55 protein-coding genes, 1 tRNA gene and 1 pseudogene (1 of these 57 running past the window's edge) are annotated in these 57671 nt (G+C 38.3%); 35 read left to right on the forward strand and 22 right to left on the reverse strand.

The window, feature by feature from the left end; all coding sequences use genetic code 11:
• Positions 1 to 7: 7 nt before the first annotated feature.
• Complete coding sequence (hopJ, locus tag DV63_RS16540) at positions 8 to 1117, reverse strand: Hop family outer membrane protein HopJ/HopK (RefSeq protein ID WP_001160287.1); 1110 nt, start codon at positions 1115 to 1117, stop codon at positions 8 to 10.
• Positions 1118 to 1234: 117 nt separating this feature from the next.
• Between hopJ and gltX the strand changes: the two genes are divergently transcribed.
• Positions 1235 to 2626 carry a glutamate--tRNA ligase gene (gene gltX, locus DV63_RS16545; RefSeq protein ID WP_000053236.1) on the forward strand — a complete coding sequence of 464 codons (1392 nt, stop codon included), beginning with the start codon at positions 1235 to 1237 and terminating at the stop codon, positions 2624 to 2626.
• Positions 2627 to 2757: 131 nt separating this feature from the next.
• Here the strand turns inward: gltX and DV63_RS0209550 are convergent, their stop codons facing one another.
• Genes DV63_RS0209550 through modA form a run of 3 tightly spaced genes read right to left on the reverse strand, consistent with a single transcriptional unit; the run spans position 2758 to position 4973 of the window.
• Positions 2758 to 3540 (reverse strand): ATP-binding cassette domain-containing protein, encoded by a 783-nt coding sequence (locus DV63_RS0209550; RefSeq protein ID WP_000598750.1) that lies wholly within the window; start codon positions 3538 to 3540, stop codon positions 2758 to 2760.
• Positions 3537 to 4211: a molybdate ABC transporter permease subunit gene (gene modB, locus DV63_RS16550; RefSeq protein ID WP_000349403.1), complete on the reverse strand. Its 675-nt coding sequence runs from the start codon at positions 4209 to 4211 to the stop codon at positions 3537 to 3539. Before modB ends, DV63_RS0209550 begins: the two co-directional genes overlap by 4 nt.
• A gap of 21 nt (positions 4212 to 4232) precedes the next feature.
• Positions 4233 to 4973, reverse strand: a complete 741-nt coding sequence (modA, locus tag DV63_RS16555) for a molybdate ABC transporter substrate-binding protein (RefSeq protein ID WP_000798939.1) — start codon at positions 4971 to 4973, stop codon at positions 4233 to 4235.
• An 18-nt stretch (positions 4974 to 4991) separates the two neighbouring features.
• On the opposite strand from modA, the pseudogene DV63_RS18685 reads away from it, so the two are divergent.
• The 27 genes and pseudogenes from DV63_RS18685 to DV63_RS16680 all read left to right on the forward strand — a co-directional run bounded on the left by DV63_RS18685 (position 4992) and on the right by DV63_RS16680 (position 34291).
• A pseudogene (locus DV63_RS18685) lies at positions 4992 to 5152 on the forward strand (orotate phosphoribosyltransferase).
• A gap of 43 nt (positions 5153 to 5195) precedes the next feature.
• Entirely contained in the window at positions 5196 to 5756 is a 561-nt protein-coding gene (locus DV63_RS16560; protein ID WP_000595778.1) for an outer membrane beta-barrel protein, read from the forward strand.
• Positions 5740 to 5922, forward strand: coding sequence for a hypothetical protein (locus DV63_RS18575; protein ID WP_000055350.1), 183 nt, complete (start codon positions 5740 to 5742; stop codon positions 5920 to 5922). Before DV63_RS16560 ends, DV63_RS18575 begins: the two co-directional genes overlap by 17 nt.
• 152 nt (positions 5923 to 6074) lie before the next feature.
• Positions 6075 to 7325, forward strand: coding sequence for a cation:proton antiporter domain-containing protein (locus DV63_RS16570; RefSeq protein ID WP_000431975.1), 1251 nt, complete (start codon positions 6075 to 6077; stop codon positions 7323 to 7325).
• 97 nt (positions 7326 to 7422) lie between these two features.
• The gene (locus tag DV63_RS16575; protein WP_020982489.1) at positions 7423 to 9159 is read left to right on the forward strand and encodes a M3 family oligoendopeptidase; all 1737 of its coding nucleotides are present in this window, start codon (positions 7423 to 7425) and stop codon (positions 9157 to 9159) included.
• The gene (locus DV63_RS16580; protein WP_001188580.1) at positions 9144 to 9632 is read left to right on the forward strand and encodes a hypothetical protein; all 489 of its coding nucleotides are present in this window, start codon (positions 9144 to 9146) and stop codon (positions 9630 to 9632) included. Before DV63_RS16575 ends, DV63_RS16580 begins: the two co-directional genes overlap by 16 nt.
• 11 nt (positions 9633 to 9643) lie before the next feature.
• Positions 9644 to 11131: a DUF5644 domain-containing protein gene (locus DV63_RS16585; RefSeq protein ID WP_000114703.1), complete on the forward strand. Its 1488-nt coding sequence runs from the start codon at positions 9644 to 9646 to the stop codon at positions 11129 to 11131.
• 1 nt (position 11132) lies between these two features.
• Entirely contained in the window at positions 11133 to 11447 is a 315-nt protein-coding gene (locus DV63_RS16590) for a hypothetical protein (RefSeq protein ID WP_014536695.1), read from the forward strand.
• A 9-nt stretch (positions 11448 to 11456) separates the two neighbouring features.
• Positions 11457 to 12224: a TerB family tellurite resistance protein gene (locus DV63_RS16595; protein ID WP_000402780.1), complete on the forward strand. Its 768-nt coding sequence runs from the start codon at positions 11457 to 11459 to the stop codon at positions 12222 to 12224.
• Between the two features lie 25 nt (positions 12225 to 12249).
• On the forward strand, positions 12250 to 14145 hold the full coding sequence (locus DV63_RS16600; protein ID WP_001116304.1) for a motility associated factor glycosyltransferase family protein: 1896 nt from the start codon (positions 12250 to 12252) through the stop codon (positions 14143 to 14145).
• 47 nt (positions 14146 to 14192) lie between these two features.
• Positions 14193 to 14828: a type I restriction endonuclease gene (locus DV63_RS18580; RefSeq protein ID WP_020982490.1), complete on the forward strand. Its 636-nt coding sequence runs from the start codon at positions 14193 to 14195 to the stop codon at positions 14826 to 14828.
• On the forward strand, positions 14710 to 17337 hold the full coding sequence (locus DV63_RS16605) for a DEAD/DEAH box helicase family protein (protein ID WP_238554916.1): 2628 nt from the start codon (positions 14710 to 14712) through the stop codon (positions 17335 to 17337). The genes DV63_RS18580 and DV63_RS16605 overlap by 119 nt, the downstream gene beginning before the upstream one ends.
• Positions 17330 to 18961: an N-6 DNA methylase gene (locus DV63_RS16610; RefSeq protein ID WP_001133411.1), complete on the forward strand. Its 1632-nt coding sequence runs from the start codon at positions 17330 to 17332 to the stop codon at positions 18959 to 18961. The genes DV63_RS16605 and DV63_RS16610 overlap by 8 nt, the downstream gene beginning before the upstream one ends.
• Entirely contained in the window at positions 18954 to 20183 is a 1230-nt protein-coding gene (locus DV63_RS16615; RefSeq protein WP_000005955.1) for a restriction endonuclease subunit S, read from the forward strand. The genes DV63_RS16610 and DV63_RS16615 overlap by 8 nt, the downstream gene beginning before the upstream one ends.
• 265 nt (positions 20184 to 20448) lie before the next feature.
• Positions 20449 to 20526, forward strand: a tRNA-Pro gene (locus DV63_RS16620).
• A 93-nt stretch (positions 20527 to 20619) separates the two neighbouring features.
• Entirely contained in the window at positions 20620 to 22647 is a 2028-nt protein-coding gene (locus DV63_RS16625) for an RNA degradosome polyphosphate kinase (protein WP_001078703.1), read from the forward strand.
• A 36-nt stretch (positions 22648 to 22683) separates the two neighbouring features.
• Positions 22684 to 23739, forward strand: coding sequence for a quinone-dependent dihydroorotate dehydrogenase (locus DV63_RS16630; RefSeq protein ID WP_000967061.1), 1056 nt, complete (start codon positions 22684 to 22686; stop codon positions 23737 to 23739).
• Positions 23736 to 25070 carry a zinc protease PqqE gene (pqqE, locus tag DV63_RS16635; RefSeq protein ID WP_000680241.1) on the forward strand — a complete coding sequence of 445 codons (1335 nt, stop codon included), beginning with the start codon at positions 23736 to 23738 and terminating at the stop codon, positions 25068 to 25070. Before DV63_RS16630 ends, pqqE begins: the two co-directional genes overlap by 4 nt.
• 14 nt (positions 25071 to 25084) lie before the next feature.
• Positions 25085 to 25987 carry a 4-hydroxy-tetrahydrodipicolinate synthase gene (gene dapA, locus DV63_RS16640; protein ID WP_001159602.1) on the forward strand — a complete coding sequence of 301 codons (903 nt, stop codon included), beginning with the start codon at positions 25085 to 25087 and terminating at the stop codon, positions 25985 to 25987.
• Complete coding sequence (locus DV63_RS16645; protein WP_001014521.1) at positions 25984 to 26772, forward strand: enoyl-ACP reductase; 789 nt, start codon at positions 25984 to 25986, stop codon at positions 26770 to 26772. Before dapA ends, DV63_RS16645 begins: the two co-directional genes overlap by 4 nt.
• A gap of 9 nt (positions 26773 to 26781) precedes the next feature.
• Positions 26782 to 27390, forward strand: a complete 609-nt coding sequence (locus DV63_RS16650) for a hypothetical protein (RefSeq protein ID WP_001179551.1) — start codon at positions 26782 to 26784, stop codon at positions 27388 to 27390.
• Positions 27387 to 27926 (forward strand): CDP-diacylglycerol--glycerol-3-phosphate 3-phosphatidyltransferase, encoded by a 540-nt coding sequence (gene pgsA, locus DV63_RS16655; protein ID WP_017179838.1) that lies wholly within the window; start codon positions 27387 to 27389, stop codon positions 27924 to 27926. Before DV63_RS16650 ends, pgsA begins: the two co-directional genes overlap by 4 nt.
• Positions 27927 to 28121: 195 nt before the next feature.
• Complete coding sequence (locus tag DV63_RS16660) at positions 28122 to 29564, forward strand: amino acid permease (protein ID WP_000370064.1); 1443 nt, start codon at positions 28122 to 28124, stop codon at positions 29562 to 29564.
• Between the two features lie 44 nt (positions 29565 to 29608).
• Positions 29609 to 31039 carry a Do family serine endopeptidase gene (locus tag DV63_RS16665; protein WP_000976628.1) on the forward strand — a complete coding sequence of 477 codons (1431 nt, stop codon included), beginning with the start codon at positions 29609 to 29611 and terminating at the stop codon, positions 31037 to 31039.
• A gap of 21 nt (positions 31040 to 31060) precedes the next feature.
• Positions 31061 to 32281, forward strand: a complete 1221-nt coding sequence (locus tag DV63_RS16670) for a bifunctional 2-C-methyl-D-erythritol 4-phosphate cytidylyltransferase/2-C-methyl-D-erythritol 2,4-cyclodiphosphate synthase (protein WP_000053019.1) — start codon at positions 31061 to 31063, stop codon at positions 32279 to 32281.
• Between the two features lie 21 nt (positions 32282 to 32302).
• Positions 32303 to 33199 carry an OriC activity response regulator gene (locus tag DV63_RS16675; RefSeq protein ID WP_000697613.1) on the forward strand — a complete coding sequence of 299 codons (897 nt, stop codon included), beginning with the start codon at positions 32303 to 32305 and terminating at the stop codon, positions 33197 to 33199.
• A gap of 225 nt (positions 33200 to 33424) precedes the next feature.
• Positions 33425 to 34291, forward strand: coding sequence for a 5'-3' exonuclease (locus tag DV63_RS16680; protein ID WP_080220077.1), 867 nt, complete (start codon positions 33425 to 33427; stop codon positions 34289 to 34291).
• 106 nt (positions 34292 to 34397) lie between these two features.
• On the opposite strand, the gene DV63_RS16685 is transcribed toward DV63_RS16680, so the two are convergent.
• Positions 34398 to 35648 carry a hypothetical protein gene (locus DV63_RS16685; RefSeq protein WP_001199608.1) on the reverse strand — a complete coding sequence of 417 codons (1251 nt, stop codon included), beginning with the start codon at positions 35646 to 35648 and terminating at the stop codon, positions 34398 to 34400.
• Between the two features lie 167 nt (positions 35649 to 35815).
• Here DV63_RS16685 and DV63_RS16690 point away from each other — a divergent pair, with 167 nt between their 5' ends.
• The 4 genes from DV63_RS16690 to fur all read left to right on the forward strand — a co-directional run bounded on the left by DV63_RS16690 (position 35816) and on the right by fur (position 38847).
• Positions 35816 to 36682: a DnaJ C-terminal domain-containing protein gene (locus DV63_RS16690; RefSeq protein ID WP_000045809.1), complete on the forward strand. Its 867-nt coding sequence runs from the start codon at positions 35816 to 35818 to the stop codon at positions 36680 to 36682.
• A 9-nt stretch (positions 36683 to 36691) separates the two neighbouring features.
• Positions 36692 to 37063 carry a heat shock protein transcriptional repressor HspR gene (locus DV63_RS16695; RefSeq protein ID WP_000332999.1) on the forward strand — a complete coding sequence of 124 codons (372 nt, stop codon included), beginning with the start codon at positions 36692 to 36694 and terminating at the stop codon, positions 37061 to 37063.
• A complete protein-coding gene (locus tag DV63_RS16700) occupies positions 37060 to 38235 on the forward strand; it encodes a replication-associated recombination protein A (RefSeq protein WP_000060256.1) in 1176 nt (391 codons plus the stop codon). The genes DV63_RS16695 and DV63_RS16700 overlap by 4 nt, the downstream gene beginning before the upstream one ends.
• A 159-nt stretch (positions 38236 to 38394) precedes the next feature.
• Positions 38395 to 38847 (forward strand): ferric iron uptake transcriptional regulator, encoded by a 453-nt coding sequence (fur, locus tag DV63_RS16705; protein WP_000824996.1) that lies wholly within the window; start codon positions 38395 to 38397, stop codon positions 38845 to 38847.
• Between the two features lie 19 nt (positions 38848 to 38866).
• On the opposite strand, the gene DV63_RS16710 is transcribed toward fur, so the two are convergent.
• The 13 genes from DV63_RS16710 to rpsO form a co-directional block, all read right to left on the reverse strand.
• Positions 38867 to 39364: a DUF2147 domain-containing protein gene (locus tag DV63_RS16710; RefSeq protein WP_000780275.1), complete on the reverse strand. Its 498-nt coding sequence runs from the start codon at positions 39362 to 39364 to the stop codon at positions 38867 to 38869.
• A complete protein-coding gene (locus DV63_RS16715; RefSeq protein WP_000964012.1) occupies positions 39361 to 39897 on the reverse strand; it encodes a NanQ anomerase/TabA/YiaL family protein in 537 nt (178 codons plus the stop codon). Before DV63_RS16715 ends, DV63_RS16710 begins: the two co-directional genes overlap by 4 nt.
• Positions 39898 to 39924: 27 nt before the next feature.
• Positions 39925 to 40797 carry a flagellar motor switch protein FliY gene (gene fliY, locus DV63_RS16720; RefSeq protein WP_001150705.1) on the reverse strand — a complete coding sequence of 291 codons (873 nt, stop codon included), beginning with the start codon at positions 40795 to 40797 and terminating at the stop codon, positions 39925 to 39927.
• 3 nt (positions 40798 to 40800) lie between these two features.
• Positions 40801 to 41865, reverse strand: coding sequence for a flagellar motor switch protein FliM (fliM, locus tag DV63_RS16725; RefSeq protein WP_000763583.1), 1065 nt, complete (start codon positions 41863 to 41865; stop codon positions 40801 to 40803).
• Positions 41858 to 42625, reverse strand: coding sequence for an RNA polymerase sigma factor FliA (locus tag DV63_RS16730; protein WP_000602387.1), 768 nt, complete (start codon positions 42623 to 42625; stop codon positions 41858 to 41860). The genes fliM and DV63_RS16730 overlap by 8 nt, the downstream gene beginning before the upstream one ends.
• The gene (locus DV63_RS16735; protein WP_000868000.1) at positions 42603 to 42917 is read right to left on the reverse strand and encodes a hypothetical protein; all 315 of its coding nucleotides are present in this window, start codon (positions 42915 to 42917) and stop codon (positions 42603 to 42605) included. The genes DV63_RS16730 and DV63_RS16735 overlap by 23 nt, the downstream gene beginning before the upstream one ends.
• A 4-nt stretch (positions 42918 to 42921) precedes the next feature.
• A complete protein-coding gene (ylxH, locus tag DV63_RS16740; RefSeq protein WP_001064466.1) occupies positions 42922 to 43806 on the reverse strand; it encodes a flagellum site-determining protein YlxH in 885 nt (294 codons plus the stop codon).
• On the reverse strand, positions 43803 to 45179 hold the full coding sequence (flhF, locus tag DV63_RS16745; RefSeq protein WP_017179840.1) for a flagellar biosynthesis GTPase FlhF: 1377 nt from the start codon (positions 45177 to 45179) through the stop codon (positions 43803 to 43805). The genes ylxH and flhF overlap by 4 nt, the downstream gene beginning before the upstream one ends.
• Positions 45176 to 45664 carry a 2-amino-4-hydroxy-6-hydroxymethyldihydropteridine diphosphokinase gene (gene folK / locus DV63_RS16750; RefSeq protein WP_031202948.1) on the reverse strand — a complete coding sequence of 163 codons (489 nt, stop codon included), beginning with the start codon at positions 45662 to 45664 and terminating at the stop codon, positions 45176 to 45178. Before folK ends, flhF begins: the two co-directional genes overlap by 4 nt.
• Positions 45664 to 46737: an aminopeptidase gene (locus DV63_RS16755; protein ID WP_000015629.1), complete on the reverse strand. Its 1074-nt coding sequence runs from the start codon at positions 46735 to 46737 to the stop codon at positions 45664 to 45666. Before DV63_RS16755 ends, folK begins: the two co-directional genes overlap by 1 nt.
• Before the next feature lie 13 nt (positions 46738 to 46750).
• Positions 46751 to 47254: a type II 3-dehydroquinate dehydratase gene (gene aroQ / locus DV63_RS16760; RefSeq protein WP_000699289.1), complete on the reverse strand. Its 504-nt coding sequence runs from the start codon at positions 47252 to 47254 to the stop codon at positions 46751 to 46753.
• Positions 47255 to 47382: 128 nt separating this feature from the next.
• Positions 47383 to 48672 (reverse strand): O-antigen ligase family protein, encoded by a 1290-nt coding sequence (locus tag DV63_RS16765; protein ID WP_000910822.1) that lies wholly within the window; start codon positions 48670 to 48672, stop codon positions 47383 to 47385.
• Between the two features lie 30 nt (positions 48673 to 48702).
• Positions 48703 to 48975, reverse strand: coding sequence for a 30S ribosomal protein S15 (rpsO, locus tag DV63_RS16770; protein ID WP_001207115.1), 273 nt, complete (start codon positions 48973 to 48975; stop codon positions 48703 to 48705).
• Between the two features lie 138 nt (positions 48976 to 49113).
• Between rpsO and flhA the strand changes: the two genes are divergently transcribed.
• Both flhA and DV63_RS16780 read left to right on the forward strand, forming a co-directional pair.
• Positions 49114 to 51315 (forward strand): flagellar biosynthesis protein FlhA, encoded by a 2202-nt coding sequence (flhA, locus tag DV63_RS16775; protein ID WP_001262864.1) that lies wholly within the window; start codon positions 49114 to 49116, stop codon positions 51313 to 51315.
• Positions 51316 to 51345: 30 nt separating this feature from the next.
• Positions 51346 to 52389 carry a 3',5'-cyclic-nucleotide phosphodiesterase gene (locus DV63_RS16780; RefSeq protein ID WP_017179841.1) on the forward strand — a complete coding sequence of 348 codons (1044 nt, stop codon included), beginning with the start codon at positions 51346 to 51348 and terminating at the stop codon, positions 52387 to 52389.
• Positions 52390 to 52807: 418 nt separating this feature from the next.
• Here the strand turns inward: DV63_RS16780 and DV63_RS18615 are convergent, their stop codons facing one another.
• From DV63_RS18615 to DV63_RS16790, 3 genes are all read right to left on the reverse strand, one after another.
• Positions 52808 to 52933 carry a hypothetical protein gene (locus tag DV63_RS18615; RefSeq protein ID WP_017179842.1) on the reverse strand — a complete coding sequence of 42 codons (126 nt, stop codon included), beginning with the start codon at positions 52931 to 52933 and terminating at the stop codon, positions 52808 to 52810.
• A gap of 159 nt (positions 52934 to 53092) precedes the next feature.
• A complete protein-coding gene (gene hsrA / locus DV63_RS16785; RefSeq protein WP_001264978.1) occupies positions 53093 to 53764 on the reverse strand; it encodes a response regulator-like transcription factor HsrA in 672 nt (223 codons plus the stop codon).
• Positions 53765 to 54123: 359 nt separating this feature from the next.
• On the reverse strand, positions 54124 to 55236 hold the full coding sequence (locus tag DV63_RS16790) for a metallophosphoesterase (protein ID WP_000908649.1): 1113 nt from the start codon (positions 55234 to 55236) through the stop codon (positions 54124 to 54126).
• Between the two features lie 200 nt (positions 55237 to 55436).
• Here DV63_RS16790 and acs point away from each other — a divergent pair, with 200 nt between their 5' ends.
• Positions 55437 to 57425 (forward strand): acetate--CoA ligase, encoded by a 1989-nt coding sequence (gene acs / locus DV63_RS16795; protein ID WP_001175393.1) that lies wholly within the window; start codon positions 55437 to 55439, stop codon positions 57423 to 57425.
• Positions 57426 to 57534: 109 nt separating this feature from the next.
• Here acs and rimP read toward each other — a convergent pair whose 3' ends face one another.
• A protein-coding gene (gene rimP, locus DV63_RS16800; protein WP_000166638.1) for a ribosome maturation factor RimP crosses the window boundary here: on the reverse strand, positions 57535 to 57671 show its end. 304 nt of this gene lie beyond the right edge of the window; the window shows 137 of its 441 coding nt (coding positions 305-441); its start codon lies off the right edge, out of view; the stop codon is at positions 57535 to 57537.

The following is a 57671-nucleotide window of genomic DNA, read 5'->3' on the forward strand; positions in this document are numbered from 1 at the left end:
TAACCCCCTAAAAACTATAAACATAACTCACATTAAACATGACAAGGCGTTTAAAAAACAAAGAAGTGTTCAACCCTTTGCCATGCGTTTCATAAAAAGAATTGACCGCTAAAGGGATTTTCAAGCCCATTTCAAATCCGTTATGCCTATTGACATTCACACGAACCCCAAAATTCAAAGGGATCTGGAAAAAACTCGTGTGCATTTTGGCCTGATAATTCGTCAAATAATTGTTGATAAAATCCGTTTGGCTCACCCACATGCTCAAACCACTCCCTACCCACGAACTCCCCGCTAAAGCAAAGCCCGCATAAAAACCCACGCTAGAATGTTTTTGTGAATTATCAATGAAATTATAAAGATAATCTATTCCAAGCCCATAGAGGTGGTTGTTCATTTTGCCTAAACCATCAAAGCCGTTACCCACAAAACCAAAATTAGTGTAACCATAGTCATAGAACAAGTAATAGCGCAACCCTTGATTTTTTTTCTTGGTGAAGAAATGCTTATAACCTACGCTCAAAGCTACCCCATACATGCTTGAAATGTTTTTAGAATAAGAGTTGGGATCCAGCGCGTTTAGGGAATTTGAAATTGCAGCGGTTTGAGAAGATAAAGAAGAAAGCATGTTGTTTTGGGATTGGGTGAATTGCAATTCTAAATTTTTTAAGTTTTTTTCAAATTCTAAAGGGTTAGTGGTGGGTTCTTGTATTTTTTCTAACGCTTGGACTAATTGGGGGTTAGATGAAACGCCACCGCTAATCATCACTATTTTTCCAATATTTTCAAAGGTGGATTGGAGGTAGTATTTCTCGGCTTGGATTTCAGTGGGGGTTAATTTGGAGTTGTTTTTTAAAGCGTTGTTGATGTAGTTAAAGGTGTTTTGCATGCTGGTGATTTCATTTTTGACTTGATTGAGCTTATTAATTTTATTTTGAGCGTTAGAAATGGTTTTAATGCGTTCTTGATTCAAAAAGGGGTTGTTGTGTTGGATGGCATGACTGATAGAATATTCAAAACCCACGCTCGCATACGCCCCATTTTCTTCAGCAATACAAAAAGATAAAAATAAAGGTAGAAAGAATGATGAATGTAATAAGGCTTTTGGAAATTGCATGGTTGATCCTAATCAAAAATAATCTCAATCATACACTAATTTTAACAGAAAAAAGTGAAACCATTTTTAAGCCATTTTTGAATACAATAAGCGTATTTTATTTTTAAGGTTAGAACAATGAGTTTGATCGTTACGCGCTTCGCTCCATCGCCCACTGGCTATCTCCACATAGGAGGCTTAAGAACAGCCATTTTCAATTATCTTTTTGCACGAGCCAATCAAGGAAAATTTTTTTTACGCATTGAAGACACGGATTTGAGCCGTAACTCTATAGAAGCGGCTAACGCCATTATAGAGGCTTTCAAATGGGTAGGGCTAGAATACGATGGAGAAATCCTTTATCAATCCAAACGCTTTGAAATTTATAAAGAATACATCCAAAAACTCTTAGATGAAGACAAAGCCTATTACTGCTACATGAGTAAAGATGAGTTGGACGCTTTGAGAGAAGAACAAAAGGCCAGGAAAGAAACCCCACGCTATGACAATCGTTATCGTGATTTTAAAGGCACGCCCCCTAAAGGCATAGAGCCTGTGGTAAGGATTAAAGTCCCACAAAATGAGGTGATTGGTTTTAATGACGGGGTTAAAGGCGAAGTGAAAGTGAATACTAACGAATTAGACGATTTTATTATCGCACGAAGCGATGGAACGCCCACTTATAACTTTGTGGTTACCATTGATGACGCTTTAATGGGGATTACTGATGTGATTAGAGGCGATGATCACCTTTCTAACACCCCTAAACAAATCGTTCTCTATAAGGCTTTAAATTTTAAAATCCCTAATTTTTTCCATGTGCCGATGATTTTGAATGAAGAAGGGCAAAAATTAAGCAAACGCCATGGGGCCACTAATGTGATGGACTATCAAGAAAGGGGCTATCTTAAGGAAGCTTTAGTGAATTTTTTAGTGCGTTTGGGGTGGAGCTATCAAGATAAAGAGATTTTTAGCATGCAAGAATTGCTAGAATTATTTGATCCTAAAGATTTGAATTCTTCGCCCAGTTGCTTCAGCTGGCACAAGCTTAATTGGCTCAACGCTCACTATTTAAAAAACCAAAGCGCGCAAGAATTGTTAAAACTTTTAAAGCCTTTTAGTTTTAGCGATCTCTCGCATTTAAACCCCACCCAATTAGATCGCTTGTTGGACGCCCTCAAAGAAAGATCTCAAACTTTAAAAGAATTAGCCCTTAAAATAGATGAGGTTTTAATCGCTCCTGTGGAGTATGAAGAAAAGGTTTTGAAAAAGCTCAATCAAGCGCTCGTTATGCCCTTGTTAGAAAAGTTTAAGCTGGAATTAAAAGAAGCCAATTTCAACGATGAAAGCGCGCTAGAAAACGCCATGCACCAAATCATTGAAGAAGAAAAGATTAAAGCGGGTAATTTTATGCAGCCTTTAAGATTGGCCCTTTTGGGTAAGGGGGGCGGGATAGGCCTTAAAGAAGCGCTTTTTATTTTAGGCAAAACAGAGAGCGTCAAAAGAATAGAAAAGTTTTTGAAAAACTAAAAGATTGGCTCTGTTTTCATTGAACGCTAATCATAAAAGAGTTTGATTTTAGCGGTTTTTAAACAACTCCTTTTGAAAAATAAGAGGGCTTTAATGGGAAAATGAAAAAAATATTTCTAAAATTTTTTGCCCTAATTGAAATCAAGCTTAAAAGTTGGGTTCAGACAATCTTTTGGCAAACTGATCGTTTGAGGAATGACCTCATAATGGCAGTAATTTTCATCTTCAAAGAGAGGTTTTATCAACAAGCGGTTTGAAAAAAGCCGATTTTCTTGATTAGGTTCAATAACGCCATTGTTTAAAAAGAGGAAAGTTTGCGCGAGTTTGGTTATTTCATTGGGGTTATGGCTTACCAATAACACGCTTAAATTTTCACGCTTGATAAAATCAAGCAAACCTTGTTGCACTTCGTTTTTTAAGGCGTTATCTAGGGCGTTTAAAGGCTCATCTAAAAGCAATAGATTTTTGGCTGCGATTAAAGCTCTTGCTAAAGCGACTCGTTGGGCTTGCCCGCCAGAGAGTTGAAGAATTTTTTGCTGGCTTAGATTTTCTAAACGCATTAAGCGTAACACTTCGTGGATTTTATTTGTATCTTTAGGGTGGGCAAAGGCGATGTTTTGATACACGTTTAAATGAGGGAATAGGGCGTAATCTTGAAACACAAAGCCGATTTTTCGTTGTTGTGGTTTTAAAAAAATCTTTTTTTGAGTGTCTAGCCACACTGAATGATTGACTTCAATATAGCCGCTACTCACCGCTTCAAGCCCCGCTAAAATGCGTAAAATCGTGCTTTTACCCGCTCCCGATTCTCCTAATAAAGCGACAACTTCCGCTTCTTTAATTTCTAAGTCTATATTCAAATCAAACGCGCCCCTAGATCCTAAAAGGTGTTTTTTAAACCGCACTTTTATCATAAAAACGAGCTTTGTTTTTTATTCAAAAATAGGGTAACAAACAAGAGACTAAAACTGATAAGCGTGAGCGTTAAGGCGTATTGATGGGCTTTAGGGTAATTGAGAGCTTCAGTTTCGTTAAAAATCGCAATACTAGCCACTCTTGTTTCCCCTAATATATCACCCCCAAGCATCACCACCACGCCAAATTCACCGATAGTGTGCGTGAAAGTGGTAATGATAGCCATCAACACACTGGGTTTAATGTTAGGGAGTAGGACAAAAAAAAGGGTGTAATATTCCCCCTTACCCAAGCTATAACTGGCTTCTTTTAAAGAAGCGGGCAAGGAAATTAACGCGCTTTTAATAGGGCTTACCATAAAGGGTAAGGAAAAAATCACACTCCCTAAAATAAGCCCTTGGAAACTAAAAACAAGTTTCACATTTAATACATCTTGTAAAAACGCTCCCAAAAAAGAAGAAGGCGAAAAAATTAAAAGAAGATAAAACCCTAGCACGCTTGGGGGTAAAACTAAAGGCATATACACAAGCGTTTCTGTTAAGCTCATTAAAAGATTGCGTTTAAGGCTTAAAAAATAGCCTAAAAAAATCCCTATAGGGAGTAAAATAAGGGTGGTAATCAAAGCTAAAGAAAAGCTCAAACGCATGGTAATCAAAAACTCATGATCCATTGTTCGCCTTTTTTATGCGTTTCAATCCACAATATAGCCGTATTCTTTAAAGACAGCTCTAGCTTTAGGGCTGAATAAAAAATCTTTAAAAACTTTGGCTAAAGGGTTATTAGCCCCATTTTTAGTGGTGATCAAAGCTTGTTCAATAGGGTTATAAAGGGCTTTATCAATGATGAAATAAGAGAGGTTTTTATCTTTTTTATCCATCAAGGATAACGCTCCAAAGCCTATTTGAGCGTTTTTAGTAGCGACAAATTGATGGGCTTGAGAAATAGAAGCGCCATAAATGATTTTAGATTTAAGACTAGAAGTGAGTTTTAAATGATCTAAGACTTCCATACTGGCTTTTCCATAGGGGGCTAGTTTAGGATTAGCCATAGCGATATATTTAATTTTAGGGTCTTTAAGAATTTCTAAAGAATCCATTTTTAGATTTTCGCTCCACAAAACCAACACGCCTTTAGCATAGACTTCTTCTTTAAAAGGGGTTATTTTTTCATCATGAAGCTTTTTAGGTCTAGCAATATCTGCTGAAATGAATAAATCAAAAGGGGCGTTTTGAGCGATTTGAGCGTAGAGTTTTCCTGAAGAATTAAAACTAATACTAATAGCGTCTTTTGGGTGTTCTTTTTGAAATTCTTTAACAAGGGCTTTTAAAGCGCGTGTAAGGTTAGTAGCAGCAGCGATTTTTAAATCCTGTGCCAACAGAGCACTTGAAAAAAATACGATTAAAAAGGCAAACGCTTTGAAAGTATTTTTCATAGAACTCCCTTTGATTAAATGATTGAAGTTGGTGATTATACCTATTTGTATCTTAAAAATTTGTATTTTAAAAGTTTGAGGTGGTTTTGTGGGTGTATCCCGCTTATGCCTATTCAATTAATATTTTAAGATCTAAAAATCTCATCTTTGATAAAAAATTAAATCTTTTAGAAAAATAACCGATTTTAGGGTGTAACTTTAATTCAACAAGAAGGATTTATTATGATTAAAAGAATTGCTTGTATTTTAAGCTTGAGCGCGAGTTTAGCGCTCGCTGGCGAAGTGAATGGGTTCTTTATGGGTGCGGGTTATCAGCAAGGTCGTTATGGTCCTTATAACAGCAATTACTCTGATTGGCGCCATGGCAATGATCTTTATGGTTTGAATTTCAAATTAGGTTTTGTAGGCTTTACCAATAAGTGGTTTGGGGCTAGGGTGTATGGCTTTTTAGACTGGTTTAACACTTCAGGGACTGAACACACCAAAACCAATTTGCTCACCTATGGTGGCGGTGGCGATTTGATTGTCAATCTCATTCCTTTGGATAAATTCGCTCTGGGTCTCATCGGTGGCGTTCAATTAGCCGGAAACACTTGGATGTTCCCTTATGATGTCAATCAAACGAGATTCCAGTTCTTATGGAATTTAGGCGGAAGAATGCGCGTTGGGGATCGCAGTGCGTTTGAAGCGGGCGTGAAATTCCCTATGGTTAATCAGGGCAGTAAAAATGTAGGGCTTATCCGCTACTATTCTTGGTATGTGGATTATGTCTTTACTTTCTAATCCGTTCTTTCATTCGCTCTTCTTCATCAAATTAAACCCTAGCCAACTCTTAAAAGGTTGGGGTTCAAAAATCTTTTTCATAAATAGAAAGTTTGCCTTAACGCAGTATAATCCTAGCGTTTTGATTTTTATTTTACTCAATAGAGTGTTTGGCGTTTGCGTTTGAATACGGGTTTAGTAAGATTTAAATAATAAATTACTTATATATATTTGATAGATATTATTTTATTCAATAGCGTTATTTAATGGCTCAATTTAATAGGATAGTTTCGCTTTGATTTCTTTAAAACAAATCGATTCTACTGGGGAAAGGTTTTTATGGAAAACAGCACACTTTATATTGTTATTGCTGGCTTATGGCTTGCCGTAGGCTTTGGGATCTTTTTAAAGAAATTAGACATGCCTGTTATCATTGGTTACATTTGCACAGGAACGGTTTTAGCGGCTTTTTTTAAAATTAATGATTTTAATTTGTTGTCTGATATTGGTGAATTTGGTATCGTCTTTTTAATGTTTATGATAGGCATTGAGTTTAATTTTGACAAGCTCAAATCCATCAAACAAGAAGTGCTGGTTTTTGGGCTTTTACAAGTCGTTTTATGCGCTTTAATCGCTTTTTTATTGGGGTATTTTGTTTTGGGTCTTTCGCCCATTTTTTCCCTTGTTTTAGGCATGGGGCTTTCGCTCTCTTCAACCGCTATTGTGCTGAAATTCTTTGAAGATTCCAAACAGCTTAGCACGCCTATGGGAAAGAGCGCGGTGGGGATTTTGATTTTCCAAGATATTGCAGCCATTCCCATGCTTTTAATTCTCACCATTCTAGGCAGTAAAGATTCTAATGTTAATTTACTCATTCTTAAAACCTTTATTTCAGCAGGGATTATTTTAGTTCTTTTATTATTGCCTGGAAAAAAAGGGGCTAATCTCATCTTAGAGCAAGCAAAAGACACGCGCTTGCCTGAAATTTTTATAGGCACGATTTTAGTGATTGTTTGCAGCGCGGCGGGGTTGAGCCATTTTTTTGGGTTTTCTATGTCTTTAGGAGCGTTCATTGTGGGCATGGCCATTTCTAAATCGCGCTATAAAATCAATGTCCAAGAAGAATTCGCGCAATTAAAAAACCTCTTCTTAGCCCTTTTTTTCATTACGATAGGGATGCAAATTAATGTGAATTTCTTTATAGAGAAGTTCTTTGTTGTCATCTTTTTACTCATTTTAGTGATGGGTTTTAAGACGGCTATCATTTATGCGCTTTTGCGTTTTTTTAGAGACGCTAAAACTGCCATAAAAACCGCTCTTTCTTTGGCGCAAATCGGGGAGTTTTCTTTTGTCATTTTTTTAAATTCAGGCTCACACCAGCTCTTTAATTTGCAAGAAAAAAAAGGGATTCTTGGTTTTTTACACCAAAAAAATATCTTAAATATCGCTCAAAATGACATCCACCAACTCCTTATCCTCATGGTGGTCTTTTCTATGTTGGCAACCCCTTTTATCTTAAAATACCTAGAATCCATCGCTCAATTCATTTTGCACCAAAAGAGCCAAGAAAATGAGCCGGCTAAAAAATAATTGGCGTAAAAACCAAATGATAAGTTTGCTTGTATTGTCAGTGTTATGTTAAAATACGAGCGTATTGAACTCAAACTATTAAATAAAGGGGGCTTTTATGAAAGAGCAAGAATGGGATTTAAGCGCTTTATTTGAAAATAAAGAAAGCGCAGAAGAATTTTTAAAAACCTTACAAACAGAAGCGCAAGAATTTGAGAGCGCTTATCAAAATAACCTTAAGAATTTAGACGCTACAGGATTTGCCAACGCTCTTAAACATTACGAAAATTTGTCAGAAAAAATCTCTAGGGTGATGGCTTACGCTCAATTACTTTTTGCTAAGAATACCAAAGAAGCGAAGTTTTATTCGCAATGCGAAATGGCTTGCGCGAATATCCAACAACACCTTTTATTCTTTGAAATTGAATTTAAAAATCTAGACGCCAAAAAACAGCTCGCTTTCATTAAAAAATGCAAAGACCATGCTTTTTATTTGAACAATCTCATAGAAAGGAAAAAGCACACCTTAAATTTAGACGAAGAAAAGATCGCTCTAGCCCTTTCACCTGTGGGAGTGGGCGCGTTTAGCCGTCTTTTTGATGAGCATTTTTCTTCTTTGAAAATCCCTTTTGAAGAGCAAAATTTAAGCGAGGAAGAAATTTTAGCCCTCTTGCACAACCCCAAACGCAAGATCCGTAAAAAATCTCAAAAAGCTTTCAGCAAAGCGTTAGAAAAATCTCGCCCTTTACTCACTTACATTTTAAACATGGTGCGTAAAGATTTGCTCATTGAAACCAGGCTGAGAAAATACGATAAAAAAGAGAGTTTCCGCCACATTGACAACCAGATCTCGCAAGAGAGCGTGGATAGCATGATAGAGATTGTGAACGCTAATTTTTCTTTAGTGCATCGTTACTACCATCAAAAAGCGCAAATTTTAGGGCATAAACTCAAAGACTACGATCGCTACGCCCCTTTAAGCGATGAAAATACCACCATGACTTACTCCCAAGCTTTAGAAGAAGTGCTTAACACCCTTAAAGCTTTCAGCCCAGAATTTCATAAAATCGCTTCTAAAGCAATTAAAGAGGGGTGGGTGGATTCACACCCTAAAGACTTTAAGCAAGGCGGGGCTTTTAGCCATGGCGGGGTGCCTAGCGCTCACCCTTATGTGCTGTTAAACTACACAGGAAACCGCCGAGACGCTTTCACTATCGCCCATGAATTTGGGCATATGATCCACCAAGAATTGTCCAAAAAACAAGGCGTATTGAACATGGATACGCCCTTAACCACAGCAGAAACCGCTTCTGTCTTTTCTGAAATGCTGTTTTTTGAGCATTTAAAAAAGGGTTTAAAATCTGACGAACTCCTTTTCATGCTTTCAGGCAAGCTAGAGGATATTTTTTCTACCCTTTTTAGGCAAGTGGTGATGACTAATTTTGAAAGAAGAATCCATGAAATTGATGAAGAATTAGACACCAAAGATTTTGATCGAATCTGGTTTGAAGAAAATCAAAGAATGTTTGAAAAGAGCGTGAAACTCACTAAAAACTACCATTTGTGGTGGAGCTATATCCCCCATTTTATCCATTCGCCTTTTTATTGCTACGCTTATAGTTATGGGCAGCTTTTAACTTTGGCGCTTTATGGGCTTTATAAAAAAAGCGACGCTAAAGAGTTTGTTAAAACTTACACGGAATTTTTGAGCTTAGGAGGGTCAAAAAGCCCTAAAGAATTAGTGTCCATGTTTGGTTTTGACATTGATAGCAAAGAATTTTGGGAAATTGGCATGCAAGAGGTGCGTCATTTGTTAGAAGAATTTGAAAGGTTGCTCGCATGCAAAGAGAATTAAGGCTTTTAAACAACAAGCATTGCATTGAATACTTGCAATTTCTGTCCAAAAACCATTTGAGTTTCAACCTTTTGTGCGAAAGAGATGCGATTGATTTTTCCCCCAAGCTCCCTAAAGAAATTCATGAAAAATTCGGTGCGTTAGTGCTGTTTGTTTTAGCCGGATACACCTTAGAAAGCTTGATGGTTGATGCAAAAAGCGTGCAGTTTGAAGCTGGATTTGGCCCTAATAACATTGGCAGTGTGGTTCAAGTGGAACTTCCTGGCATCATTCAAATCCTTATCAAAGAAAAAAATGAAAATGCCGTTTTATTCAATCGTTGCGATTCGCTTGAGTTGTTTCAAAAAGAAGAGCCAATCACGCAAGAGCCAAAAAAAGACGAGCGGGAGTCTAAAGAATGGCTGGATTCTAAAGAGGCCCTTTTTTCCAATTCCAAAAACCGCGCGATTTTAGAAAATCTGCACAAAAGCTAAAGGAATCATTGATGAGCGTTTTGAAATTGCATGTGAAAGTCTTTCGTTTTGAAACCAACAAAGATTACAACCCTGCTTATGAGTCTTATTTTTTAGAATACCAAGAAGATCAATACCTTTTGGATCTTTTAAAACAACTCAAAGGCGTGAGCTATAATGAAAATATCGCGCTTAAAATCAACCAAATTGCGGTGTTTGAAGACGCTAAAGTGAGCGATTTGGTGGCGTTTTTTTCTAAAGAGTGGGTGCTAGATCCCCTATCCAAACGATACGCTTTAAAAGACTTAATGATTGATGAAAAGGCGGTTTTAAAAAACTATGAAGATTTTTTCAAACAAGTCCCCTACATCACTAAAGGCGAAAAAGAAGAATTAGAAAAGTTTATTCAAATCAATTTTATCAACCCCCAAACCAACCCTAAATATCTGGGCGATGGCTTTTTCTTGTATGTTAAATGGCTGATGAAACGCTACCCTACAGAGCGCAACCGGTTATTAGAGATGATTTCTCAGCCTGAAAGCGGCGTGATGAATTTTTTAAGCGTGGCGCATTACCTCTATAAAAACGATGACAACATTGACCATGAAATCTATGAGTTGCAAGAAATCCTAACCAATTCCAAAATCAAGCCATGGAAAGATTTTTCTAAAAACCTTTTAAGCCTTTTTCAATACAACTCTAACCCCCCTAAAACGCCTAACCCCCCTAAAACTTGTGCGCTCTTTAACGCTTATGCGAAGCATTTAGACGCGCAAGCGCTCCTAAAAAGCGCTAAGCTCTATTTAGAAAAAATGGGGCAAAAAATCATTGATCTGCCTTTTTGCTATGATGGAGGCTATTATGGGAAGATTATAAGCACGCATGATTTCCTTACCGCTTCTGCGTATAATCTGGCTCTAGCCAAAGCCAATGGTGTTTCGCTCATTTTTTGCGAAGAAGATGCGTATTTGAATATCTTGCATGCTAAAGAAGTTTTAGACAACAACCCTGAAATCATCGACTCCGTCAATGAAAAATTGAAAAAATACCAGCTTGTTTATGAAAAAGGCGTTGAGGTGGTCTATCTTAATGAGTGGGTTAATGAATTTTTGGCATGGGAATTGAAAAGCCCTTTTGAGGCGTTTTTAGGGGCTGAATTTTCCCGCATTAAACAAAGCGATCATTTTTTCAATAAAATCCGTTTGAAAGCCCCCCGTTTTTTAGAGTCTTTTCAAAATTACGCCCCCCTTTTAGAAGTCAATGAAGAAAGCGGCTTGCTCCAGTGCGCGCATTTACGCTATTTAGGGATTGATTTGGGGGCGGATTTTTTAATCGCGCATTCTTTAGGGCTTTTTTACGCTTTTGAAAATTTAGGCTTAAAAGCTTCAAAGGTTTATAAAAGAGATAATGACAACACCCCCACTTTATTTTTACCTCAAATCGCACTAATGGCTATGGGGGAAAAAAACGCGCAAGCTTTAGGGCTTGATGCACATTATCACAAGGTTACTTTCATTTAAAATGAACGCTTTTTTAAAACTCGCACTCGCTTCTTTGATGGGAGGGCTTTGGTATGCTTTCAATGGCGAAGGCTCTGAGATTATCGCCATAGGGATTTTTTTATTGATTTTGTTTGTTTTTTTCATCCGCCCTGTGAGTTTCCAAGACCCAGAAAAACGAGAAGAATATATAGAACGGCTTAAAAAAAACCATGAGAGGAAAATGATCTTACAAGACAAGCAAAAAGAAGAACAAATGCGTCTTTATCTGGCCAAAAAAGAGCGAGAGAGTAGGCAAAAACAAGACCTTAAAGAACAAATGAAAAAATACTCATAAAGGAAAAAAATGGAAATCATTTTATTAATTGTTGCGGCGGTTGTGTTGTTTTATTTTTACAACACCCTCAAAGAATATTTGAAAAACCCCCTAAACCCTAAAACCAAAACCGAAGAATACGACTTGAAAAATGACCCCTATTTGTTGGTGCAATCTAGCCCCCTAGACAAATTCAAGCAAACCCAAACGGGCGCGTATATGCGTCTTTTAAAGTTTTTAGACATTCAAAAAAACGCTTTGGATAACGCCTTAAGAACGCTTTTTATCAATGAATTAGAGCAGCCCTTAAACAGCGAACAGCAAAATTTAGCCAAAGAGCTTCTCAATGAGCCTATAGATAAAAAAGAAAATTTTGAATCCTTATGCCAAGAAATCGCTGAGCACACGCATGGGGAATACACCAAACGCTTAAAATTAGTGGAATTTCTTATGTTGTTAGCCTATGCTGATGGGATTTTGGATAGTAAAGAAAAAGAATTGTTTTTAGATGTGGGGGCGTTTTTGCAAATAGACAATCAGGATTTTAACGAGCTTTATGATAATTTTGAACGCTTCAATTCCATAGAAATCCCTATGTCTTTAGAAGAAGCAAAAAATCTTTTTGAAATCCAAACTAACGCCACCAGGCAAGATTTAGAGGAAAAAGCCCTAAATTTAAGCGCCCCCTACTACCATAAAATGAATGACAACAAACGCTACAGCGAACAAGATTTTATCTCTTTGAAAAAAATCGCCCTCGCTTCCCAACTCTTAGAAAATGGTTTAAAAGACTCCTAAGGGGTCTTATGAAAAAGGCTGTTGAATGCCCTTTTTAAAAGCCCTAGAATCGTTTGATGCGCCCTTTTTAGAAAAAGAAATTTCAAAGCGTTTTAGGGATAATTTAGTTTTTTTCAAATCTTATAACCCCAATCTTTTTAACGCTCTCAATACGCCTTTTAAAAATTACCAATTGCTTTTTGAAAAAAACCACTTCAATCTCTTACACACGCCAACAAACGCTTTAAGCTACCCTAAAAACCAAATGATAGAAATCGCTTTTAACATGGCTTTTAACCCCTTGAATAATCCCAGATGGTCATTAGACAATAACCACCTCTCTTTAAATTATTTAAAAACTCAAAACAACCCCAAACTCCCCCTAACCCTTAAAGCCACGCATGCGATCTCAAACTTTTTAAATCATTATCAAACGCCTTGCTCTTTAGAGAAATTCTTACCCCCTACCATGATTTATGGCGTCTTAGACGGCTTGTTTTTGGCCATTTTACAGGCTCAAAATTACCGCTTCCATTCGCTTTATTTGTTTGAAGAAAATTTAGATTTGTTTAAAATCAGCTGTTATTTTACGCGTTATGAAGATTTGATTACAAAAGGGGCTAAACTCTTTATTCAAGGGTTTTTTAACCCCAATGAATTAAAAATGGATTTTTTGAAACGCCCTGTCACGCATTCTTTTTTAAAGCTAGAAATCATGCCCTATAAAAGCACTTTTAATTCACGCATGCGAGAAACCATTCAAAGCTATTACAAACAAGCTTTAAGGGGTTGGGGGAGTTTTGAAGATGAATTACTGGGATTAAAAAACACGCTTAAAAACTTACCCTTATACAAAACCCTAAAAACCAAACCTAAAAAGATTAACGCTCCCATTTGCGTGGTGGGTAACGGGCCAAGTCTGGATTTATTGTTGGATTTTTTAAAAGAAAATGAAGATCATTTCATTATTTTTTCATGCGGAACCGCTTTAAAGCCTTTAAAAACGCATGGCGTTAAAGTGGATTTTCAAATAGAAGTGGAGCGCACAGACTATCTTAAAGAGGTTTTAGAAAAAGCCCCCCTAGAAGACACCCCCTTAATGGGGGCTAACATGCTCAATCCTAACGCTTTTAATTTAGCCAAAGAAGCGTTAATGTTTATGCGTGGGGGGAGCGCTTGCGCGTATATAAGCCCTTTAAGCATAGAATACGCAGCGCCTTTTGTAGGCAATGCCGGGGTGGCTTTAGCGAGTTTGATGAGCGATGAGATTTATTTGTGTGCTTTAGATTGCGCTTACATTAAAGGGTTTAAAAAGCACGCTCAAAATTCCTATTATGAAAATGAAAAAGAAATTGACACCTCGTCTTTAATCAGCGTAGAGGGTAATTTTAAGGGTTATGAAACTTTTAGCGACTCGCTTTTTTTGCTCTCTAAAGAAAGGATTGAAGAAGCCCTTCATTATTACCAGCCTAAAAAAGTCTATAATTTAAGTTATGGGGCTAAAATCAAGCATGCTGTTAGCCTCAACCGCTCTCAAGTAAGATTGAAACAATCCAACAAACAAGAAGCTACCGCTCGCATTAAAAGCATGTTTAGCCCTAGAAGTAATCATGCTAAGGATTTAAACAATTTACAAAAAAATCTGATTCGTTTTAAAGAGGATTTTTTCACGCGTTTAAACACGCCCTGTAAAACCAAGCAAGAAATATTTGAATGGGTGGATAGCTTGAGTGGATTTTGCCAAACAACAAGCGCTAAAACCCCCACTATAGGCATTTTATTTGAAGGGAGTATCGCTCATATCTTACAAAGCGTATTAATTGTTTCATTGCATCTTAAAGAAAATGAGCTCACGCGTTTTATCAAATTCTCTCAAAACGCCTTAAAACAATTCCTTAAAAAAGCTTGTTTGTTATTGCAAATGCGACTCAAACAACCATGATTTTTATTTTTACATTATAATAACAACCTTAAATCAAAGGGGTGTTCATGCCGCACAATGAAATCACAAGGGTTCAAGTCCCTGCCTTAATGCATTTAGCCAAGTTGGGCTATGATTTTATTAATTCTAAAGAAAATAAGCCCAACCTAGACACGGACACTAATATCTTAACAGATAGTTTCACTCAAGCGTTTAAGCGGTTAAACCGCACTAAAAACGCACAAGATTCGCTTGCTGAAATGAAAAAACGCTTGAATTATGATGATTTGGGCAAAAGCTTTTATGAATACTTGCTCAAAAGCGAGAATCAAATCATAGACTTTGACAACCCTAACAACAACCTTTATGAAATGATGGCTGAATTACCCTATAAATCCTTTAGGCCTGACATCACCCTTTTTATCAATGGCTTGCCTTTGGTGAATATAGAAGTTAAACAGCCTTTAGCCGAACAAGGCATTAAAGAAGAAAGAGATCGCCACATCAAACGCTATAAAAACCCCGAAAACAAAGTTTTTTATAACCTTGCGCAAATTTGGCTCTTTAGCGATAACTTGCCCTATGATGAAAAAAACCCCGATCAAGGCGCGTTTTATAGCGCTTCTTATTCCCCCATTTTCCAACGCTTTATTGAAGCTCATAAGCCAGATATTACCCCCCCCCGAAAAAAATCATCAAAATGATCAAGACTATCAAAACCACAGATCGCTTGAAGAAATTCAAAAAAGAATCTTAAACGAATTTAACCTTAAAGACACCGACTGCCTAAAAAGCCCTAAAGACACCCCCACAAACTCCCTTTTAACTTCGTTTTGCTCTCCAAAAAGGCTGTGCTTTATCCTAAAATACGGCATCAGTTTCTTACAAGAAAAATCGGAGTTTAAAAAACACATTTGGCGTTACGCGCAGATGTTTGCGAGCTTGAATGTTTTAAAAGAATTACAAAAACATTATGGAACTAACCCAAACCCCAAAGACCCCCTAAAAGGCATCATTTGGCACACGCAAGGCAGCGGTAAAACCGCTTTAACCTATCATTTAACCAAACTCATAAGAGACTTTTTTAGCCCGCTAGGGAAAAAGACTAAATTTTATTTTATTGTGGATAGGTTGGATTTATTAGAACAGGCCAAAAACGAGTTTTTAAAAAGAGGCCTTTGTGCGCATGAGGCAGAAAATAAAGAGGATTTGAGCCAAAAATTAAAAAGCTCTAGCGTGTTTGAAAACCCTCAAGGGAATGATGAAATCATCGTTGTGAATATCCAAAAATTCAAAGCCCCCAATGAAGAAAAAGCCTCCAATGAAGACCTCTCTAATAGCGCTCCTGAAGAAATCATTTCTAAAAAAGACTTACAAGAATCCATTCAAAACAGCTGCGATTTACAAAGGGTGTTTATCATAGATGAAGCCCACAGAAGCTATGACCCTAAAGGTTGTTTTTACGCTAATTTGATAGAATGCGACAAAACAGCGATTAAAATCGCCCTCACAGGCACGCCCCTATTAGAAGACAATACGCAAGATAAAGCCACTAAAAAAACTTTTGGCAACTACTTACACACCTATTCTTATACCGAATCCATTAAAGACGGACACACCCTAACACTCCAGTTAGAAACCATTGAAGCGAGCTACAAAGAAAAACTACAAGAAATCTATCGCCTTTTACAAGAAAGCGTCATTATTGAAGACATAGAGGTTAAAAAAGAAACGATTTTTAATGATGAAAAATACATTAAAGAAATGCTCTCTTATATCATTAGAGATTTATTGCATTTCAGGAGTTTGAACGATGATGAATCTTTAAAGGCGATGGTGGTTTGTTCTTCAAGCAAGCAGGCCAAATTAGCTAATCTCCTTTTCAATGAAATTCAAGAAAAAGTCTTTCAAGAAAACCCTAACTTAAACATTTTAAACAAACTCAAATCCAGTCTGATTTTGCATGACGAACAAGAAGTCAAAGAAAAGATTTATTCTTTTAAACATGGAGATACGGATATAGTCTTTGTGTTTAACATGCTTTTAACCGGCTTTGATTTACCCAGTCTCAAACGCCTTTATATCCACAGAGAATTAAAAGATCACAATTTACTCCAAGCCCTAGCCAGAGTGAATCGCCCCTATAACAACATGTCTTTTGGCTATCTTATAGATTTTGTAGGGATTCAAGAAAATTTTGACAAAACGACTGATGATTACTTGAAAGAATTAAACCAATTCAACCAAAGCGGTGCCAATAGCGATTCTAATCTCAAAGACATGTTTGCGGATCGTAAGATTTTAGAAGAAGACATTAAAAACGCCTATGACGATCTTTTTGATTACCCCATTGACAATATAGAGGACATGACTAGCGCCATTGTCAGCATGAGCAAAATGGACGAGCTTTTAAAAGTCTCGCGAGCCATTAACACGCTCAAAGAGCGCTACAATTTAATCCGCACTTCTAATGATGAAAAAATCCTTTCATTAAAAGAAAAAATTGATATTGAAAAGATCCATAAAATCTCTTCAATGCTTCATCAAAAAGCCAAACACCTCCATGCGTTAAAAAACATCAATGAGCCTAAAAACCCAAACGATTTAATTATTTTAGAAGACCTCATCGCTCTTTTAGACTTTAAAATAGAGTTTAAAGAACGCAAAGAATTACGCTTTAAAGAACAAGAAGAAATTACCAACAAACAAAAGCAAGCTAAAGAGATTTTAGAAAAAATCCCAGATCAACAAGATAAAGAAATCCAAAAGTTTTACAAAGACTTTTCAAAACTACTCCAAACGCCCGTAACAAGCCAGAATTTTGAAGAAATTTCTCATTCCTTGAGCGCGTTTGTTTCACAACTCAAACAACACAAAGAACAAACCACTCACTTATTAAGCAAATACGATAATGATTTGTCTTATGTGATCACGCATCAGTGCCTTCATAAGCGCCTTATGGAACAAAACATTTCTAAGGGAATTTTCACGCTTTTAAGCGTGCTCAAAAAAGCTCTTGATGCGCGCATTTCTAAGCGTCAAGAAATCTTAGAGGACAAAGATTACCTAGAAAATGCCATAAAAGTAGAATTAAGGGAAGTTTTCAAAAAAAACCCCTCCTTAAAAGATTTAGAAAAAGAAACAGAACTTATCGTTCAAACCCTTTCTAACAACCTCACGCAAAACCATCATCAAGGAAATTTACATGCCTAATAACGCTTTATTGCAAATCAAACAAGACACCCTAAGCCTCATTGATGATTTAAAAGTCATTTGCACGAGTTTTGGTTTAGGGAACGACGGCAACGAATACAAAATCATCACGCAATGCTTTTTGTATAAATTCTTATGCGATAAGTTTGAATTCCTTTTTGAACAAGAATTCCCTAACCAAACGATACAAGATTACAAAGACTTTAACGATGAAGAAAAAGAAGATTTCTTTCTTACCTTAACCGATAAAAGACTCCCCAAACTCTCTTATGATGATCTTTTAAGCTATCTTTTTGAAAAACATTTTAACGATAACGATTTACACCTAAAACTAGACGCTATTTTCAATCGCATTTCCAGTAATAACGCCAAGCTTTTCAACACCACAAGCACGGATAAAACCACTATCGCCTTATTTGAAAGCGTCTCACAATACATTAATGAAGAGTCTAAAAGGGCTAATTTTGCAAGAGCTTTACTAGACAAACTCAAAAATTTTAATTTCAAACAAGCTTTTTTAAACTTACAAAACCAACAAGGCTATGATTTTTTCGCCCCCATTTTTGAATACTTACTCAAAGATTACAATAACGCCGGCGGAGGGAAATACGCCGAATACTACACCCCTTTAAGCATCGCTAGCATCATCGCTAAGCTTTTAATTAATGAACCCACTCAAAGCGTCAAAATCTATGACCCAAGCGCTGGCACAGGAACGCTTTTAATGGCGCTAGCCCACCAAATAGGCACGGATTCTTGCACCCTTTATGCCCAAGACATTTCGCAAAAATCCTTAAGAATGCTCAAACTCAACCTCATTTTAAACGACTTGACCCACTCTTTAGAAAACGCCATTGAGGGAAACACTTTAACCAACCCCTACCATTCTAAAGACCTTAAAGGAAAAATGGATTACATCGTGAGTAACCCCCCTTTCAAGCTGGATTTTTCCAACGAGCATGCCGAGATTTCGCAAAACAAAAACGATTTTTTCTTAGGCGTGCCTAATATCCCCAAAAACGCTAAAGACAAAATGCCCATTTACACGCTCTTTTTCCAGCATTGCTTGAACATGCTTAGTGATAAGGGTAAGGGGGCTATTATCGTGCCAACCGGATTCATTAGCGCTAAAAGCGGGATAGAAAATAAGATTGTCAGGCATTTAGTGGATGAAAGGCTCGTTTATGGGGTGGTTTGCATGCCCAGTCAGGTTTTTGCCAACACCGGCACGAATGTGAGCATCATCTTTTTTAAAAAAACGCCAAGCACAAATGAAGTCATTTTGATTGACGCTTCCAAACTCGGCGAAGAATACACCGAAAACAAAAACAAAAAAACGCGCTTAAGAAAGAGCGATATTGATTTGATTTTAGAAACTTTTCAAAACAAAACCCCAAAAGCGGATTTTTGCGCTCTGGTTTCTTTTGATGAAATCGTAGAAAAAAATTATTCTCTAAACCCCGGGCAGTATTTCATTATAGAAGACACCAGCGAGAAAATAAGCCAAGCAGAGTTTGAAAAATTAATGCAAAAATATTCAAGCGAACTCACAAGCCTTTTTGATGAAAGCCAAAGCTTGCAACAAGAAATTTTAGAAACTTTAAAAGGGGTTAGGTTTGAGTGAGTGGCAAACATTTTATTTAAAAGATTTAGGAAAAATAGTCGGTGGCGCTACCCCATCTACCAATAACCCCAAAAACTACGGCAATAAAATTGCTTGGATTACCCCTAAAGATTTATCCACTTTACAAGGGCGTTACATTAAAAAAGGCAGCCGCAGCATTTCACGCTTAGGATTTAAATCATGCTCTTGTGTGTTACTCCCAAAACATGCCATTTTATTTTCTTCAAGAGCTCCCATAGGTTATGTGGCTATTGCCAAAAAAAGGCTATGCACCAATCAAGGTTTTAAAAGCATTATCCCTAACAAAAAAATTTATTTTGAATTTTTATACTACTTACTCAAATACCATAAGGATAACATCTCTAACATAGGGGGCGGAACTACTTTTAAAGAAGTTTCAGGGGCTACTTTAGGTCTGTTTAAAGTTAAGATACCCCCTACTTATTACGAACAACAAAAAATAGCCCGCACGCTTTCTATCCTGGATCAAAAAATAGAGAACAACCACAAAATCAATGAGCTTTTACACAAAATCCTAAAACTTCTTTATGAGCAATACTTCGTTCGTTTTGATTTTTTAGATGAAAACAACAAACCCTATCAAACCAGCGGCGGAAAAATGAAATTTTCTAAAGAATTAAACCGCCTTATCCCCAACGATTTTGAAGTTAAAACGCTGGGGGAATTAATAACTTGGATTTCCGGAAGTCAGCCACCCAAAAGTTGTCATATATACGAGCATAAAGAGGGTTACATTCGTTTTATACAAAACAGAGATTATAGCTCTAATGATTATATTACATATATTCCTATATCAAAAAATAACAAGATTTGTTATCAATATGATATCATGATAGACAAATACGGAGAGGCCGGAGCCGTGCGTTTTGGACTTCAAGGGGCTTATAATGTTGCCTTAAGTAAAATTAGCGTATTAAATCAATCCATGCAGGAATATATACGCAGTTATCTAAATTCAAAACCTATAAAAAAATATCTTTCTAATGCTTGCATGGCATCTACAAGATCATCACTAAATGAAAATCATATTTATTCTTTAATGCTCCCCATACCACCTATTAATCTATTACAAAAATACGAAAAAATCGCAAAAAATATCATAACAGCTATTATTAAAAACAACCAAGCAACCCAAACCCTAACCGCGCTCAGAGACTTCCTACTCCCCCTACTCCTAAAACAACAAGTCAAACCTGAATAAAAAACCTTATAGTAAAACTCATTTCCTTAAGGGGATAGGGGGGGTATTTTGAAATAACTCTCCCCTACAACCCCCTTAAAATCCCCCTAACCCCCCAAGACCGCCTTAAAAAATTATCGCTTGATTAAAATCAAGCTCTTTACTATTTATTTTTAAAAAATGCTTTTAGCATTTTTTAGGTTTTTGTGTCTAACCTACAACAAACATAAAACCAAAAATAAGCAATAACTAAGAAAACTCGCGCTACAATCTCTCTTTTTGATTGCGGAGTATGGCGCAGCCTGATTAGCGCGCACCCTTGGGGTGGGTGAGGTCGTGGGTTTGAATCCCGCTACTCCGACCATGACTTTTTAAAAAAGCTTCAATTACTATCATTTCATTATATAATCACACCAAACAAACTGATTTTTAAACATGATGATTTAAAGGATTTCTGTTGAATCGTTTCTTTAACCGAGAGCTTTCATGGTTAGCTTTTAACACAAGGGTTTTAAACGAAGCCAAAGATGAGAGCTTGCCTTTATTAGAGCGCTTGAAATTTTTAGCCATTTACGACACGAATTTAGACGAATTTTACATGATAAGAGTGGCAGGGCTTAAACAACTCTATGAGCATAAAATCGCCTCTAAAGGCATTGATGGCGCAAGCCCTGAAGAACAATTAGAAAAAATCAAGCATTATTTAGCGCATGAAATTGAAGAAAGGGAATTAGAATTCCAAAAAATCCAAGCCCTACTCTTTAAAAAAGGGCTTTGTATCACCCCCTATAATGAATTGAATTTAGAGCAAAAAGCCAAGGCTAAAACCTATTTTAAAGAGCAACTTTATGCGTTAGTTTTGCCTTTTAAGTTGGATTCTTCGCACACTTTCCCGCCTTTAGCGAACTTGACTTTCGCGCTTTTTGCCCGCATTAAAGACAAAGAAACCCAAACCACCTCCTATGCGCTCATCAAACTCCCCTCTTTTATCTTCCGTTTTGTAGAGCTGGAAAAAGGCTTGTTCGTGCTGGCTGAAGAAATCGTAGAAGCGCATTTAGAAGAATTGTTTTTAGAGCATGAGATTTTAGATTGCATGGCGTTTAGGGTAACTTGCGATGCGGATATTGCCATCACTGAAGATGAAGCGCATGATTATGCGGATTTGATGAGTAAGAGTTTAAGGAAAAGGAATCAAGGCGAAATCGTGCGCTTGCAAACCCAAAAAGGGAGTCAAGAGCTTTTAAAAACCCTTTTAGCGTCTTTAAGGAGTTTTCAAACCCACTCTCACAAAAAGCGCAAACCCACCGGCATGCATGCCTATAAAAGCGCAATCATGCTCAATTTAGGGGATTTGTGGGAATTAGTCAATCATAGCGATTTTAAAGCGCTCAAATCGCCCAATTTCACGCCCAAAATCCACCCTCATTTCAATGAAAACGATCTTTTTAAATCCATAGAAAAACAAGATCTGTTGCTGTTCCATCCTTATGAAAGTTTTGAGCCTGTGATTGATTTAATAGAGCAAGCCGCTAGCGATCCAACCACCCTTTCTATCAAAATGACGCTTTATCGTGTGGGCAAGCATTCCCCCATTGTCAAAGCCTTAATTGAAGCGGCGAGCAAGATTCAAGTGAGCGTTTTAGTGGAATTAAAAGCGCGCTTTGATGAAGAAAGCAATCTGCATTGGGCAAAAGCTTTAGAAAGAGCGGGCGCGTTAGTCGTTTATGGCGTTTTCAAACTCAAAGTGCATGCTAAAATGCTGGTAATCACTAAAAAAACAGACAACCAATTACGCCATTTCACCCATTTAAGCACGGGCAATTACAACCCTTTGAGCGCTAAAATCTATACCGATGTGAGTTTTTTTAGCGCTAAAAATGAAATCGCTAACGACATTATCAAGCTTTTCCATTCCTTGCTCACTAGCAGCGCGACTAATAGTGCCCTAGAAACGCTTTTTATGGCGCCCAAACAGATCAAGCCTAAAATCATTGAACTCATTCAAAATGAAATGAATCACAAACAAGAAGGCTATATCATTTTAAAAGCCAACGCCCTAGTGGATAGCGAAATCATTGAATGGCTCTATCAAGCCTCTCAAAAAGGGGTTAAAATCGATCTTATTATTAGAGGGATTTGCTGTTTAAAGCCCCAAGTCAAGGGCTTGAGCGAAAATATCAGGGTGTATTCTATTGTGGGGAAATATTTAGAACATGCGCGCATTTATTACTTTAAACATGAAAATATTTATTTTTCTAGCGCGGATTTAATGCCCAGAAATTTAGAAAGGCGTGTGGAATTGCTTGTCCCGGCCACAAACCCAAAGATCGCTAATAAATTGTTGCATGTTTTAGAAATCCAACTAAAAGACACCTTAAAACGCTACGAGTTGAATTCTAAAGGCCGTTACGCTAAAGTTTCAAACCCTAACGATCCTTTAAATTCGCAGGATTATTTTGAAAAACAAGCCCTTAAAACCTTTTAAAGGTTATCGTTCAAACCATAAAAGATAAGGATTTAAATGCTTTATTCGTTATTAAAAAAATATCTTTTTAGCCTAGACGCTGAAGACGCGCATGAAAAAGTTTGTAAAGTTTTAAGAATGCTTTCTTCATCGCCCTTTTTGTGTAGTTTGATTCATTCTCAATGGGGTTATAAAAACCCAAAGCTTGAAAATGAAATTTTAGGCTTGCATTTCCCTAACCCTTTAGGATTAGCTGCTGGTTTTGATAAAAATATCTCCATGCTCAGGGCGTTAATTGCTTTTGGGTTTGGCTATTTGGAAGCAGGCACTCTCACCAATGAAGCGCAAGTGGGGAATGAAAAACCAAGGCTTTTCAGGCACATTGAAGAAGAATCCTTACAAAATGCGATGGGGTTTAATAATTACGGGGCGATTTTAGGGGTTAGATCGTTTAAGCACTTCGCCCCTTATAAAACCCCTATTGGCATCAATTTAGGCAAAAACAAACACATAGAACAAGCGCATGCCCTAGAAGATTACAAGGCGGTTTTAAATAAATGTTTAAACATTGGCGATTATTACACATTCAACCTTTCTTCGCCCAACACCCCTAATTTAAGGGATTTACAAAACAAAACGTTTGTGAATGAGCTTTTTTGCATGGCGAAAGAAATGACCCCTAAGCCTTTATTTTTAAAAATCGCCCCGGATTTAGAAACAGACAGCATGCTAGAAATTGTCAATAGCGCTATTGAAGCCGGAGCGCATGGGATTATTGCAACTAACACCACTATTGATAAAAGCCTGGTATTCGCTCCTAAAGAAATGGGGGGCTTGAGCGGGAAATGCTTGACTAAAAAAAGCCGTGAAATCTTTAAAGAACTGGCTAAAGCTTTTTTTAATAAAAGCGTTCTTGTTTCTGTGGGGGGGATTAGCGGTGCCAAAGAAGCTTATGAAAGGATTAAAATGGGAGCGAGTCTGTTACAAATTTATAGCGCTTTTATTTACAATGGACCAAATTTATGCCAAAATATTCTTAAAGATTTGGTAAAATTACTCCAAAAAGATGGATTTTTAAGCGTTAAAGAGGCTATAGGAGCGGATTTAAGATGAAACATTTTTCTGTTAAAAGACTTTTGAGGCTTAGTTCTGTCTTGTTAGTCACTTTAGGAGCGAGCATGCACGCACAATCTTACCTACCCAAACATGAGAGCGTTACCTTAAAAAATGGGTTGCAAGTCGTAAGCGTCCCCCTAGAAAATAAAACCGGGGTTATAGAAGTGGATGTGCTTTATAAAGTCGGCTCTAGAAACGAAACCATGGGCAAGAGCGGGATCGCTCACATGTTAGAGCATTTGAATTTTAAAAGCACCAAAAACCTTAAAGCCGGCGAATTTGATAAAATCGTTAAGCGTTTTGGGGGCGTGAGTAACGCTTCTACGAGCTTTGATATTACACGCTATTTCATTAAAACCAGTCAAGCCAACTTGGATAAGTCTTTAGAATTGTTCGCTGAAACCATGGGTTCTTTGAATTTAAAAGAAGATGAGTTTTTGCCTGAGCGTCAAGTGGTCGCTGAAGAAAGGCGATGGCGCACCGATAATTCCCCTATCGGCATGCTTTATTTCCGCTTTTTTAACACCGCTTACATCTATCACCCCTACCATTGGACACCCATTGGTTTTATGGACGATATTCAAAACTGGACTTTAAAAGACATTAAAAAGTTCCATTCGCTCTATTATCAGCCTAAAAACGCTATTATTTTAGTGGTGGGCGATGTCAATTCCCAAAAGGTTTTTGAATTGAGTAAAAAGCATTTTGAATCCTTAAAAAACCTTGATGAAAAAGCCATCCCCAACCCTTACATGAAAGAGCCTAAGCAAGATGGAGCCAGAACAGCAGTGGTGCATAAAGATGGGGTCCATTTAGAATGGGTGGCTCTTGGGTATAAAGTGCCTGCTTTCAAGCATAAAGATCAAGTCGCTTTAGATGCGTTAAGCAAGCTTTTAGGTGAAGGTAAAAGCTCGTGGTTGCAAAGCGAATTAGTGGATAAAAAACGCCTGGCTTCTCAAGCCTTCTCGCACAACATGCAATTACAAGATGAAAGCGTGTTTTTATTCATTGCGGGGGGTAATCCTAATGTCAAAGCCGAAGCCTTACAAAAAGAAATCGTAGCACTTTTAGAAAAGCTTAAAAAAGGCGAAATCACTCAAGCTGAGTTAGACAAGATCAAAATCAATCAAAAAGCTGACTTTATTTCTAATTTAGAAAGTTCTAGCGATGTTGCGGGGCTTTTTGCGGACTATTTAGTGCAAAACGATATTCAAGGCTTGACGGATTATCAGCGACAATTTTTGGATTTAAAAGTGAGCGATTTGGTGCGTGTGGCTAATGAATATTTTAAAGACACCCAATCAACCACCGTGTTTTTGAAACCTTAAAAGAGCCTTATAACATGCAATTTCATTCATCTAGCGCGTTAGTTACGCCTTTTAAAAGAGATTTGAGCGTTGATGAGGTCGCTTATGAAGCCTTGATCAAGCGCCAAATTTTTCAGGGCATGGACGCATGCGTGCCTGTTGGCACGACAGGAGAATCCGCCACGCTCACCCATAAAGAGCATATGCGTTGCATTGAAATCGCCATAGAAACTTGCAAAAACACTAAAACGCTCTCCAATTCGCGCATGAAAGTGTTAGCCGGCGTGGGCAGTAACGCCACGAGCGAGTCCCTTTCTTTAGCAAAGTTCGCTCAAAAAATCGGCGCGGATGCGATTTTATGCGTAAGCCCTTATTATAACCGCCCCACCCAACAAGGATTGTTCGAACATTATAAAACGATCGCTCAATCGGTGGAAATCCCTGTCATGCTTTATGATGTGCCAAGCCGAACAGGCGTGTCTATTGAAGTTCCAACCGCTCTCAAACTTTTTAGAGAAGTCCCTAACATTCAAGCCATTAAAGAAGCGTCTGGCTCTTTGAAAAGGGTAACAGAATTGCATTATTATGAAAAAGATTTTAAAATTTTTAGCGGGGAAGATTCACTCAACCACTCTATCATGTTTTCAGGGGGGTGCGGCGTGGTTTCAGTGACCGGTAATTTAATGCCTAATTTGATTTCACAAATGGTCAATTGCGCGCTCAAACTTGAATACCAACAAGCCCTAGAAATCCAAAATAAGCTTTTTCATTTGCACCAAGCCCTTTTTGTAGAAACCAATCCCATCCCTATTAAAATGGCTATGCATTTAGCCGGCTTGATTGAAAACCCAAGCTACAGACTGCCTTTAGTGGCCCCAAGCAAAGAAACGATTCAACTTTTAGAAAAAACTTTACAACAATATGAGGTAATTGCATGAATGGTTCCAATCACATGAAAAATAAAACCCTAGTGATCAGCGGCGCGACTAGAGGGATTGGCAAGGCGATATTGTATCGATTCGCTCAAAGCGGCGTGAATATCGCTTTCACTTACAATAAAAATGTTGAAGAATCCAACAAAATCATAGAAGATGTGGAGCAAAAATATTCCATTAAAGCCAAAGCCTACCCCCTTAATGTTTTAGAGCCTGAGCAATACACAGAGCTTTTCAAGCAAATTGACGCTGATTTTGACAGAGTAGATTTTTTTATTTCTAACGCTATTATTTATGGGCGTTCTGTCGTGGGCGGATTCGCGCCGTTTATGCGATTAAAACCTAAGGGGTTAAACAATATTTACACAGCCACTGTGTTAGCGTTTGTGGTTGGGGCTCAAGAAGCGGCAAAACGCATGCAAAAAATAGGCGGTGGGGCGATCGTGAGCTTAAGCTCTACTGGGAATTTGGTCTATATGCCTAATTACGCCGGGCATGGCAACTCTAAAAACGCCGTAGAAACCATGGTCAAATACGCTGCCATTGATTTAGGCGAGTTTAACATTAGAGTGAATGCGGTGAGTGGCGGGCCTATTGATACGGACGCTTTGAAAGCCTTCCCTGATTATGTGGAGATTAAAGAAAAAGTAGAAGAGCAATCACCCCTAAAACGCATGGGCAATCCTAACGATCTAGCCGGAGCGGCTTATTTTTTATGCGATGAAACCCAAAGCGGTTGGCTTACAGGGCAAACGATCGTTGTAGATGGCGGGACTACTTTTAAATAAAGATTTTTCTTGCAAAACATCATCCACATCCACCAAAACAAAGAGTTGCAATTCATTAAAAAATGCTTGTTGTGCTATTTTTTCGCCCCTTTGTGTGGGGCTATTCTTTTAGTGCTTTTTCTTGTGTCAAGCGGAGCGAAATCACTTCAAATTTCTAACCTCTTCAACCATCAACTAGCTTATATCGTTTTATTGTCTCTTTTTTTGTGCGCGCTTGGGTTTATTGCTGGAGCAATTGGTTTTTACAGGCTTTCTAAAATCACACGCCATCTGAGTTTTTTTGAAAATTTTGCTTTCAGTTTTTTGGCGGTGATTTTATGCGCCCTTTTAAGCTATCTTATCCCTAACGCCAGTAACGCTCTTTCGCTAATCGGTAATGGCGTTTCTATCTTTTATTTGCACAAACTCTATAGAGAATTGAGCCTTTACACGCAAGAAAGGTTTTTTTTAAGCGGGTTTAGGTTGTTGCTTTTTAGTTTCATGTTGGCTCTTTTAGGGATTTTAGCGCAAGCGTTAGTTATCATTTTTTTAACGATCGCTGTGGTTTTAATGTGTGTGGCGCTTGGCTTTTTAGGGCGCGCGTTTTTGAATTTTTCACAAGTCTTTTTGAAAGCATGAAAGTTTTAAAACTCCTGCCTAATTTTTTGACGATTTTACGCATTATCTTATCCTTGTTTTTATTATTTTTATTGTTAAACACGCGCACTTATTTTAGTTTTTTAACCCCCTTTCACATTAACATGATCTCTTCATTGGTTTTTTTATTTGCCGCGCTCACGGATTTATTGGACGGCTACATCGCCAGAAGCTATAAAGCCAAATCGCGCTTTGGGGAAATCTTTGATCCTTTAGCGGATAAAATCCTTATTTTGAGCGCGTTTTTAGGGTTAGTCCATTTGGATCGGGTGAACGCGTGGATCCCGTTTGTGATTTTAGGGCGTGAATTTTTTATTTCAGGGCTTAGAGTCTTAGCCGCTAATGAAAAAAAGGATATTCCTGTCAATGCGTTAGGCAAGTATAAAACCGTTTCTCAAGTCGTAGCGGTTGGCGCTTTATTGGCTGATTTAACTTACTCTTATGCGCTTGTGGCTGTAGCGGTTTTTTTAACCCTTTATTCAGGGATAGATTACACGATTAAATATTATAAATCTTAATGTTTTAGAAGAAGTTTTTAGCGTTCTTTAAAAAACACCTTAAAACTTTGCTCTCATCAAATATTGACAAACATTAACTTTAGCATTCTTTCGTTTTTTTAAATTTTATTTTCAATATTCAATTAAAAAAAATCATTTTATTTTATTTTTGTTATAATTCAAGCTATTTTTATTTTCAATCTAAGGAGGTGTCGCATGGACAATCAAAAGATAACGCATCAAAATACCACGCAAAAACAAGGCGAGCTTAAAAGAGACATGAAAATGCGCCATCTCTTAATGATTGCCTTTGGGGGAGCGATTGGCACAGGGCTTTTTGTAGGCACTGGAGGTAATATTGCGAACGCTGGCCCTTTAGGGACCTTGATCGCTTATTGTTTTGGAGGGCTTGTGGTTTATTGCATCATGCTCTCTTTGGGCGAATTGGCTAGCGTTTATCCCACTACGGGCAGTTTTGGGGATTATGCGGCTAAATTCATAGGCCCTGGCACGGGCTATATGGTTTTTTGGATGTATTGGCTTGGCTGGGTGATCACAGTGGCGTTAGAATACATCGCTATAGGCATGCTCATGCAACGCTGGTTTGCTGATATTCCTATCCATTATTGGGTTATTTTATGCACTGCGTTAGTTTTTTTATTGAACTTTTTTTCGGTTAAAATTTTTGCCGAGGGCGAGTTTTTCTTTAGCCTGATTAAAGTTTTAGCAGTGATCGCTTTTATAGGCATTGGCGCGATTGGGATCATTTATCAAATCTATTTGCATGGGTTTAGTTCTATTTTTGATAATTTCAATTTTGGCGATAAAGGGTTTTTCCCCAACGGGAGCGCAGCGGTTTTTAGCGCGATGCTCGCTGTCATTTTTGCTTTCACTGGCACAGAGGTGATTGGGGTGGCTGTAGGAGAGACTAAAAACGCTAGCGAAGTGATGCCCAAAGCGATTAAAGCGACTTTGTGGCGGATTGTCTTTTTCTTTTTAGGCTCGGTGTTTGTCATTTCTGTTTTTTTACCCATGAACGATTCTTCTATCACGCAAAGCCCTTTTGTGAGCGTTTTAGAACGCATTAATTTGCCTTTTATTGGCATGGGTATCCCTTATGTGGCTGATATAATGAACGCTGTTATCATTACGGCGATGTTTTCTACCGCTAATTCAGGGCTTTATGGAGCGAGTCGCATGATTTATGGGCTGTCCAAACAAAAGATGTTTTTTAAGGTTTTTTCCAAACTCAACCGACAAGGCACGCCCACTTATGCAATGTTTTTTTCCCTTTCTTTTTCCCTCATAGGGCTTTTAGTCCAAATTTATGCCAAAGAAAATGTCGTGGAAGCTTTGATTAATGTGATCAGTTTCACGGTGATTATTGTGTGGGTTAGCGTGTCTGTTTCGCAATATTCTTTCCGCAAGCAATACTTAAAAGCCGGGCATTCTTTAGAGGATTTGCCTTATAAAGCCCCCTTTCTACCCTTTTTGCAACTCATAGGGATCACCGGTTGTGCCATCGGCGTGATTGGTTCGGCTATGGATAAGGATCAACGCATTGGGATGATTTTAACGATTGTTTTTGCTATTGTGTGTTACATTGGATACTATTTTACACAAAAAACTAATGAAAATAACAAAAAAGATTTGATATAATCTCTTTTTAATTTTGAAGTTTAGCAAATTTTAAGGAAGTAACCATGATGAAAAAAACCCTTTTTATCTCTTTGGCTTTAGCGTTAAGCTTGAATGCGGGCAATATCCAAATCCAAAACATGCCCAAAGTTAAAGAGCGAGTGAGTGTCCCCTCTAAAGACGATACGATCTATTCTTACCACGATTCTATTAAGGATTCGATTAAAGCGGTGGTGAATATCTCTACTGAAAAAAAGATTAAAAACAATTTTATAGGTGGCGGTGTGTTTAATGACCCCTTTTTCCAACAATTTTTTGGGGATTTGGGCGGCATGATCCCTAAAGAAAGAATGGAAAGGGCTTTAGGCAGCGGCGTCATCATTTCTAAAGATGGCTATATCGTAACCAATAACCATGTGATTGATGGCGCAGATAAGATTAAAGTGACCATTCCAGGGAGCAATAAAGAGTATTCCGCTACTTTAGTAGGCACTGATTCTGAAAGCGATTTAGCCGTGATTCGCATCACTAAAGACAACTTGCCCACGATCAAATTCTCTGACTCTAATGATATTTTAGTGGGCGATTTGGTTTTTGCGATTGGTAACCCTTTTGGCGTGGGTGAAAGCGTTACGCAAGGCATTGTTTCAGCGCTCAATAAAAGCGGGATAGGGATCAACAGCTATGAGAATTTCATTCAAACAGACGCTTCCATCAATCCTGGAAATTCCGGTGGCGCTTTAATTGACAGCCGTGGAGGGTTAGTGGGGATCAATACCGCTATTATCTCTAAAACCGGCGGCAACCATGGCATTGGCTTTGCCATCCCTTCTAACATGGTTAAAGATATTGTAACCCAGCTCATCAAAACCGGTAAGATTGAAAGAGGTTACTTGGGCGTGGGCTTGCAAGATTTGAGCGGCGATTTGCAAAATTCTTATGACAATAAAGAAGGGGCGGTAGTCATTAGCGTAGAAAAAGACTCTCCGGCTAAAAAAGCAGGGATTTTGGTGTGGGATTTGATCACTGAAGTCAATGGGAAAAAGGTTAAAAACACGAACGAATTAAGAAATCTAATCGGTTCTATGCTACCCAACCAAAGAGTAACTTTAAAAGTCATTAGAGACAAAAAAGAACGCGCCTTCACCCTCACTCTTGCTGAAAGGAAAAACCCTAACAAAAAAGAAACCATTTCTGCTCAAAACGGCGCGCAAGGCCAATTGAACGGGCTTCAAGTAGAAGATTTAACTCAAAAAACCAAAAGGTCTATGCGTTTGAGCGATGATGTTCAAGGGGTTTTAGTCTCTCAAGTGAATGAAAATTCCCCAGCAGAGCAAGCTGGCTTCAGGCAAGGCAACATTATCACAAAAATTGAAGAGATTGAAGTCAAAAGCGTTGCGGATTTTAACCATGCTTTAGAAAAGTATAAAGGCAAACCCAAACGATTCTTAGTTTTAGATTTGAATCAAGGTTATAGGATCATTTTGGTGAAATGATAGAGGTGGGTTGTTGGTCGCATGTCTTTGATTAGAGTGAATGGGAAAGCTTTTAAACTCTCTTTAGAAAGTTTGGAAGAAGACCCTTTTGAAACTAAAGAAACGCTAGAGATTCTTGTTAAGCAAACGAGCGTTGTTTTATTGGCCGCTGGGGAATCTAAGCGTTTTTCTCAAACGATCAAAAAACAATGGTTGCGCTCTAACCACACCCCCTTATGGCTCAGCGTTTATGAGAGTTTTAAAGAAGCCCTAGACTTTAAAGAAATCATTCTAGTTGTAAGCGGATTGGATTATCTTTATATCAAACGCCATTACCCTGAAATCAAGCTTGTAAAAGGCGGGGCATCAAGGCAAGAATCCGTGCGTAACGCTTTAAAAATGATTGATAGCGCTTACACGCTCACCAGCGATGTGGCTAGGGGTTTAGCCAATATTGAGGCGCTCAAAAGTTTGTTTTTAACCCTCCAACAAACCAGCCATTATTGCATCGCTCCTTACTTGCCTTGCTATGACACAGCGATCTATTATAACGAGACTTTAGACAGAGAAGCGATCAAACTCATTCAAACCCCGCAATTAAGCCACACCAAAACGCTCCAATCAGCCCTAAATCGAGGGGATTTTAAAGATGAAAGCAGCGCGATTTTACAAGCTTTCCCTAATCGTGTGAGCTATATTGAAGGCAGTAAGGATTTGCACAAGCTCACCACGAGTGATGATTTGAAGCATTTTGCGTTCTTTTTCAACCCGGCAAAAGACACTTTTATAGGCATGGGCTTTGATACGCATGCGTTCATTAAAGATAAACCTATGGTTTTAGGGGGGGTTGTTTTGGATTGCGAATTTGGGTTAAAGGCCCATAGCGATGGCGATGCTTTGTTGCATGCGGTTATTGATGCGATTTTAGGAGCGATTAAAGGGGGGGATATTGGCGAATGGTTCCCTGATAATAACCCCAAATACAAAAACGCCTCTTCTAGAGAGCTTTTAAAAATCGTGTTGGATTTTTCTCAAAGCATTGGGTTTGAATTGTTTGAAATGGGAGCGACTATCTTTAGCGAAATCCCTAAAATCACTCCTTACAAACCGGCGATTTTAGAGAATTTGAGCCAACTTTTGGGTTTAGAAAAATCTCAAATCAGCTTGAAAGCCACTACAATGGAAAAAATGGGGTTCATTGGCAAACAAGAAGGGCTGTTAGTCCAAGCGCATGTGAGCATGCGTTATCAACAAAAACTTTAAACGTGATAAAAGGAAGGATTGATGAAAATCTTAATCATTGAAGACAATTTAGCGCTAGCCAGGAGTATCTCGCATAATTTGCGTGATTTAGGGCATTTTTGCGAGATCATCTCTAGCATTTCAGAAGAAAATAAAGAGCCTTATGATGTGATTTTGGTTTCTTCTAAAGTTTGCACTCAAGGGCGTTGCGAACACTTTGTGCGTTATAATTCCAAGCAAATCATTATCATGATGGCTTCGCATGTCAATGAAGATGGCGTGAATAAACCCATTCAAGCGGGAGCGAGGGATTATATTCTAAAACCTTTTAAAATGGATGAGTTGTTGCGTAAGATCCAATACCACAAAGCCTACCAAGAAATGACCGCTCGCTTGGGATTTTATGAAAATTACTTAGACTTTATCCATGCGGAATTGCCCTTGCCTAAAGATTTTTCTTACCGACCGCCCTTCATCATCCACACGCCCTCTCAAGAGCTTGCGAACGCTTATTTATTGCAATACGCTAAAGAAAGGCAAACGGATTTTTCTTTTTTCTCTTTAAAGGATACCACTTGGAAAGAACTATACAAGAATAAAGACAAACTGGAACGCCCTTTTTACATCATGCATTTAGAAGAGCTTAAAAAAGATGAGCAATTGAAATTGTTAGAATTGGCCCGTTCATGCCCTATTGTTTTGTCCTATACCCATAAAGAACCCCTAGAATTTCCTAAAATTGTGAGGATTGAGTGCGGCAATAACCCCCTATCTTTGTTCAGCAACCACACGACTTTCCTTTCCATTCAAGAATATGAAAAAGAAGCGATCAGGCATTTTTCTTCTACTTGCACCGATACAGAATTGGCCAACAAGCTTGGCATTAGCCGCAAAAGCCTTTGGGAAAAACGCCGGAAGTATAACTTACCGCGCAAATAAAAGAAAACCCTTAAGCTCTGTTTTTATTGGGCATTTGATCATCAAATGTGAAAATGCCCAAAGCGTTTTGACAATCAAAAGAGCTAAAGCAGGCGGTAACCTCTCAAAATTTAGTGTATTTAATGAGAATAGAGTTAATTATTATTAAAATAACTTATTATTTGCTATATATTTACTATAATAGTTTAACTTTTAAAAAAGAGAAATTCAACTTAAGGATTAACCATTAGACAACCGTTTAATAAAGCAAGGTTTGCACATTCAAAAACCCTTTTACTAGACATTGATTGTGTTATCCCTAATATTGTTAGGCGTTTGCTCTCTAATAAAACGCTCCCTAAAAGATTCGCTGCTTACAGCCTGCAAGAAGTGGGCATTATCTTTCTCACCACTCAAATTTTATCTATCATGCGTAAAACCCATTGCTCTAAAACGCTTTTTTTTATCACTAGGGGCAGAGAGAGTTTCCGCTACCAGCTGTGCGATCATTACAAACAAAAACGCCACCAATTTGATGACGATTTTAGATCTCTTTTAAAAGCTCTAAAAATCGCTTTAGTGGAAAAATACCCCCTAAAAAAAGGGGCTAGAATCCAGGGCGAACATTGTTTTGAATATGAAGCCGATGATATTATCTCTTTTTACAAAAAGAAAGACCCCAACAATTATGTGATAGCCAGCATGGATAAGGATATTTTGTATTCCAACAGAGGCTCTCATTTCAATCTCAAAACCAACGCTTTTTTTAATGTGAGTCAAAAAGAGGCTCATTTTTTTGCTTATTATCAGTGCGTTGTGGGGGATAAGGGGGATAATATTAAAGGGGTTAAAGGGATTGGCGACTTCAACTATAAAGATTTTTTAAACGAAGACGCTAAAGAGCATGAGCTGTGGGAGCAGATCATTCAAGCGTTCAAAATTAAAGAAGATTTGAGCGACAGCGAAGCTAAAGAAAAGGCTCTTTTAAACATGCGTTTGGTCAATATGCACCAGATGACCCGCCATGGCGTGATCAAACTATGGGAGCCTGAGTTTGAAAAAACTTTTTTCCCTAAAAAACCCCAAAGACCTGATTTTAAAAGAATTTCTTGAAACAAAAACTTCTTTTAAGGTTGATTTTTTAAAAAAAGAAATTACCGCTTGCTTTATCGCTTGCTTTTGGCGAGCCTTTCACCATTGATTGTAAAAATGGTATTTTTTAAAACAAAAACTTCCCAAAAAAGACAAAAGAACTATTTCCAAGACTTTTTCTCGTGGCTTTAGAATTATAAGCATACACATACCCCCCACCCATATCAAAAGACAAACTCCTATGAGTCCAAACCCTAAAACTGCTCATTAAAGAATATTCTTGGTAATCCCCAAAAGCCACCATCGCGTCTAAACGCACCCTTTTAGTCTTAAGCCCTAAAAAAACATAGCCTGAAACGCTGGAGTTAGCGAAATAAATCGCTGGCACGCCGGGCGCGTTGATCCCGCGGCCATAGAATTTGGTCCTGTCATTAAAAGTCCATAGATAGCCCTTATTGTTTCTTGCCGGAACGATATAAAAACCCGTCCCAAAATTAAAAATTTTGTATTTAAAAGTTTGATCGATCAAAAACAAGCCGGCATTTTTAGCGTTGGTGGCACTATCAGTGTTGCCGTATTGATACATGCCATGCACTAGAGTGCGCGAAGTGAAACCCTTAGCTAAAGAAGCGTCATACTCCAACTTACCCCCCACTTGCACTAAAACATTTTGAGTGGGCAAAGGCAAGCGGGTGTCCGTTAAAATAAAAGGAACCACTTTAATATTTTCATTCCTGTATTCTGCGCCCAAAACAAACACTTCCCCCCCCACATACAAGCGTTTAGACACAGGGTCATAAGACGCTAGAGCGTTTAGGGAAGTAGCGATCCGTTTCCCTTGCTCTTTGTTGATTTGATGCCCATTATAAAGCATGCTATCCATAAAAATCCCAAAATAACGCATGGAATTTTGCTTAAAAGCCACAGAGACCCCTTGAATATTGCCCCCTATCCAATCAAAATCCACAAAATCGGTATTGAAACGCCCCAAAGCTATTTTAAAACGCTGGTTAGTGTATTGAATATACGCATCTGAAACATCGCCAGCGCTCAAATAAGGTCTAACGTTTTTAGAACTACCAAAAAAATTCCCCAGACTGATGTAAAGGTTGGCTAAACGCTGTTTGTTATAAATATTCCAAGCTCCAATCGCTCCAATGCCAAAGGACCACCCGTTGCTATAAGAAAAATCCACCCCAAGGCGTGCTAAAGCCCCCACATAGCTGTGAGGGTTTTTTTGCGCCCCTTGATTATACAATAGCCCCAGATAGCCAAAAGGTTTGACTGCGATTTCTAAAGCTTTCAAAGACAGACCATTTAAAAAAAGGATCCATAACGCTAAATAATAATATCTTTTCTTATTTTTCTTATATTGCATTAAAAACTCATCGTGGATTTGAACTCCATATTTTAGTTAAAATTCCTTTTAATTGCGCTGAAACGGGTTTAAAATCTCCATTACCTAAAAGCATTATCAATAAACTTGATTGACTAACACTAAAGATTTATGATAGTATTCTAATAAAACTATTTTAAAGGTGATTCATGAGCAAGAGTTTATACCAAACTTTAAACGTGAGCGAAAACGCTAGCCAAGATGAAATCAAAAAATCCTACCGCCGTTTAGCCAGACAATACCACCCGGATTTGAATAAAACCAAAGAAGCCGAAGAAAAATTCAAAGAAATCAACGCCGCTTATGAAATTTTAAGCGACGAAGAAAAACGCCGCCAATACGATCAGTTTGGCGATAACATGTTTGGCGGGCAGAATTTCAGCGATTTTGCAAAAAGCCGTAGCGCCAGTGAAGATTTGGACGATATTTTAAGCTCTATTTTTGGGAAAGGAGGCTTTTCGCAAAGATTTTCTCAAAACTCGCAAGGCTTTTCTGGCTTTAATTTTTCCAATTTCGCCCCTGAAGATTTAGACATGACCGCCACTTTAAATGTCTCTGTTTTAGACACCCTTTTAGGCAATAAAAAACAAGTGAGCATCAATAATGAGACTTTTAGCCTTAAAATCCCTATCGGCGTGGAAGAGAGCGAAAAAATCAGGGTTCGCAACAAGGGGAAAACGGGGCGAACGGGCAGGGGCGATTTGCTCTTGCAGATCCATATTGAAGAAGATGGAATTTACAGGCGTGAGAAAGACGATATTATCCAAATCTTTGATTTACCCTTAAAGACGGCTCTTTTTGGAGGGAAAATTGAAATCGCTACTTGGCATAAAACCTTAACCCTAACCATTCCCCCTAACACCAAAGCGATGCAAAAATTCCGCATTAAAGAAAAAGGGATCAAAAACAGAAAAACTTCGCATGTGGGGGATTTGTATTTGCAAGCTCGTTTGATTTTGCCTAAAACTGAAACGCTTTCTAATGAGTTGAAAGCGTTATTAGAAAAAGAATTGTAAGGAGGAATCGTGTGCGATTATGATGAACCGCTTTATTTGATCAGCGTCGTGGCTAAAATCTTAGGCGTGCACCCTCAAACCTTGCGCCAGTATGAAAAAGAGGGTTTGATAGAGCCTAGCAGGACTGATGGGAAAATGCGCTTGTATTCCCAACGAGACATGGACAAAATCAAAACGATTTTACGCCTTACAAGGGATATGGGGGTTAATCTAGCGGGCGTGGATATTATCTTGCGTTTAAAAGAAAAGCTTGATGAATTAGACAATCTCAATAAAGAATTGCAAGACGCTCTGCAAAAACACTCTAAAAACACCAAAACCCCAACGAAAAATTTAAACACCCCTACGAATTTTTACGAATTGATTTTATTTAAAAAATGAGCCTGACTTCGCTTTTAAACCCCACAAGCCTAGAAGATTTTTTAGGCCAAGAGCATTTAATAGGGAAAGACACCCCCTTATTTAAAGCCCTACAATCCAAACACTTCCCCCATGCCTTTTTTTATGGCCCTCCTGGCGTGGGTAAAACAAGCCTGGCTCAAATCATCGCTCGCATGCTAGAGCGCCCCATTCTTTTATTTAATGCGACGGATTTTAAGCTAGATGATTTACGCCTTAAGCTTAAAAATTACCAAAACACCCTTTTAAAGCCCGTTGTTTTTATTGATGAAACCCACAGATTGAATAAAACCCAACAAGAATTTTTACTCCCCATTATGGAAAAAGATCACGCTTTAATCTTAGGGGCTAGCACGCAAGATCCTAATTACAGCCTAAGCCATGCGATCCGCTCAAGAAGTTTTATTTTTGAATTAACCCCCCTAAAAAAGAGCGATTTAGACAAGCTTTGTATTAAAGCTTTAACATTGCTCAAAAAACAAATAGAACCTGGCGCTAAAACCTATCTTTTAAACAACAGCGCTGGCGATGCCAGAGCGTTATTAAACCTTTTAGATTTGAGCGCTAAAATAGAAAATCCTATCACTTTAAAAACGCTCAAATCCTTACGGCCCCATAGCCTAAATGACGGATCTTATAGCGATGATACGCATTATAACCTCACTAGCGCGTTAATCAAATCTTTAAGAGGGAGCGATGAAAACGCCTCCATTTATTATCTGGCACGCTTGATTGCTGGCGGGGAAAACCCAGAATTTATCGCCAGAAGGCTGGTGATTTTTGCGAGCGAAGATATTGGTAACGCTAACCCAAACGCCCTTAATTTAGCCGCTTCTTGCTTGTTTTCAGTCAAACAAATCGGCTACCCTGAAGCGCGCATCATTTTAAGCCAATGCGTGATTTATTTGGCTTGTTCGCCCAAATCTAACACGGCTTATAGAGCGATCAATCAGGCTTTGGATTGCGTCCAAAAAGGCTCACTCTACCCTATTCCTAAACACCTGCTGCCTAACGCTAAAGATTACCTTTACCCGCACAATTATAACGGCTATGTCAAACAAGATTATTTGGAAAAACCCCTAGATTTGGTTTCTTCTCAAGGCATAGGGTTTGAAAAAACCCTTTTAGAATGGCTTGATAAGATAAGAAATTGATCTTATCAGTTACATTAAAATGCGGCAATGGTAATAAAAAATCAATATTTTTTGATTGGATTAAAATAATAATGAGTTTTATCTATGTTTCATCGCATTATTATTGTATAATAATATTCTAGTTATAAAAATCATTTTACGGATAAGGAAAATATCAGCATGAAAAGATTAGAAACTTTAGAATCCATTTTAGAGCGCTTGAGAATGTCTATCAAAAAAAACGGACTCAAAAATTCAAAACAAAGAGAAGAAGTGGTGAGCGTTTTGTACCGCAGCGGCACACACCTAAGCCCTGAAGAAATCACGCATTCTATCCGTCAAAAGGACAAAAACACCAGCATTTCTTCAGTCTATCGCATTTTGAACTTCTTAGAAAAAGAAAATTTTATCTGTGTTTTAGAGACTTCAAAAAGCGGTCGGCGTTATGAAATTGCGGCTAAAGAACACCATGATCACATCATTTGTTTGCATTGCGGTAAGATTATTGAATTTGCAGACCCTGAAATTGAAAACCGCCAGAATGAAGTCGTTAAAAAATATCAAGCCAAGCTGATTAGCCATGACATGAAAATGTTTGTGTGGTGTAAAGAATGCCAAGAGAGTGAATGTTAAAAGATTTTAAAGAAGAAGCTTAGATAGGGCTATCTTTAATGGTTTTAAGGACTTCATTCAAATCAAAACGCTTGAGTTTTAGATCTTTGATTTCTTCATCGCTCAAGCGTTTCCAAGTGAAAGTCTTGCCCACATACCCCCATTTATCATAGCTTGAAGTGAATTCTAAATCCCCGTTTGAATTTTGAGTGACTCTCACGTAGTAGGTCTTGCCGTCATAAAAATTATACGCTTTACCGCCTTTATAAGATCGTTCTCCAACCTTAATCAAATCGCTTAAAAACACCACGCCTTTATCGCTGCGATTCCTTAGTTTGGGGTTAGGATTAAACTTGTCTTTTCTGGCTTTAGAACCATCCGCATCAGAAATACCATAGGCATAGAACTTCCCGTTATGCTCAAAAAACTCCACAAAAGAGCTTTTCATGTATAAAAATTCTTGAGTTTGATAAATTCCAGGCAACTCCACAGCCCCCAAAAAACAACAAAAAACTATAACAAGACTCACCAATTTCATAATTTTAATTTGATCAATCCTTTAGGCGCTTTAACGACCGCTTTAAAAATCGGCTCTGCCCTATATTTTTCAAAAGACTCTTCATAGAATCTCAACGCATGCGCATCGTTTTCAAAAAAGATAGCCAGCATGCCCGCATTTAAACGCAAAAAAGAAGCTTCAGCGGCCGGCTCATAAACGATCAAGTCTTTTTTTTCATCGTAAGGGTTTTTAATGACAGCTTGATTGATACCCACCGCTTTAGCCCCCTCAACGCCTTTGACAACCAGCTGGAAATCCACGTATTTTTTGTGGCTTTCAAAAAAGCCTTTCTCGCTTTCTTTGGCATGCTCTAAACAATAGCTCTGCTCTATGCTAAACATGCCATGCCCTAAAGGCACTTGAAATTCTGTATTAGTAGCGAGGTTTAAAACCCTTTGATTCGCTCCACTACCCTTTTGCATGACCTCTTTTAAATACTCATGCAAAATTTCTAACGCTTGCGTTTTTTTAAACAAATGCCCAAGCGAGCTTAATTCCCCAAAAATAGCCATAATTCCTTCCTTCTTTACTTTAATGGTTTAATTTTTCAGTTGTTCTAATCGTTCTTTTTTAGTGCCAATATCCGTGATCTGAATGCCAAAATTCCCATCCACGATCACCACTTCGCCCTTAGCGATCACCTTGTCATCTACAAGAATTTCCAAAGGGTCATTCACCAATTGATCAAGCTCTACCACGCTCCCTATATCCATAGAAACCACATCTTTTAAAATCATCTTTTTTTGCCCAATGCGCACCTTAACATTCAATTTCACGTCTAAAAGCATGCTGATATTGCGGATTTCTATGTTTTCTAAAGACGCGTCATGGGTTTTAACCTCTTCAGTAGCTTCAGTAGCGCTCTTTATCGTTTCTTCTTTTTCTTCTTTATGCGTTTTTTCAAATTGGCGTTCAAAAGCCGCCGTAGTCAATAAAATGATTTGGCTTTCTTTGAGCGCTTCCATTTTGAAAGAAAACACCACCGCTTTAGCGTAATCTTCTTTTTTAGGAAGCTCTTTAGCGATTTCAGCGTTTATAGTGGTGAAATTGAGTTTAGGGAGCAATTCTTGAGACTTCAAGCTTGTAGCGATCGCGCCAAAAATATTAGAAGCCATTTCTTTAAAAGCGTCTAAATCGTCATTATCCATTTCTTCCTTACTCGCTCCCTCACCTCCTAGCATCAAATCGCTTAAAGCGGTAACTAAAACTACCGGAGCCAGTAATTCAATAGAGCTCTCTTCTTTTTCAATCGCACTTATCACAACTCTTGCATAAGGCGCGCTGATCAAACTCTCCCAAGATTCTTCACTATTAGAAACTTCTTTTTCTAATCCCACGCTCGGAGCCTTACCCACTAACCCTTCTAAAGTAGAAACAACCTCTTGAATAAAAATTTTAATAAAATCTTGCATTTCTCACTCTTCTTCTATTTTCATAATATCGCCCACTTTGCCTCTGCGCTGTTCTTCTAGCATTTCTAAAATTTCTTTAGTGCGTTCTTTTTCGCTATAGACCACTTCTTTAATTTGAATGGTTTTCCTATACCCTTGAAACCCCACGCTCGCTAAATAACGCTTTTTTTTATACACATACACGCTCACTTCATCATTAGCGATCTTATTTAACCGGATAGTATCCCCCACATCTAAATCCAACATTTCTTTCAAACTCAATTCCACCGCGCCCAAAAACACCATCATATCCACGCTCACCCCACTCAATAACGCTTGCAATTCCTTATTACGGCTCTTTTTGGAATTCGTTTCTGAAAGCATCAAATCCCTACTCCCCATTTTAGAAAGAATGCTCTCAATGGAAATCACTGGGTAACAAATATTCATCATCCCACGACTATGCCCGATAATAATCTCTAAAACCACCATGATAGAAATTTCATTTTGAGCGACGATTTGGACCACATTCGCGCTGGATTCTTTAGCGTCAATGGTAGGAAACATCTCCACCACGGGCGACCACACTTCTTTTAAAATTTGCATCACTTGGCGTAAAATCGTATCCAATAAATTCAATTCAATATCGCTAAACTCCCTGTTTTGATCATACGCGCTCCCCTTACCCCCTAATAGTCTGTCAATCATGGGGAAAGCGATGCTGGGATTGATTTCTAAAACCCCTGTTCCTCCCATAGGCTTCATGGAAAAGACATTAAAACTCGTAGGGCTAGGCAAACTCATCAAAAATTCGCCATAAGTCATTTGATCCACGCTATGGAGCTGAATCTCCACAATAGAACGCATGATAGAAGAAACTTGGCTAGAAAGATTCCTAGCCATTTTGTCATGGATGCTCCTAAAAGAGCGCAGTTGCTCCTTACTCACACGATTAGGGCGTTTGAAATCATAAAGGGTTACGCTGCGCTGCGGGATAATGTCTTTTTTTTGGACATTTTGAATATCCACATTCTCATCAACGACTTCTAAAAGCGCATCAATTTCTTCTTGGCTTAAAATATCAGCCATGATCCACTCCTAAGGATTTGCGCACCTTTTTAATCACTTCTTTAATGATTTGAGAAATGCGCGATTCAGTGATGCCTAAAATCTCTTTAATCTCGCTCAAATTCAACTCTTCAAAGTAATAAAGCTGGATAAGGATTTGCTCTCTTTCGCTCATTTGATTCAGCGCTTTTTGGACATGCTCTAACAACTCTTCTGCTTCAATCTTTTTAGTGATTTCATCTTGCTCAATCGCATTGAATTGTTCATCTATGGGCACTAACGCATAAATATCTGAAGCCGTTTTAGCTTCTTTAATTTTTTCAATATTTTCGCCTAAAGCTTGCGCTAAATACGCATCGCTAGGCTCTTTCCCATGCTCATTAAGGTGTTTGGTGATTTCAATATCAATGCTTTTAATCAGCTTTCTGTTGGAGCGAGAAACCACATCTAAAGAGCGCAAATAATCTAACATCGCCCCATTGACACGAGTTTTAGCATACCCCCAAAAAGAATCGTTTAACGCGCTCTCATAACGCCTGGCTAATTTAATCAATTCTTCAGTGCCAATGGAAACCAGATCGTTAAAATCAATAGAGCTTGGCAAACGCTCTTTTAAACGAAACGCCATAGCGCGCACGGCCGGTAAATACTGGATAGCGAGCGCGTCTTGATGGTGGTGTTGCTGCTTGTCATAGGCGTTCAAAACCTTTTCTATACTTGTTTCGCTTGTTTGAGTTTTTTGAATTTCTTTGGGCATTCTATTTTCCATCATCAAAATCATAACTTCTAATGTATTCTAAAATACTAGCCACTTCTTTTTCTCTGTTCTTAAACTCATGGTTGAAACGAAGCAAGCTCTCTTCAGTGCCTTTTTTGTCAAAAAGACAAATGTCTAAATCCGTGCAAGCGATAAAAATAGACGCAAATAACAACGCAATCAAGTATCCCCCAAGCGTGGATAACACCGTCCATAATAAAATGCTCTCTGGCTCATTGAATTTCAACACCGAAAACACTAACCCTAAAAAAAACCCTACCACAACAGAAAAATGGATAAAATTTTGCACTTTCATCAGCCTACCCCAAATACTTCAAAAACCTTTTAAAAAAGCCTTTCAAACCTTCTTTTGGTATTTCCAAAGCGCCGGTTTCTAATTTAGAAACCAAAAGACCCGCTATCTGATCAATGGATTGCGAAAACAAATCATTAGGGGCTATTTTTCTCAGAATTTTGCGCTCTCTCACATAGCGTTTCAATAAGGAGCTGTTTTCAATCGCTCCTAAGTAATGCAATTCTAATGAAGCGATATTGTTTTTAGCCACTTTAAACAGCCTTTCATAAGTCGCCCTGCCCTCCTTAGGTTGGGCTACCATGTTAGCAATAAGGAACAATTCATCTTTATTTTTGGAGTTGATTTTAATGCATGCATACGCATCGGTGATCGCTGAAGGATCGGGGGTGGTAACAATCACCACGCAATCGCTCGCGTTCAAAAACGCTTGCGTAGTGGCTCCAATCCCAGCGCCTGTATCAATCACAATATAATCCAAAGAGCTTAAAACCCCCTCTTCATCCACGAATCGATCTAAAGCTTCCGCGCCGCTAATGTATTTTAAAATTTCTTCGCCGCTATCCCCAGGAATGAGACAAAGCCCGGGTTCAATCTCGCAAATGATTTCTTGCAATTTGGCTTCACCTTTTAAGGCATGCAAGATATTTTTATGGGTTTTCACCCCAAAAATAACGTCTAAATTCGCTAAACCAATATCCGCATCAAACACCCCTACCTTATAACCTTTCTTGTATAAAGAATAAGCTAAATTAGCGCTAATGTTGGATTTCCCCACGCCTCCCTTACCGCTTGTGATAGCGATGAATTTGGTATTCCCTTTATTGTCAAAAAAACTTTTGGGGTTTTTAATATTCATCAAATTATCTAAGCGGCTCGCTTGGTTGTTCATGCTTGTTCCTTATTGGGGTTACTAAAGCCATCTAGCATGCAATCCACTAAATATTCATTAGTAGCCACTTTCAAATCCATAGGCACTTCTTGCCCAACAGAAAGATAGCTGATAGGCTTTTGGCTTTCATGCACTAAAGAAAACAAATTCCCTAGCCCCCTACTCTCATCTAATTTCGTAAAGATTAAAGTGTCAATCCCTAACACCCCAAAAGAATCATAAATATCTTTCATGTCTTCATACTTAGTGGTAACCGAAAGCACTAAGGACACATCAATATTATAACCCCCATCTATAAATTCTTTCAAACCGGCAATTTTTTCTTTATCGTATTGCGAATGCCCTGTCGTATCCACTAAAATAAAATCGCAATATTCCAACGCTTCAATTTCTTTAGCAAAATCTTTAGCGTCAATCACCGCTTCTATGCTCATTTTCATTTTATTAGCATACCAGCTTAATTGCTCCAAAGCCCCAATGCGATAATTGTCTAAAGTGATAATGCCCACCTTGTATTTTTTAGCTAACATCCTAGAATAGCGCGCGGCTAATTTGGCTAAAGTCGTCGTTTTCCCCACGCCTGTTGGCCCTACAAGCATTAAGATGCGTTTTTGCCTTAAATTCAAATCTTCAGGGCGGCACAAGATCATTTTGCGCAACACTTCCCTGAAATAACGCTTAATCGTTACGGAATTTTCCCGCATGCGTAAAGGCATCAATTCCAGGCTCAATTGCATGATTTCATCTAAATGGCTGGATTTCATCCCGCTTTGTTTGGCCAATTTGTAAATTTCGGCAAATTCTTGAGGGATATTAACAGAATTAGGGTTTTTCTCATCCCAAAACATGTTTTGGATGAGTTTCAGGCTGTCTCTGATTTTGCTTAATTGCAGATTGATGTCTTTAATTTCTTCTTCTTGTTTAACTTCTCTTTTTTCTCTTTCTTTTTTATGGTTGGCTTCATCTTTTAAAGCTTGCAACAAAGCGTCCTGCTTATTAGCCTCTAAAGGCGAATCTTCTAATGGAGCGTCTTTTTCTGAAAGGGTTTTATTTTTTGAAAAACTATAATGGCGCTGACTAGATGAAACCCCGGCGAGTTTGCGCATTTCTTCTACAGTGCTTGAAAGCTGCATGACCACATCTTCTTCATTCATTTCTTCATCATACAAACTTTCTGGAATAAGGGGGGCTTTAGGGGGTTTGTTTTCGTTTTCTTCTTCAACCGCCACAACGATTTCATAAAGCCCAGAAGAAGTGAGCGTTTTTTTACGGATTTCTTGGGTTTTAAACACCAGCGTATCCACCCCATGGTGGCTTTGAGCGATCTTTAGAGCTTCAGCGGCCGTCTCCCCACTATAGGTATAAAATTTCACCACTCCCCTTTTTTAAAAAGAATTTGTTGCAAAGCCAACGGCACTAACACCGAATCCCTTTCACTCCATTTAGGATGAGGTAAAGTCAAATCATTCTGTCTTAAAACGACTTGGTTGAAAGCGATAATATCAATATCTAAAGTTCTTGGAGCGTCTTTAAAATCGCGCTTCCTTTGGCGCCCAAAACGCCTTTCTATATAAAAAGCCAGAGCGAAAAAATGGCACAAACTTAAAGATGTTTTAAGGATAATCGTAGCGTTATAAAAGTTAGGTTGGTTAGTGTAACCAAAAGGTGGATTGATATAAATAGGCGAAGAAAAAATTTTCCCGATTTTACTATGATTTTTAAAATATAAAAAACAATTTTTTAATATTTTTAAAGGATTTTTAAGATTAGATCCCAACCCTAAAACCACCCTGTTAGAAAAATCAAGCCTTTTTTTAAAAAGGCTGGGGAAAAAGCGGCTAGTAAGGATCTCTCGCATCACAAAAGCTCAGCCCTAGAATTTTTGATCACCACTAAATCCTCAATGCGCACCCCAAAAAATCCAGGGATATAAATCCCAGGCTCTACAGAAAACACCATGCCCTCTTCTAAAATGGTTTCACTGCGCGATGAAATATAAGGAAGCTCATGGATGTCTAAGCCAATGCCATGCCCGGTGCTGTGAGTGAAATACTGCCCGTAACCATAACCGCTAATCACCCCCCTAGCCAAGCTGTCCGCTTCTTTACCGGTCATGCCCGCTCTAATGTCTGAAATAGCCTTTTCTTGCGCTTCTTTCACAATGTCATAAATCTTTTGACGCTCTTTATCCTTGAAATTCTGCTCTCTTTTAAAGACAAAATCTTTAGGGTCAAAAAAAGCCGTGCGAGTCCTATCAGAGCAATAGCGTTCGTATTTGATCCCCATATCCAAAAGAATGCTGTGCTCCGCTTTTAAAAAATCCTTCGCGCTAGGCAAAGCATGGGGCTTGCTCGCATTCGCATTCAAGGCTAAAATAGGCTCAAAACTCAGATCATAAACCCCCTCTTTAGTCAAAAAGTCCTTAACCTTATGCTGCAAATACCGCTCGCTCAACGACTCTTTTTCATCAAAAACCTTTTTCACATACTCAGCAAAATTTTCAAAAGCTTCAACATTCAGCGCTTGAGATTTTTTGAGAAGTTGGATCTCATGATCGTTTTTAATGATGCGTTTTTTGCGGTGGTAACTAGGCACGCCCTCTAAAGTAACCTTATCCCCAACCGCTGAATTTAAACGCTTGTAGGTTTGTAAATTCACTTGATTGGGGTCAAAAAAGAGTTTTTTAACCGAACTTTTTGCGATCAAATCAATCGCGCTTCGCGCTAAATCGCTAGATTCTACCACTTCCGCTAAAACGCCATTTTTAGGCTGAATGCCTTCTCTAGCTTCTTGAGTGTAGCGAGAATCAGTGATAAAAAACGAGCGATCGTCTAATTGCAAAAATAAAGCGTTATCGCAACTATAAGCGCACTCAAAAAACATCGCGTTTTCATCAAGCGTGAAATGCGATTCTCTCTCTAATCCACTCATCAATAACCCCCTTTTATTTTTGATTGTTAATGGGGTTATTAGGGTTGTTTTGTTGGGCTTCTTGGAACGCTTTCATTTCGGCTAAAATATTGACCATCGCCATTAAAGCCATGTTGTAACCAAGCGGGCCAAATCCCATGATCACGCCTCCACAAGCCGCTCCGGTGTAAGAATTTTTCCTGAATTCTTCTCTGGCTTGAATGTTAGTGAGATGCACTTCAATAACGGGTTTGCCCGCTAACATGATCGCATCCGCAATCGCAATAGAGGTGTGCGAAAACGCTCCAGGGTTAATGATAATCCCTTCATAATCGCTGCCCACGCTCTCTTGGATCTTGTCAATGATTTCGCCCTCAAAATTGGTTTGAAAAAACTCTAATTCCACATCTAAATTGCCTTGTTTCACGAAAGTTTGCATGATTTCATGGATTTGGTCTAAGGTTACCATGCCATAAAGTCTTGGGTCTCTGTGTCCTAACATGTTTAAATTAGGCCCTTGAATCACTAAAATTTTCATTATTTATTTCTCCTTGTTTAATATGGAATGAAACCGCATTATAGCATAAGTTTTTATCTTACCCCTTAAATCCCCCTAAGAACGAATCACAAGAAACTACCGCTTGACTAACATTAAACCCCTTGATACTAAAAAACGCTTTTATCCTTTTTTAAAAAAACAGCCATCATGACCATTCCTACAAAAAAACTTCCCGTAATGAAGAAATCAAAGGGGTCAAACCCAATACCAAAAACAAGGTAAAAAGTGAGAGTCGTTAATATAAAGAGCGAGATTAAAGAGTTTTGCTTTATCCCGCTCCAAAAAATCTTTACAATGACTAATAAAAAAAAGAGCCAGATTAAAAAGCCTATAATCCCCCTAGTGGCTAGAACATGAATGATTTGATTGTCGTATCTTTCATAACAAAGAATCAAGTCTTTTGCCCTATAAGACTTTGATAAGGATAAGATCTCTTCTAACCTCTGGCATTTTTCGCTAGCGGCCATACCAAAAAAGGGTCTTAAACGCAAAACCGTTAGGGCTTCTTTCCAGCGCTCCAAACGCCACCCGATACTGCTATCAGCGTCCTTTTTAGCGTAGCGTTTCAAATCTTCTTCAAAGGTTTGGTTTTGAACCCTAGATTGCTCTATTGCCCCCTTTTTTTCTAAAGCGTTACTCCCCATATACAAAGCGCTCAAAATAAGACTCACAACCACCATATAACCCAATGGTTTGAGGGATTTTTTGGCGTATAAAATAAAGCAAGAAAGGATTAAAAAAGTAGCTACAAAGGCGATTGTCGCGCTCCTTGTAGCGCTTAAAATAACGACTAAAAACCCCACAAAAACAGAAAGGGTGAAAAAAAGTTTCTCTTTTTGATTTTGCGAATAAAGCGCATAAATATAACAGCCTAAAATGGAAACGCTCACTAAAACCACATACTCCTTAACCGTGCTAAACCCTTGCGCTCTGGGCATGTTAAAATAAATTTTTTGCGCCAATGAGAGCAAGCCGTTGATGAAATTTGCAACTGCCATGCTGTAAAAAAGGATTTTTTGATTCAATTTAATTCTTAAACAACTGGCAAAAAGCAAGCATAACGCCCCGCAAGCATAAGTTAAGGACATGTTTAGAGCGAATAAATTGTAGCGGAAAGTTTGGCTATCATACATGTTAAACATGTTAGGGAAGATGCTTAAAAACACGCCCAAAAAAGCCAGAGTAAGCCATTTGAAAGGCATGGTTTTTAGATGATTAACTCTAAAGGTCTCTTTCAAAGACGCTTGGAAATAACACCTAAAAAACAAAAAAACCATTAAAACAATCAACAGAACTTGAGTTAAAGGCTTTTTAAACGAAGTGAGAAAGAAAAGGGCAAAAATTAAAGTGAAAACAGAGTCCGCACTAAAAAAGGCTTTCAAACGCTCTTTCAACACAAACTCGCCACACCCTAAAACCGATAAAAGTTATCTGTCTTTAATGCCTAACTTTTCAATCAAAACCACATAACGCGCATGAGCGGTGCGTTTGATGTATTTCAACAAGTTGCGCCTTTGAGCGACTAATTTTAAAAGCCCTAAACGACTGGAATGATCTTTGGGGTTAGCCTTTAAATGCTCGGTTAAAAGCTTGATCCTTTCATTCAACAACGCCACTTGCACCTCACAAGAACCCGTATCGTTTTCCTTAGTGGCAAACGCCTTAATGATTTCTTGTTTTTTCTCCAGATTCAAAGCCATAACGACCTCCTAATTGGTAATAAATTAAAAACGATCATTATAGCGTAAAATGAGCTTTTTTGTGTCATACTCTTAAACTTTATATTATAATAAGCCCAAAAAGACAAACCACCTACCTTAAGGCATTGATTTTAGATTATGGCAAACGAACGCTCCAAATTAGCTTTTAAAAAGACTTTCCCTGTTTTTAAACGCTTCTTGCAATCCAAAGACTTAGCCCTTGTGGTCTTTGTGATAGCTATTTTAGCGATCATTATCGTGCCGTTACCGCCTTTTGTGTTGGATTTTTTACTCACGATTTCTATCGCGCTATCGGTGTTGATTATTTTAATCGGGCTTTATATTGACAAGCCTACTGATTTTAGCGCTTTCCCCACTTTATTGCTCATTGTAACCTTGTACCGCTTGGCCTTAAATGTCGCCACGACCAGAATGATTTTAACGCAGGGCTATAAAGGGCCTAGCGCAGTGAGCGATATTATCACGGCGTTTGGGGAATTTAGCGTGAGCGGGAATTATGTGATTGGGGCTATTATCTTTAGTATTTTAGTGTTAGTGAATCTATTAGTGGTTACTAATGGCTCTACTAGGGTTACTGAAGTTAGGGCGCGATTCGCTCTAGACGCTATGCCAGGAAAGCAAATGGCGATTGATGCGGATTTAAATTCAGGGCTTATTGACGATAAGGAAGCTAAAAAACGCCGCGCCGCTCTAAGCCAAGAAGCGGATTTTTATGGCGCGATGGATGGTGCGTCTAAATTTGTCAAAGGCGATGCGATCGCTTCTATCATCATCACGCTTATCAATATCATTGGAGGGTTTTTAGTGGGCGTGTTTCAAAGGGATATGAGCTTGAGCTTTAGCGCTAGCACTTTCACTATCCTAACCATTGGCGATGGGCTTGTAGGGCAAATCCCTGCCTTAATCATTGCAACAGCGACCGGTATTGTCGCCACTCGCACCACGCAAAACGAAGAAGAGGACTTTGCTTCTAAACTCATCACACAGCTCACCAATAAAAGCAAAACTTTAGTGATTGTGGGAGCGATTTTATTGCTTTTTGCAACCATTCCTGGACTCCCTACCTTTTCTTTAGCGTTTGTAGGGTCTCTCTTTTTATTCATCGCATGGCTGATTAGTAGGGAGGGAAAAGACGGGTTGCTCACTAAATTAGAAAATTATTTGAGTCAAAAATTCGGCTTGGATTTGAGCGAAAAACCCCACAGCTCCAAAATCAAACCCCACACCCCAACCACAAGGGCTAAAACCCAAGAAGAACTTAAAAGAGAAGAAGAACAAGCGATTGATGAAGTGTTAAAAATTGAATTTTTAGAATTGGCTTTAGGCTATCAGCTCATCAGTCTTGCAGACATGAAACAAGGGGGCGATTTGTTAGAAAGGATTAGGGGTATTAGAAAAAAGATAGCGAGCGATTATGGTTTTTTGATGCCTCAAATCCGGATCAGGGATAATTTGCAGCTCCCCCCAACGCATTATGAAATCAAGCTTAAAGGCATTGTGATTGGTGAAGGCATGGTGATGCCAGATAAGTTTTTAGCCATGAATACCGGTTTTGTGAATAAAGAAATTGAAGGCATTCCTACTAAAGAGCCGGCTTTTGGAATGGACGCTTTATGGATTGAAACTAAAAATAAAGAAGAAGCCATCATTCAAGGCTATACCATTATTGATCCAAGTACCGTTATTGCCACGCACACCAGCGAATTAGTGAAAAAATACGCTGAAGATTTCATCACTAAAGATGAAGTGAAATCCCTTTTAGAGCGCTTGGCTAAAGACTATCCTACGATTGTAGAAGAGAGTAAAAAAATCCCCACCGGTGCGATCCGATCAGTCTTGCAAGCCTTGTTGCATGAAAAAATCCCCATTAAAGACATGCTCACTATTTTAGAAACGATTACCGATATTGCCCCATTGGTTCAAAACGATGTGAATATCTTAACCGAACAAGTGAGAGCGAGGCTTTCTAGGGTGATCACTAACGCTTTTAAATCTGAAGACGGGCGCTTGAAATTTTTAACCTTTTCTACCGATAGCGAACAATTTTTGCTTAATAAATTGCGAGAAAATGGCTCTTCTAAGAGCCTACTGCTCAATGTGGGCGAATTGCAAAAACTCATTGAAGTGGTCTCTGAAGAGGCCATGAAAGTCTTGCAAAAAGGGATCGCTCCGGTGATTTTGATCGTAGAGCCTAATTTAAGAAAAGCCCTTTCTAATCAAATGGAGCAGGCCAGGATTGATGTAATCGTGCTAAGCCATGCTGAATTAGATCCTAACTCTAATTTTGAAGCCTTAGGCACGATCCATATTAACTTTTAATGGATAAATAATTGATAAAAAAGGAGAATGATGCGAGTTTACCACCTTTCACACATTGATTTAGACGGCTATGCATGCCAGCTTGTTTCAAAACAATTTTTTAAAAATATCCAATGCTATAACGCTAATTACGGGCGTGAAGTCTCAGCGAGAATTTATGAGATTCTAAATGCGATCGCTCAATCTAAGGAGAGTGAATCCCTTATTTTGATTAGCGATTTGAATTTGAATTTAAACGAAGCGCAGTATTTGCAGGATAAAATCCAAGAACACCGCTTGCAAAATAAAAACATTCAAATCCAGCTTTTAGATCACCATATCAGCGGTAAGGAAGTGGCTGAGAGCTTCCATTGGTATTTTTTAGACACGAATCGTTGCGCGACTAAAATCGTGTATGAGTTTTTGAAAAAGCATTACGCTATTTTAGAGCCAAAAAACACAACATGGCTAGAGCCTTTAGTGGAAATGGTCAATTCTGTGGATATTTGGGACACGCAAGGTTATGGCTTTGAATTAGGCAAGGTGTGTATGCGCATGATTAACCAAAGCTCTGAATTGAATCGTTTCATGTTTGATGATGAAAACCGCGATTATAAATTAAGGCTTTTAGAAGAGGTTAAAAACTATTTGTTTTTAGAAAATGCCCCTGTAGCCTATGATAATGATTTGTTCAAACTTAAAAAAATCGCTCTGGGGGGCGACCCTGATACAGAAACGATGGACAATATCTCTTCAAACGCGCAAACGCATTTGCTCTCTTTAAAAAAGCATGATTGCAGCGTTTATTACCAGGATAAAAAAGGGTTTTTAAGTTATTCTATGGGGGGTATTAGCGTGTTGGCTAACCTTTTTTTAACGCAAAATCCAGATTTTGATTTTTATATGGATGTGAACGCTAAAGGGAATGTGAGCTTGAGAGCGAATGGGAATTGCGATGTGTGCGAACTCAGTCAAATGTGTTTTAATGGGGGCGGGCATAGGAATGCGAGCGGAGGCAAGATTGATGGCTTTAGGGAGAGCTTTAATTATAGGGATATTAAAGAACAAATTGAAGAAATCTTTAATAACGCTTAAACTAAGCTGTTTAGAAAAAGCTAACAAAAACTAAAAGGAGTTTAAAAACTCTTTTTGGAAGGTTTAAAAATTTTCATTCTGTCGTTTTATGGCAAATTTTTTAAGGGGATAAGAGATATTTTAAAATAACTTCTCTCCCTACAAACCCCCTAACCCCCAAAAGACCGCTTAAAAAATTATCGCTTGATTAAGCTCTTTTAATCATTTGATTGTAAAGAATGCTTTTAGCATTTTTTAAGTTTTATAGTCAATATTTGACAGAGCCAAGTTTGCATTTTTGTGTTAGGACTTGACAAGTTAGTCTAATTTTGCTACTATATAAGATCCTTTTGTGTTAGAAATTTCTTAAAGGTTAAAACCGCATCTCCCACCATAGCCACCCATAAGCAACACAACTCCCTATGGGGGATTTGTTTAACTACGCCAACCCTTGCAAGACAAAATCTAACAATACCGCCTTATCATTAGCGAGCGACCTTGTTTTATAGCTTTCTAATTCCAACAAAGAAACATTATTATTTTTAGCCGATAAGAGTTTAACCAAAATACCCTACTAATCGCAGATAAAATGATTATGCCCCCCAGCTAACACCAACTAGCTAAACACCAACATGATATGAGTGTCTCTACTATTATGGCTATTAAAATACTTGATTTTACCCGCTCCACACCCTCATTTTAATCTGTTTTTAGCAAAAAGAATTTATTCTTCACACGCCGGTTTTGGGTAGCAAAAACGATAGCCTCTGCGCCTCACGGTTTCAACCGTGGAAATCCCCAAGGGTTTATCCATTTTTTGGCGGATTTGATTGATAGCCACTTCAATGACATTAGGGGTAACCATTTCAGGCTCTTCCCAAATAGCGTCTAAAAGCTGTTCTTTGGAGACGATTTGATCCCTATGCCTGGCAAGATGGGTAAGCACTTCAAAAGGCTTCCCCTTAATCTCAACTTCACGCCCCTTGTAAATAATCTTTTCTTCATCAGGGCTAATGGTCAAATCCCCAATTTCAATCACATTAGAGCCCCAAAACCTCAAACGAGCCTCAATCCTTGCGACTAAAGCCTTAATGCTGCGATAAGGTTTAGCGATGTAATCGTCTGCGCCTTGTTCAAACGCATGGACTTCTTCCTCGCTTGTAGGGTTATCAGAAGAAACTAAAACAACGATAGAAGAATGCTTTTCCTTGATTCTAGAAACAAAACTTAAAGCATTTTTATCGCTAACCATAACCAAGTCATAATTCCTAATATCCATAAGATATTCCCCATCCTCCAAACTCTCTGTTACATCAGCCATAAAACCTTTAACATTTAAGCCCTTTTCAATTTCTCCACCCAAAACAGAATTTTTTTCAATCAGTAGAACGCGCATGGTGTATGACTCCTGCATTTAAGAGTAATTCAGACACTGATTATATCATAATTTTAAATTAGTTTAAGAAAATATTAATAAAAGTTATCGCTTGATCAAAATCAAGCCCTTGATGATTGGTTGTAAAAAATGCCTTTGAGCGTTTTTTATGGATAATTTTTAAAATCATTTGCTAAAAACCACCATTTTATTGTATAATTACAAATCCAACCATTCCTTATGGTTTGGTTGGCATCGCTAAGATTGAAGGGTCACCTCCCCCTCCTTTCCCTTTGTCTTGGCGGTTGTTTTTCAACTCCTTGTTTAGTCCTTAATTTTTAACCGCTTGATTACGATTAAGATTTTAAGATTTTGTTTGACTAAGCTTGATTTTTAGGTAAAAGCCTAAGGTATGCGATCTCGCTAGGGGCTAAAAACCTTAAGGGAACACCCCAATACCCTGCCCCACTGCTCACATAAATTTGGGTGGTGTCGCTGTGCTTGTATAAACCATGTAAATAGGTTTGCGCTAACTTGACTAAAAGGCTAAAAGGAAAGATTTGCCCTGCATGGGTATGCCCTGAAAGCACTAAATCTACAGAGTGGCTTTCTTTGAGACTTCTGATTTGTTTGGGCTGGTGGGCTAAAAGGATTGTGGGCTGACTCTCATTGCGCTTTTTTAAAGCTTTGTCAATATCAGGGGCAAAATTTTGACGATTCCTTGCGAAATAATCATACACGCCGCACAAATTGATCTCTCCTAAACGCACGCACTCATTCCCTAAAATCGTTAAATTAAGCGTGTCAAGAAACGATAAAATCGGCTCTATGCCATGATAATACTCATGATTTCCTGGCACATAAAAAGTGCCATGCGTGCTTTTAAGGTTGTTTAAGGGCAGTAAAAAAGATTTGACTTTTTCAATGTTTTCATCCACTAAATCCCCCCCAATCAGCACCATATCCACTTCTTTTTGATTGACTTCTTCTACAATGTAATCAACAAAATCTTTTTGCAACAAACTCCCCACATGCATGTCTGTGAGTAAAATAATCTTTAATTCTTTATCCAGCTTATCCAAATAAATAGGGGTTTCTTTAATTTTAGGGCGGGCCAACCCTTCATAAAACCCGCGCCAAAAATACCCTAATAGCGCCAGATAAAACCCTAATTTTAAAAAGTTTTTTAAACTTTTACGCCTTGAATGCAAAAAATCTATTTTTTCTATGGAGTAGGAAAACCCGTAAAAACTTAAAGAAAAAATAAACGCAATAAAAGACACAAACGAACACGCTGAAGTCAAAACAAACAAATGGCTAGGCATAATATTTCTATAAAAAGCAAAAGCCGCCTCACCCGCACTCAAAAGGATAAAAAACCCTAAATAAGCGTATTGAGAGAATTTCTTTAAGGTTAAAAACGATTTCAACATCCTAAAAGAACTATAATTCAAAAGACACAAAACCAATAAAAACGCTATGGAGATCAGCATACCACCCTTTTTGTAGTCATAATGTTCTAGCTATATTAGCATGTTAACGCTAATGCACCCTTTAGGTTTCATCTTACTATTGTTTCCTTTTTTATCAGTCTCAATCCCCACAGAAAGAGAAAAGTATCCCTCCCCTTAAAAGAGTGTGAGTTTGGATACAATAATAAAAAATGCGCTTAAAGCCATAGAAAGGAGATGCAATGCAATTAGACGATGATTTAGAGTTCGCTAAAAAAGTCTTTAACCCTAACAAAGCGTTTGCCAAGCAAGCCAGGATTAAAAACATGTGTGAATATAAAGATTTAGTGCATGAAGCCAATGAAGATTATGAACATTTTTGGGGCGAGTTAGCCACGCAAAAACTCACATGGTTTAAGCCCTTTGATAAGGTTTTAAACAGCGATAACGCCCCTTTTTTCAAATGGTTTGAAAACGGCAAAATCAATGTTTCTTACAATTGCATAGACAGGCATTTAAAAGACAAAAAGAATAAAGTGGCGATCATTTTTGAAGGGGAAATGGGGGATTATAATGTCATCACCTACAGAAAACTCCACTCTGAAGTCAATAAAACAGCCAACCTTTTAAAAAACGAATTCAATGTCAAAAAAGGCGATAGAGTCATTATCTATATGCCTATGATTGTAGAAAGCGTTTATATGATGCTCGCATGCGCTAGGATTGGAGCGATCCATAGTATCGTTTTTGCTGGGTTTAGCCCTGAAGCCTTGAGAGATAGGATCAACGACACTCAAGCCAAATTAGTTATCACAGCAGATGGGACTTTTAGGAAAGGCAAACCCTATATGCTTAAGCCAGCCCTTGACAAGGCTCTAGAAAATAACGCCTGCCCTAGTGTGGAAAAAGCGCTCATTGTGATACGAAACGCCAAAGAGATTGACTATGTGAGAGGGCGCGATTTTGTCTATAATGAAATGGTCAATTACCAATCCGATAAATGCGAACCTGAAATGATGGACTCTGAAGATCCTTTATTCTTGCTCTATACAAGCGGATCAACCGGGAAACCTAAAGGCGTTCAACACAGCAGTGCAGGGTATTTGCTGTGGGCACAAATGACGATGGAGTGGGTTTTTGATATTAGAGATAACGATAATTTTTGGTGCACCGCTGATATTGGCTGGATTACAGGGCACACTTATGTAGTTTATGGGCCTTTAGCTTGTGGGGCGACGACTTTGATACTAGAAGGCACGATGTCTTATCCGGATTATGGGAGATGGTGGAGGATGATAGAAGAATACCGCGTGGATAAATTCTACACTTCCCCCACCGCTATAAGAATGCTGCATGCTAAAGGCGAAAACGAACCCTTAAAGTATAATTTAGACTCACTCAAGGTTTTAGGAACGGTGGGAGAGCCCATTAACCCTACGGCATGGAAATGGTTTTATGAAAAAATCGGCAATTCAAAATGCAGTATCGTGGATACTTGGTGGCAGACAGAAACAGGCGGGCATATCATCAGCCCTTTACCAGGAGCTACGCCTATAAGGACTAGTTGCGCGACTTTACCTTTGCCTGGCATCCATGCAGAAGTTTTAAACGAAGACGGCACCAAAACAAAGCCCGGAGAACAAGGGTTTTTATGCATCACTAAGCCATGGCCTTCTATGATAAGAAACATTTGGGGCGATGAAAAACGATACATTGATAGCTATTTTTCTCAGATCAAGTTGAATGGGGAATATGTCTACCTCTCTGGAGATGGTGCTATCGTGGATGAAAACGGATACATCACTATTATTGGGCGCACAGATGATATTGTGAATGTGAGTGGGCATAGGATCGGCACGGCTGAAGTGGAGAGTGCTATTTCTAAACATGAAATGGTGGTTGAATGCGCGGTAGTGGGTATCCCTGATACGATTAAAGGAGAGGGCTTGTTTGCGTTTGTGGTGCTGTGCGATGGGGCTAAATGCAATCTTGGCGAGAGTTTAGAATTGCTAAAAGAAATGAATCATATCTTATCCATTGAGATTGGAAAGATCGCTAAATTAGACAATGTCATGTATGTGCCAGGTTTGCCTAAAACCAGGAGCGGGAAAATCATGAGAAGGCTTTTGAAATCTATCGCCAAAAAAGAGCCCATCACTCAAGATTTAAGCACGCTAGAAGATGTGAATGTGGTCAAAGAAATAATGAGTATCGTTCAAATGGAAGAGTGAAATCTAAAAAATGCTTTTTGGCGTTTTTTAGCCAAATTAATGAGAGTCCAATTTCAATCAAGCGGTAATTTCTCATAAAGCGTAAGAACGCCTACCGCTTCGCTTTATTTCACCACTCAAAAAGCGTTTTAACTTTCTTTAAATCTTTATACTCCACGCTTTTGATAACATGATTCTCTAATTCAAAATCCGCGCTCAAATCGTTAGCGTCTTTAAGGACGGCTTGAAAGCTTTCTTTATTTATGA

It is taken from the genome of Helicobacter pylori FD535, assembly GCF_000296015.2.
Taxonomy (GTDB): domain Bacteria; phylum Campylobacterota; class Campylobacteria; order Campylobacterales; family Helicobacteraceae; genus Helicobacter; species Helicobacter pylori_CT.

Coding starts and splice junctions, on each gene's coding strand:
- hopJ (WP_001160287.1), bottom strand. CDS start 1,117: ATGCAATTTCCAAAAGCCTTATTACATTCATCATTCTTTCTACCTTTA.
- gltX (WP_000053236.1), top strand. CDS start 1,235: ATGAGTTTGATCGTTACGCGCTTCGCTCCATCGCCCACTGGCTATCTC.
- DV63_RS0209550 (WP_000598750.1), bottom strand. CDS start 3,540: ATGATAAAAGTGCGGTTTAAAAAACACCTTTTAGGATCTAGGGGCGCG.
- modB (WP_000349403.1), bottom strand. CDS start 4,211: ATGGATCATGAGTTTTTGATTACCATGCGTTTGAGCTTTTCTTTAGCT.
- modA (WP_000798939.1), bottom strand. CDS start 4,973: ATGAAAAATACTTTCAAAGCGTTTGCCTTTTTAATCGTATTTTTTTCA.
- DV63_RS16560 (WP_000595778.1), top strand. CDS start 5,196: ATGATTAAAAGAATTGCTTGTATTTTAAGCTTGAGCGCGAGTTTAGCG.
- DV63_RS18575 (WP_000055350.1), top strand. CDS start 5,740: ATGTCTTTACTTTCTAATCCGTTCTTTCATTCGCTCTTCTTCATCAAA.
- DV63_RS16570 (WP_000431975.1), top strand. CDS start 6,075: ATGGAAAACAGCACACTTTATATTGTTATTGCTGGCTTATGGCTTGCC.
- DV63_RS16575 (WP_020982489.1), top strand. CDS start 7,423: ATGAAAGAGCAAGAATGGGATTTAAGCGCTTTATTTGAAAATAAAGAA.
- DV63_RS16580 (WP_001188580.1), top strand. CDS start 9,144: ATGCAAAGAGAATTAAGGCTTTTAAACAACAAGCATTGCATTGAATAC.
- DV63_RS16585 (WP_000114703.1), top strand. CDS start 9,644: ATGAGCGTTTTGAAATTGCATGTGAAAGTCTTTCGTTTTGAAACCAAC.
- DV63_RS16590 (WP_014536695.1), top strand. CDS start 11,133: ATGAACGCTTTTTTAAAACTCGCACTCGCTTCTTTGATGGGAGGGCTT.
- DV63_RS16595 (WP_000402780.1), top strand. CDS start 11,457: ATGGAAATCATTTTATTAATTGTTGCGGCGGTTGTGTTGTTTTATTTT.
- DV63_RS16600 (WP_001116304.1), top strand. CDS start 12,250: ATGCCCTTTTTAAAAGCCCTAGAATCGTTTGATGCGCCCTTTTTAGAA.
- DV63_RS18580 (WP_020982490.1), top strand. CDS start 14,193: ATGCCGCACAATGAAATCACAAGGGTTCAAGTCCCTGCCTTAATGCAT.
- DV63_RS16605 (WP_238554916.1), top strand. CDS start 14,710: ATGAAAAAAACCCCGATCAAGGCGCGTTTTATAGCGCTTCTTATTCCC.
- DV63_RS16610 (WP_001133411.1), top strand. CDS start 17,330: ATGCCTAATAACGCTTTATTGCAAATCAAACAAGACACCCTAAGCCTC.
- DV63_RS16630 (WP_000967061.1), top strand. CDS start 22,684: ATGCTTTATTCGTTATTAAAAAAATATCTTTTTAGCCTAGACGCTGAA.
- pqqE (WP_000680241.1), top strand. CDS start 23,736: ATGAAACATTTTTCTGTTAAAAGACTTTTGAGGCTTAGTTCTGTCTTG.
- dapA (WP_001159602.1), top strand. CDS start 25,085: ATGCAATTTCATTCATCTAGCGCGTTAGTTACGCCTTTTAAAAGAGAT.
- DV63_RS16645 (WP_001014521.1), top strand. CDS start 25,984: ATGAATGGTTCCAATCACATGAAAAATAAAACCCTAGTGATCAGCGGC.
- pgsA (WP_017179838.1), top strand. CDS start 27,387: ATGAAAGTTTTAAAACTCCTGCCTAATTTTTTGACGATTTTACGCATT.
- DV63_RS16660 (WP_000370064.1), top strand. CDS start 28,122: ATGGACAATCAAAAGATAACGCATCAAAATACCACGCAAAAACAAGGC.
- DV63_RS16665 (WP_000976628.1), top strand. CDS start 29,609: ATGATGAAAAAAACCCTTTTTATCTCTTTGGCTTTAGCGTTAAGCTTG.
- DV63_RS16670 (WP_000053019.1), top strand. CDS start 31,061: ATGTCTTTGATTAGAGTGAATGGGAAAGCTTTTAAACTCTCTTTAGAA.
- DV63_RS16675 (WP_000697613.1), top strand. CDS start 32,303: ATGAAAATCTTAATCATTGAAGACAATTTAGCGCTAGCCAGGAGTATC.
- DV63_RS16685 (WP_001199608.1), bottom strand. CDS start 35,648: ATGCAATATAAGAAAAATAAGAAAAGATATTATTATTTAGCGTTATGG.
- DV63_RS16690 (WP_000045809.1), top strand. CDS start 35,816: ATGAGCAAGAGTTTATACCAAACTTTAAACGTGAGCGAAAACGCTAGC.
- DV63_RS16700 (WP_000060256.1), top strand. CDS start 37,060: ATGAGCCTGACTTCGCTTTTAAACCCCACAAGCCTAGAAGATTTTTTA.
- fur (WP_000824996.1), top strand. CDS start 38,395: ATGAAAAGATTAGAAACTTTAGAATCCATTTTAGAGCGCTTGAGAATG.
- DV63_RS16710 (WP_000780275.1), bottom strand. CDS start 39,364: ATGAAATTGGTGAGTCTTGTTATAGTTTTTTGTTGTTTTTTGGGGGCT.
- DV63_RS16715 (WP_000964012.1), bottom strand. CDS start 39,897: ATGGCTATTTTTGGGGAATTAAGCTCGCTTGGGCATTTGTTTAAAAAA.
- fliY (WP_001150705.1), bottom strand. CDS start 40,797: ATGCAAGATTTTATTAAAATTTTTATTCAAGAGGTTGTTTCTACTTTA.
- fliM (WP_000763583.1), bottom strand. CDS start 41,865: ATGGCTGATATTTTAAGCCAAGAAGAAATTGATGCGCTTTTAGAAGTC.
- DV63_RS16730 (WP_000602387.1), bottom strand. CDS start 42,625: ATGATTTTGATGATGGAAAATAGAATGCCCAAAGAAATTCAAAAAACT.
- DV63_RS16735 (WP_000868000.1), bottom strand. CDS start 42,917: ATGAAAGTGCAAAATTTTATCCATTTTTCTGTTGTGGTAGGGTTTTTT.
- ylxH (WP_001064466.1), bottom strand. CDS start 43,806: ATGAACAACCAAGCGAGCCGCTTAGATAATTTGATGAATATTAAAAAC.
- folK (WP_031202948.1), bottom strand. CDS start 45,664: ATGCGAGAGATCCTTACTAGCCGCTTTTTCCCCAGCCTTTTTAAAAAA.
- DV63_RS16755 (WP_000015629.1), bottom strand. CDS start 46,737: ATGAGTGGATTAGAGAGAGAATCGCATTTCACGCTTGATGAAAACGCG.
- aroQ (WP_000699289.1), bottom strand. CDS start 47,254: ATGAAAATTTTAGTGATTCAAGGGCCTAATTTAAACATGTTAGGACAC.
- rpsO (WP_001207115.1), bottom strand. CDS start 48,975: ATGGCTTTGAATCTGGAGAAAAAACAAGAAATCATTAAGGCGTTTGCC.
- flhA (WP_001262864.1), top strand. CDS start 49,114: ATGGCAAACGAACGCTCCAAATTAGCTTTTAAAAAGACTTTCCCTGTT.
- DV63_RS16780 (WP_017179841.1), top strand. CDS start 51,346: ATGCGAGTTTACCACCTTTCACACATTGATTTAGACGGCTATGCATGC.
- hsrA (WP_001264978.1), bottom strand. CDS start 53,764: ATGCGCGTTCTACTGATTGAAAAAAATTCTGTTTTGGGTGGAGAAATT.
- DV63_RS16790 (WP_000908649.1), bottom strand. CDS start 55,236: ATGCTGATCTCCATAGCGTTTTTATTGGTTTTGTGTCTTTTGAATTAT.
- acs (WP_001175393.1), top strand. CDS start 55,437: ATGCAATTAGACGATGATTTAGAGTTCGCTAAAAAAGTCTTTAACCCT.